Source organism: Streptomyces sp. NPDC054863 (genome assembly GCF_053610825.1).
On sequence record NZ_JBSGZD010000021.1, the window covers coordinates 1 to 55,416 of the forward strand.

42 protein-coding genes and 1 pseudogene are annotated in these 55,416 nt (G+C 71.1%); 22 read left to right on the forward strand and 21 right to left on the reverse strand.

The features are described from left to right. The first annotated feature begins 256 nt into the window (after nucleotides 1–256). Nucleotides 257–2,197, forward strand: a complete 1,941-nt coding sequence (locus ACWGIG_RS06810; protein WP_453320456.1) for an AMP-dependent synthetase/ligase — start codon at nucleotides 257–259, stop codon at nucleotides 2,195–2,197. A gap of 7 nt (nucleotides 2,198–2,204) precedes the next feature. Here the strand turns inward: ACWGIG_RS06810 and ACWGIG_RS06815 are convergent, their stop codons facing one another. Both ACWGIG_RS06815 and ACWGIG_RS06820 read right to left on the reverse strand, forming a co-directional pair. Further along, complete coding sequence (locus ACWGIG_RS06815) at nucleotides 2,205–3,062, reverse strand: ABC transporter permease (protein ID WP_453320457.1); 858 nt, start codon at nucleotides 3,060–3,062, stop codon at nucleotides 2,205–2,207. Then, nucleotides 3,059–3,979: an ABC transporter ATP-binding protein gene (locus ACWGIG_RS06820; protein WP_453320458.1), complete on the reverse strand. Its 921-nt coding sequence runs from the start codon at nucleotides 3,977–3,979 to the stop codon at nucleotides 3,059–3,061. The genes ACWGIG_RS06815 and ACWGIG_RS06820 overlap by 4 nt, the downstream gene beginning before the upstream one ends. Before the next feature lie 133 nt (nucleotides 3,980–4,112). Here ACWGIG_RS06820 and ACWGIG_RS06825 point away from each other — a divergent pair, with 133 nt between their 5' ends. From ACWGIG_RS06825 to ACWGIG_RS06840, 4 genes are all read left to right on the forward strand, one after another. Continuing rightward, the gene (locus ACWGIG_RS06825) at nucleotides 4,113–5,378 is read left to right on the forward strand and encodes a sensor histidine kinase (RefSeq protein WP_453320459.1); all 1,266 of its coding nucleotides are present in this window, start codon (nucleotides 4,113–4,115) and stop codon (nucleotides 5,376–5,378) included. Next, nucleotides 5,375–6,040, forward strand: coding sequence for a response regulator transcription factor (locus tag ACWGIG_RS06830; RefSeq protein WP_453320460.1), 666 nt, complete (start codon nucleotides 5,375–5,377; stop codon nucleotides 6,038–6,040). Before ACWGIG_RS06825 ends, ACWGIG_RS06830 begins: the two co-directional genes overlap by 4 nt. Nucleotides 6,041–6,133: 93 nt before the next feature. Further along, nucleotides 6,134–6,793, forward strand: a complete 660-nt coding sequence (locus ACWGIG_RS06835; protein ID WP_453320493.1) for a TOPRIM nucleotidyl transferase/hydrolase domain-containing protein — start codon at nucleotides 6,134–6,136, stop codon at nucleotides 6,791–6,793. A gap of 96 nt (nucleotides 6,794–6,889) precedes the next feature. Continuing rightward, the gene (locus ACWGIG_RS06840) at nucleotides 6,890–9,025 is read left to right on the forward strand and encodes a glycoside hydrolase family 3 N-terminal domain-containing protein (protein ID WP_453320494.1); all 2,136 of its coding nucleotides are present in this window, start codon (nucleotides 6,890–6,892) and stop codon (nucleotides 9,023–9,025) included. Nucleotides 9,026–9,278: 253 nt separating this feature from the next. Here ACWGIG_RS06840 and ACWGIG_RS06845 read toward each other — a convergent pair whose 3' ends face one another. Next, nucleotides 9,279–10,238 carry a multicopper oxidase domain-containing protein gene (locus tag ACWGIG_RS06845; RefSeq protein WP_453320461.1) on the reverse strand — a complete coding sequence of 320 codons (960 nt, stop codon included), beginning with the start codon at nucleotides 10,236–10,238 and terminating at the stop codon, nucleotides 9,279–9,281. A 184-nt stretch (nucleotides 10,239–10,422) separates the two neighbouring features. On the opposite strand from ACWGIG_RS06845, the gene ACWGIG_RS06850 reads away from it, so the two are divergent. After that, nucleotides 10,423–12,966 carry a ThuA domain-containing protein gene (locus ACWGIG_RS06850; RefSeq protein WP_453320462.1) on the forward strand — a complete coding sequence of 848 codons (2,544 nt, stop codon included), beginning with the start codon at nucleotides 10,423–10,425 and terminating at the stop codon, nucleotides 12,964–12,966. 69 nt (nucleotides 12,967–13,035) lie between these two features. Then, nucleotides 13,036–15,192, forward strand: a complete 2,157-nt coding sequence (locus tag ACWGIG_RS06855; protein WP_453320495.1) for an OmpL47-type beta-barrel domain-containing protein — start codon at nucleotides 13,036–13,038, stop codon at nucleotides 15,190–15,192. Between the two features lie 18 nt (nucleotides 15,193–15,210). On the opposite strand, the gene ACWGIG_RS06860 is transcribed toward ACWGIG_RS06855, so the two are convergent. Further along, nucleotides 15,211–16,323 carry an ABC transporter permease gene (locus ACWGIG_RS06860; RefSeq protein ID WP_453320463.1) on the reverse strand — a complete coding sequence of 371 codons (1,113 nt, stop codon included), beginning with the start codon at nucleotides 16,321–16,323 and terminating at the stop codon, nucleotides 15,211–15,213. Nucleotides 16,324–16,331: 8 nt separating this feature from the next. Beyond that, the gene (gene ligD, locus ACWGIG_RS06865) at nucleotides 16,332–17,366 is read right to left on the reverse strand and encodes a non-homologous end-joining DNA ligase (RefSeq protein WP_453320464.1); all 1,035 of its coding nucleotides are present in this window, start codon (nucleotides 17,364–17,366) and stop codon (nucleotides 16,332–16,334) included. A gap of 123 nt (nucleotides 17,367–17,489) precedes the next feature. Between ligD and ACWGIG_RS06870 the strand changes: the two genes are divergently transcribed. Next, nucleotides 17,490–18,560 carry an ATP-dependent DNA ligase gene (locus tag ACWGIG_RS06870; RefSeq protein ID WP_453320496.1) on the forward strand — a complete coding sequence of 357 codons (1,071 nt, stop codon included), beginning with the start codon at nucleotides 17,490–17,492 and terminating at the stop codon, nucleotides 18,558–18,560. A gap of 18 nt (nucleotides 18,561–18,578) precedes the next feature. On the opposite strand, the gene ACWGIG_RS06875 is transcribed toward ACWGIG_RS06870, so the two are convergent. Further along, the gene (locus ACWGIG_RS06875) at nucleotides 18,579–20,000 is read right to left on the reverse strand and encodes an NAD(P)/FAD-dependent oxidoreductase (protein WP_453320465.1); all 1,422 of its coding nucleotides are present in this window, start codon (nucleotides 19,998–20,000) and stop codon (nucleotides 18,579–18,581) included. Nucleotides 20,001–20,229: 229 nt separating this feature from the next. On the opposite strand from ACWGIG_RS06875, the gene ACWGIG_RS06880 reads away from it, so the two are divergent. The 3 genes and pseudogenes from ACWGIG_RS06880 to ACWGIG_RS06890 form a co-directional block, all read left to right on the forward strand. Further along, the gene (locus ACWGIG_RS06880) at nucleotides 20,230–20,565 is read left to right on the forward strand and encodes a WhiB family transcriptional regulator (protein ID WP_453320466.1); all 336 of its coding nucleotides are present in this window, start codon (nucleotides 20,230–20,232) and stop codon (nucleotides 20,563–20,565) included. Between the two features lie 118 nt (nucleotides 20,566–20,683). Continuing rightward, nucleotides 20,684–22,330, forward strand: a complete 1,647-nt coding sequence (locus tag ACWGIG_RS06885; protein WP_453320467.1) for a GMC family oxidoreductase — start codon at nucleotides 20,684–20,686, stop codon at nucleotides 22,328–22,330. A gap of 297 nt (nucleotides 22,331–22,627) precedes the next feature. Further along, nucleotides 22,628–23,829: pseudogene (locus tag ACWGIG_RS06890) on the forward strand (SDR family NAD(P)-dependent oxidoreductase); the annotation flags it as partial. A gap of 121 nt (nucleotides 23,830–23,950) precedes the next feature. On the opposite strand, the gene ACWGIG_RS06895 reads toward ACWGIG_RS06890, so the two are convergent. The 4 genes from ACWGIG_RS06895 to leuA form a co-directional block, all read right to left on the reverse strand. Further along, nucleotides 23,951–24,877, reverse strand: coding sequence for a chitosanase (locus ACWGIG_RS06895; RefSeq protein WP_453320468.1), 927 nt, complete (start codon nucleotides 24,875–24,877; stop codon nucleotides 23,951–23,953). Between the two features lie 460 nt (nucleotides 24,878–25,337). Then, nucleotides 25,338–26,315: an acyl-ACP desaturase gene (locus ACWGIG_RS06900; protein WP_453320469.1), complete on the reverse strand. Its 978-nt coding sequence runs from the start codon at nucleotides 26,313–26,315 to the stop codon at nucleotides 25,338–25,340. A 122-nt stretch (nucleotides 26,316–26,437) separates the two neighbouring features. Further along, nucleotides 26,438–27,217, reverse strand: a complete 780-nt coding sequence (gene ddaH / locus ACWGIG_RS06905; protein WP_453320470.1) for a dimethylargininase — start codon at nucleotides 27,215–27,217, stop codon at nucleotides 26,438–26,440. Nucleotides 27,218–27,509: 292 nt separating this feature from the next. After that, nucleotides 27,510–29,213 (reverse strand): 2-isopropylmalate synthase, encoded by a 1,704-nt coding sequence (gene leuA, locus ACWGIG_RS06910; RefSeq protein WP_453320497.1) that lies wholly within the window; start codon nucleotides 29,211–29,213, stop codon nucleotides 27,510–27,512. Between the two features lie 218 nt (nucleotides 29,214–29,431). Here leuA and ACWGIG_RS06915 point away from each other — a divergent pair, with 218 nt between their 5' ends. Next, nucleotides 29,432–30,121: a FadR/GntR family transcriptional regulator gene (locus ACWGIG_RS06915; RefSeq protein ID WP_453320471.1), complete on the forward strand. Its 690-nt coding sequence runs from the start codon at nucleotides 29,432–29,434 to the stop codon at nucleotides 30,119–30,121. 93 nt (nucleotides 30,122–30,214) lie between these two features. On the opposite strand, the gene ACWGIG_RS06920 is transcribed toward ACWGIG_RS06915, so the two are convergent. The 5 genes from ACWGIG_RS06920 to ACWGIG_RS06940 form a co-directional block, all read right to left on the reverse strand. Next, nucleotides 30,215–32,497, reverse strand: a complete 2,283-nt coding sequence (locus ACWGIG_RS06920) for an ATP-binding cassette domain-containing protein (RefSeq protein WP_453320472.1) — start codon at nucleotides 32,495–32,497, stop codon at nucleotides 30,215–30,217. Between the two features lie 43 nt (nucleotides 32,498–32,540). Next, entirely contained in the window at nucleotides 32,541–34,205 is a 1,665-nt protein-coding gene (locus ACWGIG_RS06925; RefSeq protein ID WP_453320473.1) for an ABC-F family ATP-binding cassette domain-containing protein, read from the reverse strand. Between the two features lie 444 nt (nucleotides 34,206–34,649). Continuing rightward, nucleotides 34,650–35,060, reverse strand: coding sequence for an SsgA family sporulation/cell division regulator (locus tag ACWGIG_RS06930; RefSeq protein WP_453320474.1), 411 nt, complete (start codon nucleotides 35,058–35,060; stop codon nucleotides 34,650–34,652). Between the two features lie 114 nt (nucleotides 35,061–35,174). Then, the gene (locus tag ACWGIG_RS06935) at nucleotides 35,175–35,639 is read right to left on the reverse strand and encodes a (4Fe-4S)-binding protein (RefSeq protein ID WP_453320475.1); all 465 of its coding nucleotides are present in this window, start codon (nucleotides 35,637–35,639) and stop codon (nucleotides 35,175–35,177) included. A 16-nt stretch (nucleotides 35,640–35,655) separates the two neighbouring features. Then, complete coding sequence (locus tag ACWGIG_RS06940; RefSeq protein WP_453320476.1) at nucleotides 35,656–35,964, reverse strand: GNAT family N-acetyltransferase; 309 nt, start codon at nucleotides 35,962–35,964, stop codon at nucleotides 35,656–35,658. A gap of 163 nt (nucleotides 35,965–36,127) precedes the next feature. Here ACWGIG_RS06940 and ACWGIG_RS06945 point away from each other — a divergent pair, with 163 nt between their 5' ends. Continuing rightward, entirely contained in the window at nucleotides 36,128–37,213 is a 1,086-nt protein-coding gene (locus ACWGIG_RS06945; protein WP_453320477.1) for a WD40/YVTN/BNR-like repeat-containing protein, read from the forward strand. A 292-nt stretch (nucleotides 37,214–37,505) separates the two neighbouring features. On the opposite strand, the gene ACWGIG_RS06950 is transcribed toward ACWGIG_RS06945, so the two are convergent. Then, complete coding sequence (locus ACWGIG_RS06950) at nucleotides 37,506–37,805, reverse strand: YciI family protein (protein WP_453320478.1); 300 nt, start codon at nucleotides 37,803–37,805, stop codon at nucleotides 37,506–37,508. A 74-nt stretch (nucleotides 37,806–37,879) separates the two neighbouring features. Between ACWGIG_RS06950 and ACWGIG_RS06955 the strand changes: the two genes are divergently transcribed. Next, nucleotides 37,880–38,590 (forward strand): endonuclease V, encoded by a 711-nt coding sequence (locus ACWGIG_RS06955; protein ID WP_453320479.1) that lies wholly within the window; start codon nucleotides 37,880–37,882, stop codon nucleotides 38,588–38,590. 71 nt (nucleotides 38,591–38,661) lie between these two features. Next, nucleotides 38,662–38,835: a morphogenic membrane protein MmpA gene (gene mmpA, locus ACWGIG_RS06960; protein ID WP_453320480.1), complete on the forward strand. Its 174-nt coding sequence runs from the start codon at nucleotides 38,662–38,664 to the stop codon at nucleotides 38,833–38,835. Here mmpA and ACWGIG_RS06965 read toward each other — a convergent pair whose 3' ends face one another. Next, complete coding sequence (locus ACWGIG_RS06965; RefSeq protein WP_453320481.1) at nucleotides 38,836–40,011, reverse strand: saccharopine dehydrogenase family protein; 1,176 nt, start codon at nucleotides 40,009–40,011, stop codon at nucleotides 38,836–38,838. It abuts the gene before it with no gap. A 144-nt stretch (nucleotides 40,012–40,155) separates the two neighbouring features. Between ACWGIG_RS06965 and ACWGIG_RS06970 the strand changes: the two genes are divergently transcribed. The 5 genes from ACWGIG_RS06970 (at nucleotide 40,156) to ACWGIG_RS06990 (ending at nucleotide 46,984) form a co-directional block, all read left to right on the forward strand. Continuing rightward, nucleotides 40,156–41,307 (forward strand): CaiB/BaiF CoA transferase family protein, encoded by a 1,152-nt coding sequence (locus tag ACWGIG_RS06970; RefSeq protein ID WP_453320482.1) that lies wholly within the window; start codon nucleotides 40,156–40,158, stop codon nucleotides 41,305–41,307. Nucleotides 41,308–41,310: 3 nt separating this feature from the next. Beyond that, nucleotides 41,311–42,336 (forward strand): LLM class F420-dependent oxidoreductase, encoded by a 1,026-nt coding sequence (locus tag ACWGIG_RS06975; protein WP_453320483.1) that lies wholly within the window; start codon nucleotides 41,311–41,313, stop codon nucleotides 42,334–42,336. 14 nt (nucleotides 42,337–42,350) lie between these two features. Beyond that, nucleotides 42,351–43,493, forward strand: coding sequence for an acyl-CoA dehydrogenase family protein (locus tag ACWGIG_RS06980; protein ID WP_453320484.1), 1,143 nt, complete (start codon nucleotides 42,351–42,353; stop codon nucleotides 43,491–43,493). A 61-nt stretch (nucleotides 43,494–43,554) separates the two neighbouring features. After that, nucleotides 43,555–44,769, forward strand: coding sequence for an acetyl-CoA C-acetyltransferase (locus tag ACWGIG_RS06985; RefSeq protein ID WP_453320485.1), 1,215 nt, complete (start codon nucleotides 43,555–43,557; stop codon nucleotides 44,767–44,769). A 43-nt stretch (nucleotides 44,770–44,812) separates the two neighbouring features. Then, the gene (locus ACWGIG_RS06990) at nucleotides 44,813–46,984 is read left to right on the forward strand and encodes a 3-hydroxyacyl-CoA dehydrogenase NAD-binding domain-containing protein (protein WP_453320486.1); all 2,172 of its coding nucleotides are present in this window, start codon (nucleotides 44,813–44,815) and stop codon (nucleotides 46,982–46,984) included. A gap of 43 nt (nucleotides 46,985–47,027) precedes the next feature. Here ACWGIG_RS06990 and ACWGIG_RS06995 read toward each other — a convergent pair whose 3' ends face one another. Continuing rightward, a complete protein-coding gene (locus ACWGIG_RS06995; RefSeq protein ID WP_453320487.1) occupies nucleotides 47,028–47,765 on the reverse strand; it encodes a MerR family transcriptional regulator in 738 nt (245 codons plus the stop codon). Between the two features lie 157 nt (nucleotides 47,766–47,922). Here ACWGIG_RS06995 and ACWGIG_RS07000 point away from each other — a divergent pair, with 157 nt between their 5' ends. After that, nucleotides 47,923–49,761 carry an AMP-dependent synthetase/ligase gene (locus ACWGIG_RS07000; protein WP_453320488.1) on the forward strand — a complete coding sequence of 613 codons (1,839 nt, stop codon included), beginning with the start codon at nucleotides 47,923–47,925 and terminating at the stop codon, nucleotides 49,759–49,761. Nucleotides 49,762–49,871: 110 nt separating this feature from the next. Beyond that, nucleotides 49,872–50,048, forward strand: coding sequence for a hypothetical protein (locus tag ACWGIG_RS07005; protein ID WP_453320489.1), 177 nt, complete (start codon nucleotides 49,872–49,874; stop codon nucleotides 50,046–50,048). Nucleotides 50,049–50,182: 134 nt separating this feature from the next. On the opposite strand, the gene ACWGIG_RS07010 is transcribed toward ACWGIG_RS07005, so the two are convergent. The 3 genes from ACWGIG_RS07010 to sph form a co-directional block, all read right to left on the reverse strand. Continuing rightward, nucleotides 50,183–51,352 carry an NAD(P)-binding protein gene (locus ACWGIG_RS07010; protein ID WP_453320490.1) on the reverse strand — a complete coding sequence of 390 codons (1,170 nt, stop codon included), beginning with the start codon at nucleotides 51,350–51,352 and terminating at the stop codon, nucleotides 50,183–50,185. A 218-nt stretch (nucleotides 51,353–51,570) separates the two neighbouring features. Continuing rightward, entirely contained in the window at nucleotides 51,571–53,991 is a 2,421-nt protein-coding gene (locus ACWGIG_RS07015) for a polysaccharide lyase 8 family protein (RefSeq protein ID WP_453320491.1), read from the reverse strand. Nucleotides 53,992–54,170: 179 nt separating this feature from the next. After that, nucleotides 54,171–55,205 (reverse strand): sphingomyelin phosphodiesterase, encoded by a 1,035-nt coding sequence (gene sph / locus ACWGIG_RS07020; protein WP_453320492.1) that lies wholly within the window; start codon nucleotides 55,203–55,205, stop codon nucleotides 54,171–54,173. Between the last annotated feature and the right edge of the window lie 211 nt (nucleotides 55,206–55,416).

Here is a 55,416-nt window from a genome sequence, read left to right on the forward strand (position 1 = left end):
TGTTGCGTCTGCGGCCGTCGAGGACGGGCGGCACGGGCTCTGCGGGCCGCACGGCGGCCCGCGCCCCAGGGGCTGATGCGCTGGCGTTCTCGCTGGCAGTGGTCACCTTCGCACGATCACACCGGTGGGCCGTCTCTGCACGCGGGGGCGGACCGGTCCGGTGACGGGGTGGAATTCTGCTCCGTACGGCCTACTTCTCCGTGCGGTTACGCGGCGGTAAGTTGACCGCGAAGTCAGCTGGATCCAAGGAGCCGTGATGGGCGTACGCAAGGATCTGCACAAGGCGCGCAAGCACAGCGGTCTCGCCGACCGCGTCACCATGGAACTGACCCGTGAGGGCGGAGTGGTGCGTGAGGCGCGCGCGTCGGCGCTGGTCACCGTCACCGATGCCGCCACCGGAAGCACCGCCGACATCCCGTACGTCAACGCCGCCGAGGTCCCCGACCAGGTCGTGCTGCGCCGGAAGGACCCGCGTACCGGGCACTGGCGGCCCGTCACCGCCGCCGCCTTTGCGGCCGAAATCACCGCGACCGCGAAGGGGTTGATGGCCGCCGGGCTCGAACCGGGCGGCCGGGTCGCGGTGATGAGCCGCACCCGCTACGAGTGGGCCGTCCTCGACTTCGCGATCTGGGTGGCAGGCGGCCGGACCGTACCCGTCTACCCGACCTCCTCGGCCGCGCAGATCGAGTGGATCCTCCGCGACTCCGGTCCCCGCCTCGTCGTCGCGGAGACCCGGGACCACGCGCGACTCGTCGCCGAGGCGGCGGCCGGATCCGCAGGGGAGATCTCCCCGCGCGTCTGGGTCCTGGACGAGGAGGCGATGGCCCAACTCACCGATGAGGGAAGGGAAGTGGGTGAGGCGGAGGTCACCGCTCGGCGCGCAGCCCTCACCCCCGACACCGTCGCCACCCTCTGCTACACCTCCGGTACCACCGGCCGCCCCAAGGGCTGCGCCCTCACCCACGCCAACCTCCTCGCCGAGGCGGGCAACACGGTCGGGCTGCTGCACCCCGTCTTCGAAGCCGTCACTCGGCAGACCGCCTCCACCCTGCTCTTCCTGCCGCTCGCCCACATACTCGGCCGGGCGATCCAGATCGCCTGTCTCCAGGCCCGTATCGAGATCGGCCACTGCCCCAGCGTCCAGCCCGAGGAACTCCGCCCGCAATTACAGGAGTTCAAGCCCACCTTCGTCGTCGGCGTGCCGTACTTCTTCGAGAAGATCCACGACACCGGGCGGGCCACCGCCGAGAAGATCGGACGCGGCGCGTCCTTCGAGCGGGCCGACCGGATCGCGGTGCGGTTCGGCGAGGCGTACCTCGCGAAGTTCCTCGGCAAGGGGAAGGGGCCCGGCCCCGGGTTGTATGCCGGGTGGGCGCTGTACGACCTGCTGGTCTACCGGCGCATCCGCAAGGAGCTCGGCGGCCGGCTGCGGTACGCGATCAGCGGCGGCTCCCCGCTCGACCGCCGCCTCAACCTCTTCTTCCACGCCGCCGGGATCACCGTCCACGAGGGCTACGGCCTCACCGAGACGACCGCAGCCGCCACCATCGTGCCGCCCCTCTCGCCCCGCCCCGGCACCGTCGGCCAGCCGGTGCCCGGTACCGCGATACGCATCGCCGACGACGGAGAAGTCCTGGTCAAGGGCCGTATCGTGTTCGGCTCGTACTGGAACAATCAGGTGGCCAGTGACGAGGCCCTGCGGGACGGGTGGCTGGCGACCGGCGACCTCGGCGCCCTCGACGACGACGGCTACCTCACCATCACCGGCCGCAAGAAGGACATCCTCGTCACCTCCGGCGGCAAGAACGTCTCCCCGAGCCTGCTGGAGGACCGGCTGCGCAGCCGCCCGCCCGTCGGTCAGTGCCTGGTCGTCGGCGACAACCGTTCGTACATCGCCGCCCTCGTCACCCTGGAGCCGGACGCGCTCCAGCACTGGCTTGCCGTACGGAAACGGCCGCGCGACACCCCGCTCGCCAAACTCCTCGACGACCCCGAACTGCGCGCCGACGTACAGAAGGCCGTGGACTACGCCAACGAGGCGGTGTCGCGCGCCGAGTCGATCCGCCGGTTCCGGCTGGTGGAAGGGGAGTTCAGCGAGGAGAACGGGATGCTGACACCGTCGCTGAAGGTGAAGCGGCGGGCCGTGCAGACGGCGTACGCGAGTGAGATCGAGGAGCTCTACCGGAGTACTGCCTGACGTGTCGTCACAGGTCCCTGCGGTGTACGAGGCCGAGCGCGAGCGTCACCGCGAGGACCGGCCAGAGCGCCAGCACGATCCACGAGTGGCCCGGCGAGGGGGTGTAGGGGAGTGGCGTGAAGAAGGTCGGGTCGACGGTGGCCAGGTTGGACCACGCATTGAACGGCATCGCGAACTTGAGTGCCGCCGTCCACGCCTCTTCCTGGTTGAGGAACGTCGGCAGCAGGATGAGGAGCAGCGCGGTCACCGCCACGGTCGCCGCACCGTGCCGGATCAGCACTCCGATCCCCAGTCCGACCAGAGCGCTCACCGGGGCCAGCAACGCAGAGGCGGTGAGCGAGCGCAGCACTTCCGGATCGCCGAGGGACAGGCTCACTCCGCGCTCCGAAAGGATCGCCTGCGTGAGCGCGTACGACACCGCCACGACGAGCATTCCGAAGGCGGCCGACATGCTCGTGATGACGGTCATCTTGGCTGCCAGCGCCGAGCGGCGGGCAGGGACGGCCGCGAAGGTCGTACGGATCAAGCCGCTGGAGTACTCGTTGACGACGCAGAGCGCGCCCAGTGTGCCGACGATCAGCATCAGGACCATGGCCGAAGCGAGGGGGAAGACGTCCTGGATCGCCCAGGAGCGGGCGAGGTCGTCGATGACTTCCTGCGAGTACCGCGACCAGTTCCGGTAATCGGTCAGGGCGCTGTTCGCGCCGATCCCCACGACGATCAGTGCCGTCACCGGGAAGGACCAGCGCGTCGAGCGCAGCGACCACAGCTTGGTCCACTCGGCGGCGAGGAGGTCGGAGAATCGGGCCCGATGGGCGGAGGCAGAGGCGGCGGAGGTGTCGAGTGCGGCGAGCGTGGCGGTCATCGGGTTGCTCCAGTCTGTCCGGCGGGGTACTCCACGCTGGTGGAAGTCAGTTCCATGAAGGCTTCCTCCAACGAGGAGGTACGGGTGGAGAGTTCGTGCACGACCAACCCGTTTCGGGCAGCGAGCTCGCCGATCCGGGAGGCGGGCAGCCCCGTCACCGTCAACAGCCCGTCTGCGCCCGCCTCCACGGCCGCCCCCTCGCCGATCAGCACGGGAGCGAGCGAGGCCACGTCCGGAGTACGTACCGCCACACTCGGCCGAGTACCGCGCGCCGCGAACTCCGCCAGGCTCTCGGCGGCGATCAGTTCGCCCCGCCCGATGACGATCAGCTGCTCGGCGGTGTTCTCCATCTCCGACATCATGTGGCTCGACACGAACACCGCCCGTCCCTCGCCCGCCAATCGCCGCAACAGGGTGCGCAGCCACAACACCCCTTCCGGGTCGAGCCCGTTGATCGGTTCGTCGAAGAGCAGGACGGGCGGATCGCCGAGCAGCGCACCCGCGATGCCCAGCCGCTGCTTCATGCCGAGCGAGAACCCGCCGATCCGCCGCCCCGCAGCCTTCGCGAGACCCACCTCCTCCAGCACTTCGGCCACCCGCCGCGGGGGAATGCCGTTGCTGCGGGCCAGCACGGACAGATGGGCGCGCGCGGTGTACCCCTTGTGCACGTCGTGGGCGTCGAGGAGCGCTCCGACGTGACGCAGCCCGCGTGGCCGGTCCCGGAAGGGCCGGCCGCCGATCAGCGCCGTACCCCCGGTCGGGTCGTTCAGGCCGAGCAGCATGCGCAGAGTGGTGGACTTTCCGGCGCCGTTGGGGCCGAGAAACCCGGTGACGTGCCCCGGGCGCACGGTGAAGGACAGGCCGCTCACGGCGGTGGTCCTCCCGAAGCGCTTCGTCAGTTCGTCTACTTCGATCATGCGGCCCACGATCCCGCCGGCCGGGCGGTTCCGGCATCGGGCCACCGGCTGCATTCCGGCGGGTGCGGGTAGCCCCAGGACGTACGCCCACGGGCCGATGACCTGCATGGACGCGCTGGCTACGATCGGCCGCATGAACGCTGTCGAGTCCCTGAGCCCGCTGCACATGCGGTCCCTGTCAGCAGGTCTGCGCAATTCCTTCGCCTGGGCCGGGGCCGTACTCTTCCCGTTCGTCCTCTACTTCGCGGTGTTCGAAAGCCGCAACTTCTCGACCGCCTTCCAGGTCCTGGTCCCCGCCCTCCTCTCCGTACTCCCGGTGGGTCTGCTGCGCCACCGGCCGCTGCCCGGGCTGCTGTCCGTCCTCGTGGGGACGTTCGCGGCCGGGACGGCGGTGCCTTCCCGGTGGGTGGAGTTCCCGCGCGGATACGCCGTCGTACCGGTCCAGGTGGAGTCCGAGTGGGCCGGGTACTCCCTCGTCCTGTCGGGGGCCCTCGCGGTGGGCATCATCGCGGCCACGCGCTCGCAGCGACTGTCACTCGGCGCGGCGATCGCGGTGTTCGGGGTGCAGGCAGCGATCGCCCCGTACTTCACTTCGGGGTCGAACTCCTTCACCAGCACTCTCGTCTACTTCTTCCTCGTACTCGTCGTCGCCTGGGGGATCGGCCACTCGGTACGGGAACGCCGTCAGCACGCCGCAGCCCTCAGCGCCCAGGCCGCCGCCCAGGCCGTCACCGCCGAACGCCTGCGCATCGCACGGGAGTTGCACGACATGGTCGCGCACAGCATCGGCATCATCGCCATCCAGGCGGGCGTCGGCAGCCGAGTCATCGAGACCCAGCCGCACGAGGCCCGCAACGCGCTGACCGCCATCGAGACCACCAGCCGCGACACCCTCTCCGGGCTGCGCCGCATGCTCGGCGCACTGCGGCAGGCCGAGCCCGGTCACGTACGAGAAGGTGTCCCGCTGGACCCCGCGCCCGGCCTCGCCGACCTCGACCGGCTGGCCGGGGCGACGGCCGCCGCAGGGGTGCGGGTCGACGTGGAGTGGACGGGGGAGCGGCGGCAGCTCCCCGCCGACCTGGACCTTTCCGCGTACCGCATCGTGCAGGAGGCGGTCACCAACGTCGTACGGCACGCCGGCACCCCGAGCTGCCGGGTGACGCTCGCACAGCAGCAGGAGGAGCTCGTCATCGAGATCGTCGACGAGGGAAGCGGCGGCAGCCGGCCGCAGGGGATCGGCTACGGGCTCGTCGGGATGCGGGAGAGGGTGGCGCTGCTGCACGGCGAGTTCAGTGCGGGGCCGCGCGAGGGCGGTGGCTTCCGGGTCTCGGCCAGACTGCCGCTGCCCCTGTCGGATCCGGCCGCCGCGACCGCAGTGGCGCAGGAGTCGACGCGATGACCGTGCGCGTACTCCTCGCCGACGACCAGCCGCTCGTACGGGCCGGGCTGCGGGTCCTGATGACCGACACGCCCGATCTCGTGGTGGTCGGCGAGGCCGCCAACGGTGCGGAGGCCGTCGCCCGCACGGCAGCCGACCGCCCGGACGTCGTGGTCATGGACATCAGGATGCCCGGCACCGACGGCATCGAGGCCACCCGGCAGATCACCGCCGCCCACCCCTCGGTGCGCGTCCTGATGCTCACCACCTTCGACGACGACGCGTACGTCCACGGCTCGCTGCGGGCGGGCGCGAGCGGCTTCGTCGTCAAGGACATGGCGCTGGAGGAGATCCTCGCCGCGATCCGCGTGGTCGCCGCAGGGGACGCACTGATCGCACCGGGCGTCACCCGCCGCCTGCTCGCGGAGTTCGCCGCCCGCCCCGCACCAGGGCCGCCGCCCGCGGCGCTCAAGGCCCTCGGTGCGATCACCGAGCGGGAGCGTGAGGTGCTCACGCACGTCGGGCGCGGGCTGTCCAACAGTGAGATCGCCGCCGCGCTCTTCATCAGCGTCGCCACCGTGAAGGCCCATGTGGCACGGCTGTTCACCAAACTCGGCGCACGCGACCGGGTGCAGCTCGTCATCATCGCGTACGACACCGGGCTCGTGGCCCCGCCGGTGTGAGACCGGCCGCCGAGGGGCTGCCGCCGGTGGATCTGCGGCCGGGAAAAGCTTTGACGTGGCTGCGACACTGGCCCGGTGGACGAGAAGCAGCAGTTGCACGAGTCGGGCCGCTTCCGGGCAGCGGCCGTCACCTGGGCGGCCGGGGGCCCGGACGCCCCGGCAGCCGCCGAAGCCGCCCACGAACTGGCGACGGGCACCGGGCTGCGCACGGTGGCCCTCGTCGAGGGCGTCAGCGACCGGGCCGCGCTGGAGGCCCTGGCCGTGCGCCGGGGGCGCGACCTGGAAGCGGAAGGCGTGTGCGTCGTTCCGCTCGGTGGGGCGACCAGCATCGGCAGGTTCCTCGCCCTGCTCGGCCCGCAGGGGCTCGACATCGCTCTCGCCGGACTGTGCGACGCGGCCGAGGTCGGCTTCTTCCGGCGCGCCCTGGACCGCGCGGGCCTCGGCAGCCCCCGTACGCACGAAGAACTCCAGCGGCTCGGCTTCTACGTGTGCGACGCCGACCTGGAGGACGAACTGATTCGCGCGCTCGGCCCCTCAGGGGTGGAGCAGGTCGTCCACGCCGAAGGCGACTTGAGGTCACTGCGCACCTTCCGCAACCAGCCCGCCCAGCGGACCAGAACCGTCCACCAGCAACTGCGCCGCTTCATGGGCACCACCGGCGGACGCAAGGAGCAGTACGCGCGGGCGATGGTCGACGCCCTCGACCTGGAGCGCGTGCCGCGCCCGCTGGACGATCTGCTCGCCCACCTGTGAGAGCCTCCAGGGAAAACGGCCGGCTCGACCTATTCAGAGGGTGAACACATGGGTGACGGTGGCGTGGATGCCGGGCTCGGCGGTCGGGCCGGGCTCATGGGTCGTGCCGGGCTCGGCGGGCGCGAAGATGAGATCAGGGCGCTGCTCGCCCGCATGACCGTCGAGGAGAAGCTCGGCCAGCTCCAGCAGCTCGCCTGGACCGGTGCGACCGGCCCCGGCGGCAGCCAGACCGCCCAGGCCGAAGAGGCCGCCAGGAAAGGGAAGTTGGGCTCGGTCCTCAACATCGTCGGCGCCAGGAACAGCAACGCGCTCCAGCGGATCGCCGTCGAGGAGTCCCGCCTCGGCATCCCGCTGGTCTTCGGTTTCGACGTCATCCACGGCTTCTGGACCACCTTCCCGATCCCGCTCGCCCAGGCCGCCGGCTTCGACCCCGAGGTCGCACGGACCGACGGCGAGGTGTCGGCCAAGGAGGCCCGCTCCCACGGCATCCACTGGGCCTTCGCCCCGATGATGGACGTCACGAGCGAGCCCCGCTGGGGCCGCATCGCCGAGGGCTGCGGCGAGGACCCCTACCTGACGGCGGTGTTCGCGGCGGCCAAGACGCGCGGATTCCAGGGCGACGACCTGAGCGCGCCCGACCGCGTGGCGGCGTGCGCGAAGCACTTCGTGGCGTACGGGGGCGCGGAGGGCGGCCGTGACTACAACACCGTCGACGTCTCGGAGTCCCGGCTGCGCAACCTCTACCTCCCGCCCTTCAAGGCGGCCGTCGACGCGGGCTGCGCCACGGTCATGGCCTCCTTCAACACCCTCAGCGGCATTCCCGCCCACGCCAACGGACACACCCTCACCGAAATCCTCAAGGAGGACTGGGAGTTCGAAGGGCTCGTCGTCAGCGACTGGAACGGCGTCGGCGAACTCCTTCCGCACGGCTTCGCCGCCGACGGCGCCGAAGCCGCCCGGATCGCGCTGAACGCGGGCGTCGACATGGAGATGGTCAGCACCCATCTCGGCGATCACGGCGAGGAGTTGCTCGCATCCGGCCGCATCAAGGAGGAGCGGCTCGACGACGCGGTGGCCCGCGTCCTGCGCCTCAAGTACGCCCTCGGGCTCTTCGCGCAGCCGTACGCGGACGAGTCCGCCGTCGTGGAAGTGCCGACGCCCGACGCCCGCGAGGCGGCCCGCGAGGCCGCCGCACGGTCGATGGTGCTGCTGAAGAACGAGGGCGGGGTGCTGCCGGTCGCGGCCGGGACGTCGGTCGCGGTGGTCGGCCCGTTCGCCGACTCCCGTGACATGCAAGGGACGTGGGCAGGCCCTGGTGGGGAGAGGTTTCCGCCGGTGAGCGTGCTGGCCGGGATCCGTGCCGCCGCGGGCCGCGGTGCCAGGGTGACGTACGGCGTGGGTGCCACGGGGCGCGCGGATCTGGTCGTGGTGGTGGTCGGGGAGGGCGCCGAGCTGAGCGGCGAGGCGGCGTCCCGCAGCGACCTGGGCCTCCCCGGTGGCCAGGAGGGCCTGCTCGCGGCGGTCGCGGCCACCGGCAAGCCGTTCGTCGTGGTCCTGCTCAACGGCCGCCCGCTGACGATCGGCAACTGGCTGGAGTCGGCACCGGCGGTCCTGGAGGCGTGGCACCCCGGCATCGAGGGCGGCAACGCGATCGCCGACGTCCTGTACGGCAAGGTCAACCCGGGCGGCAAACTCCCGGTCTCCTTCCCGCGCAACGTCGGGCAGATCCCGGTCCCCTACCACCACGAGAACACGGGGCGGCCCTACGACCCCGAGTCCCCCGACAACACGTACATCACCGGCTACCTGGACGTGGACCGGACCCCGCAGTTCCCCTTCGGGTACGGGCTGAGCTACACGACCTTCGAGATCGGCACGCCGAGGGCGAGCGTCGCGCGGATCGAGGCGGCGGAGCTCAGGCGCGGCGAGACCTTCGAGGTGGAGGTGTCGGTGCGGAACACGGGGGAGCGGGAGGGCGACGAGGTCGTCCAGCTCTACCTGCACGACCCGGTCGCGACGATGGTCCAGCCGGTGCGCCGCCTGCGGGGCTTCGAGCGGGTGACGCTGGGGGCGGGGGAGCGGAAGACGGTCCGCTTCACGCTGGGCGCGGCGGACGTGGGGTTCTGGACGAACGCGGTGGACGGTCGGTTCGTGGTCGAGCCGGGCGAGATCGAGGTGTACGTGGGAGCGAGCTCGGGGGCGCGGGCGCGGTGCGGGGTGGTGGTGGGCTAGGCCCGCCGGCCCTTTCCGGCCTGCGCACCGGTGCGGGCCGGTAGGACGGTGGTCGTTGTGCGGATGCGCCGTGGCTGGTCGCGCAGTTCCCCGCGCCCCTGGCTTGCTTCCCCTCAGCCTGCCTTGGGCAGCGGGCCCCCCGGGGGCAAAGGGGGCGGCCGACGCGCGGGGCCCGCCCACCCGACCGCCCGCCCACCCGACCGCCCGCCCACCCGACCGCCCGCGCTCGCGACCGCCCCGCCCCGCCCCCGGCTCAATGGTGCGGGTCGTAGCCCGGGATCGTCCCGTCCGGCTTGGCGATCAGCAGGAGTCCCGCCATCCCCATGTCCGAATGGCTCTGCACGTGGCAGTGGTACATCCAGGCCCCCGCCCCCACCCCCTCCCCGGCCAGGATCTGGAGGCCGAAGGAGTCCGCGGGGCCGGTGATCTTGTTGTCGACGACGCGGCTCGGGTCCGTCGGGCCCTCCAGGAGCCCCGTCCTGTTGTCCGCCCAGCGATGGCCGTGGATGTGGAAGGTGTGGTAGTACTCGCCGTGCGTGATCATGACGATTTCGAGCCGATCGCCCACCGTGGCCTTGAAGTCGGGGCTCTGGTGTCCCGGCCGGTTGTTGATCGTCATGTCGTTGAAGACGATGGTGAAGGTCTTGTCCGGGAGCAGGTCGCCCTTGCGGCGGACGACCACCCCGCCGTAGAGGCCGCCTCGGATGCCGCCCGTTCCGTGCTCCGTACCCACCACGTGGTCGTGGTAGTGCCAGTAGCCCGCGCTGCCCTCCCGCCAGGTGCCGTCCTTGCGCCTGCCGGGAAGGTGCGTGCGCCAGGTGTAGGTGCGGGTGGAGCCGGGCTCGACGTGGCTGCGGTTCATCTTCGTACCGTCGCTGGCGATGTCGTAGTCGAGGCCGTGGACATGGAGGCTGGCTGCCACGTCCATGGTGTTCTCGAACTCGATGTGCAGGGTGTCGCCCTCGTTGATGTCGATGAGGGGGCCCGGGATCGACGCCTTGCCCTTCTCGAAGCCGTAGCCCATCTGCCCGCCGGGCAACTTCTCCGCGTACATCTTCAGATGGCGGACCGCCCCGCCTGCCGGGGCGGTTCCCGGCGGGGCTGCGGGCCGCGCGGCCCCGGCTTCGGACAACGATGTCAGAGCGGTCGTGCCGGTTGCCGCCACCGCCGTCCCGCCCGCCAGCAGGCGTCTGTTGAAGCTGCGTCTGTCCATGGCGAACTCCCCATCCCGGTACGGAGATTGACGGCGTCACCGTAGCGCTGCGAGGCGGGTTTATCCACGCTCAGGACAAAGTTGGTTCCGGGGCGGTCATACCTCTTGGCGAACGGGGGAAAGAGGTCTAGCTTCAGCGGCTGTTCCTGTGACCACTGAGCCACAGAGGGATGGGTGAACACCTATGCAGCATCTGCAGAGCGCACCGCGTCACCGATCGAGACCACCCCGCCGCATCTGGGCGGCAGTCCTTACGGCGGGGGCCCTCGCCGCCTCCCTGCTCGGCGGGACGTCGGCCGCCGCCCTGCCTGACCCCGGCGATCCGAACCCCTGGGCCCTGAAGGCCAGGGAAGCCCTCAAGGCCAAGGTCAGGACAACGTTGTCCCTACCCGCTCCGCCCGGCAGCGACCCCGCCGTCAAGGTCCTCGTCTTCCACGCCTCCGCATCCGGCGAAGAGGCTCCCCAGGTCAACGCCGGCATCGAGGCGGTCGAGAAGATCGGCCGGTCGGGGCCGGCCGCCCAGCGGTTCACGGTCGTGGCGACCGACGACGCGGGCATCTTCACCAGGCCCCGCCTCGGCAAGTTCAACGCGGTCGTCTTCCTGACCGGCGGCGGCGACGTCCTCGACCCGGAGCAGGAGGCGGGCCTGGAGGCGTACATGGAGGCGGGCGGCGGCTTCCTCGGCATCCACGACGCCGCGCGCACCGAACCGTACTCCGAATGGTTCGGCGCTCTCGTCGGCGCCCGCGCCGTCGCCGCAGGCCCAAGTGGCGTGCAGCGGGCGACGGTTGAGGTCGGCGACCGGCAGCACCCGGCGACCAGGTCGCTCCCGCTGGAGTGGAGGCGGCCCGACAAGTGGCTCAACTGGACCAAGAACCCGTCCGGCGACGTGCACACCGTCGCCAGGGTCCGCGAGGCCACCTACCGGCCGGGCGCCGGTGCCAACGGCGCCGACCACCCCGTCTCCTGGTGCCGCGACTACGACGGCGGCCGGTCCTTCTACACCGGCATGGGCGGCACCGCCGAAGCCTTCGCCGAGACCGACTTCCGCGACCACCTGCGCGGCGCCCTGCTCTGGACCACCCGACTGGAGCGCGCCGACTGCCGCGCCGCCATCAACGCCAACTACGCATCCGAGCGCGTCACTTCACCCAACCAGCCGGGGCAGACCGACCAGATCGGTGAGCCGCACGGCCTGGTCGTCGCCAAGGACGGCCGGGTCGTCCACATCGGGCGCGGAGGTGCGGCGGGCAACGCGCCCGTCGTCACCGACTGGAACAATCCCGACGTCGGCAAGGGGCAGGGCCAGGTCCACGTCTACGACCCGAAGACGAAGAAGGTCACCTTCGCCGGTGCCCTCACCGTCTTCGGCAACAAGGGCGGCGGGGACGAGCTGATCAAGAATGAGGAAGGGCTGCTCGGCGTCGAGCTCGACCCCGACTTCCTCACCAACGGGTGGGTCTACCTGCACTACACACCCCACTCCCGGATCAACCGCGACACACACATGGCCGAGCGCCGCGTCTCCCGCTTCACCCTCGACCCGGCCACCAACAGGCTCGACCTCGCGAGCGAGAAGGTGCTGCTGAACTGGCCGGTGCAGATCCACAGTTGCTGCCACGCGGGCGGCGGGATGGCCTGGGACTCGAAACAGAACCTGTACATCGCGACCGGAGACAACAACTCCTCGCAGTTCACCGGGGGTTACTCCGGAAACAACCCCAAGCCGAACTTCAAGGGCGTCTCCTTCGCCGACGCCCGCCGGACGGCCGGGAACACCCGCAACCTCAACGGAAAGATCCTCCGCATCCACCCCGAGGACGACGGCACCTACACCCTCCCCGCCGGCAACCTCTTCACCGGCCAGGAGCCGGACGAGGGTGGCGACAGGACCCGCGGCGAGATCTATGTGATGGGCGTACGCAACCCCGCGCGCATCGCCGTCGACCCCAAGACCGATGTGCTGTACGCCGGTTGGGTCGGCCCGGACGCGGGGGAGCCCAGCCCCACCTGGGGTCCCGCCAAGTACGACACCTTCGCGGCGATCACCGGACCGGGCAACCGAGGCTGGCCGTACTGCATGGGCAACAACCAGCCCTACCGCGACCGCAACCTGCCCGACCCCGACAAGCCGCTCGGCTGGTACGACTGCGCCAAGCCCAAGAACGAGTCGCCGCACAACGACGGCCTGGTGAACCTGCCGCCCGTCACCCCCAACACCATCTGGTACTCCCCGCAGGGCGGCGGCCCCGACTTCCCGCGCGACGCGGCCGGCGTGCCGAGCTACCAGCTCTCCGAGCAGAAACTGCTCCTGCCCTGGCTCAAGGGCGGCGGCCAGGCCACCATGAACGGCCCGGTCTACCGCTACGACACGGCGAGCACCGGCAAGGACAAGTGGCCCTCCTACTGGGACGGCAAGTGGTTCGTCGGCGACTTCTACGACGGCGGCGACCAGCCCCGGCACGCCGTGCTCACCGACCCGAAGACCGTCGGCAAGGGCGGACTGCCCACCCACGCCGAGTCCCTGAAGAAGATCATCCCGGTGGGGGCGGCGGGCATCCGCAACCTCATGGACTGGAAGTTCGCCCCCGACGGCTCGCTCTACGTCCTCGACTACGGGCGGGGCTTCTTCACCCTCGACGACAAGTCGGCGCTGTGGCGCGTGACGTACAAGGGCGGCGAGCCGACCCCGGCCGCCGGTGACGTGGTCAAGAAGGAGGTGAGGTGAGTGGCCGTCAGGGGATCAGGGAGGCGCACAACTCCCCATGTGTGGACGGCGGTTCTCGCCGCCCTGGTGATGGTTCTCGGGCTGGCCGCCACCGCCGCACAAGGGCGTACGGCGGGCAGCGGCAAGCAGGCCGCGCAGACCCTCACCTGGACCGCGGGCGACCCCGTCGACCGCTATCTGACCTTCCCCACCACGGCGGTGGCGGGACCCACCACGATCGTCTTCGAGAACAGCACCGCGACAGGCAACACCACGAGCATGCCGCACACGCTCACCTTCGACGTGTCGGACCCCGAGTACAACAACGACGTCCCGCTCAACATCCTCGCCAACCCGGGTGACGCCCAGGGCGGCAAGCACACCGCCGAGGTCACCCTCTCCCCCGGCCGCTACCGCTTCCACTGCACCATCCCCGGCCACGGCGCGATGCAGGGCATCCTCACCGTGACCGAGGGCGGCCCCGACACCACCGCTCCCGAGACCTCCGCGAAGGTCGACGGCGAGACGAACGCGGACGGCGACTACATCGCCCACGCCACGGTGACCGTGTCCGCCACGGACGAGGGCGGCTCCGGCGTCGCGAAGACCGAGTACGCGCTCGGGGCGGCCGGCGCCTGGACCCCGTACACCGCACCCGTGATGATCCACGAGGTCGGTACCCACAAGGTCCGCTACCGGGCCACCGACAAGGCGGGCAACACCGCCGCCGAGAAGGCCGTCGACTTCAAGATCGCCCCGCCGCCCACGGACGACAGGACCCCGCCGGAGACCTCGGCGACCGTGACCGGCGAGAAGGACGGCCAGGGGCGGTACATCGGCATGGCGACGGTCACCGTGACCGCGTCCGACACCGGCTCGGGTGTCAACCGGATCGAGTACGCGCTCGGCGCGGCAGGCGCCTGGACCCCGTACACCGCACCGGTGATGGTCCACGAGGCCGGTACGCACAAGGTCCGCTACCGGGCGAGCGACAAGGCGGGCAACGTCGCCGCCGAGAAGGCCGTCGACTTCACCGTCGTCGTCCCGCCCGCCCAGGACAAGACCCCGCCCGAGACGGTCGCGACGGTGACCGGCGCCAAGAACTCCGACGGCGCCTACCTCGGCAGTGCGACGGCGAAGGTCAGCGCGACCGACGCCGGGGGATCGGGCGTCGAGAGGGTCGAGTACTCGCTCGACGGCGGGCCCTACCTCGCGTACACCGCCCCCGTCGTCGTCGACCGCGTCGGCCACCACGCCTTCCTGCACCGGGCCACCGACAAGGCGGGCAACACCTCGGAGCCGAAGAAGGCGTCCTTCGACGTCGTGCCGGGCGGCGGTGTCCCCGCCCCCAACTGCCCCGAATTCGACGAGCGGTTGACCGTATTCGTCGGGACCGTCGACACCGGCGTGCCGAACCGTCTCACCCGTGGCCGCTGCACCATCGGCGAGCTGATCGAGGACGAGAAGGAGTGGACCTCGCACGCCCTCTTCCTCAAGCACGTCGACCAGGTGCTCGACAAGCTCCTCGCCGACGGCGTGATCGACCGGCGCGAGCACAAGAAGATCTACGCGGCCGCCCAGCAGTCCGGCATCGGCAAGCCGGGCCAGACCGAGGGCTACCGCCCGCTGTTCGACGGCACGGCCGCCTCCTTCGCGAAGTGGCAGCAGGTGGGCGGCGGTTCCTTCGGGCTGAACGCGGACGGGACGATCACCAGCAGTACGACCGTTCCCGGCATGGGCATGCTGTGGTTCCCGTCCCGGAAGTACGAGGACTTCTCGCTGAAGCTCCAGTTCCGCGACGACGCGCCCGGTGACACCAACTTCGCCAACTCCGGTGTCTTCGTGCGCTTCCCGAACGTCCACGACCACCCGGAGGAGCCCAGGCCCGAGTGGGTCGCCATCAAGTACGGGCACGAGGTGCAGATCCTCGACCGGCCCGACGGCGACATCTACAAGACAGGATCGCTCTACGGCTTCGACCGGGTCGGCCTCGGCGGCGCGGGCGTGACCCCCAAGGGCACCTGGAACGACTACGAGATCAGGGTGCGGGGCCAGCACTACTCGATCCTGCGCAACGGTGTGCTGATCAACGAGTTCGACAACAACGGCGGGCAGGACTTCCACCCGCCGCGCGGCGACGACCCCGGCACGGACGGACGCAGGTTCGCGTCCGGCTACCTCGGGCTCCAGGTGCACGGCGCGACCGACGTCGTCTCGTACCGCGACATCCGCATCAAGGAGCTGTAGCCGCAGAGCACCGGTACGTCACATCCCGGCGGGCGCGTCCGCCGCCCCGGTCCCCCGTCCCGCGTGGGCGGGGGACCTGTCGCGTCCGCCCGGGTGGCGGTGGCGCCAGAACCAGAACACCGCGCAGGACAGCAGCGCCCAGCCCGCCAGCACCAGATACGGCATCAGATGCTGGTGCCCCTGGAAGTAGACCGCGGTGTGCTGCGCGTTCACCGACGCGCCCGGCGGCAGCCACCGCCCGATGTGGCCGAGGAGCGAAGGCAGCAGCGGCCACGACACCGCGCCGCCCGACGACGGGTTGCCGAGCAGCACCATCAGGCCCCAGGTGGGGATCATCGCCCAGCGGCCCATGAGGGTGTTGAACATGGTGAAGACCATGCCGGAGGTGAACATCGTCAGCGCGAGGATCAGCCAGGACTGCACGAACGGCAGGTCCAGCGCCCCCAGCAGCCAGTCCACCACCGCCGCGATCACGAACCCTCCGAGCAGCGAGTAGGCGAGGTGGAAGCAGATCCGCTCGGCTGGGTTCAACCCCCTTGCGTGGACGCTGAGTTGGATCGCCCCGACGAAGCCGATGATGACCGCGGCGAGCGAGATGTAGAAGAGTGCGAGACCGCGCGGGTCGCCCTTCTGCAAGGGCTTGACGTCCCGCACCTCGACGCTCACCCCGGCCGCCTTGCCCACCTCCGCCCCGGCCTCGGCGAGCAGTTGGGCGACCGACGCACCGGAGGCGCCCGAGAGGTCCAGCTCGACCTTCCGGCCGTCGCCGCTCAGCACCGCGAACACCCGCTGCTCCTCGACCGCTTCGCGGGCCGCCGCCCGGGACCCGTACGAAGTCACCTTCAGCGAGCCGGGCAGCACCTTGTCAAGACCCGCGACGAACGCCTTCAGCTGCGGGGTCGCAGGATCGCCGACGACGGCCGCCGGAATGTGGTGCGGCGTGGGGTTGGCCATCGTGTACGTGTAGGAACCGGCGAAGAGTCCGGCCGCGGCGGCCAGGATGAACACCAGCACCGTCGCGGGCAGGAACGGCGACTTCTTGAAGGCCTCCCACCGCTCGCCACCGGACCGCACCCTGCCGTGCGCACCGTGCGCACCGTGCCGCTCGTGCTCGTGCTCCGAGGAAGGCATCCGGCTGCTCACTCCCGTCCCTCGTGCTCGTCGTGCTTCGCGCGGCTCGGCGCGACCCGCTTCGGCTCGCCCGGCATCTTCGGATAGTCCGGCGGGTACGGCAGATCGCCGAGCCCGCGGTCCTTCTCGTCCCGGTCCGCCAGCTCAAGGAGTGCGTCCAGTACGAAGGCGTGGTCGGTCAAGTCCTCGTGCACATCGCCCAGTTCGGCGAAACGGGCGGGCATGGTCGCCAGGTCGAAGTCCTCGGGGCGTACGTCGTCCAGCTCCTCCCAGCGCAGCGGCGCCGACACCGGGGCGTGCGGCTTCGGGCGGATCGAGTAGGCGGACGCCATGGTCCGGTCGCGGGCGGTCTGGTTGAAGTCCACGAAGATCCGCGGCCCCCGCTCCTCCTTCCACCACGCCGTCGTCACCGCGTCCGGCATCCGCCGCTCCAGCTCTCGCCCGACCGCGATCGCCGCGCGCCGTACGGCGGTGAAGTCCCAGCGCGGCTCGATCGGCACGAAGACGTGCAGCCCGCGCCCGCCCGACGTCTTGGGCCAGCCCCGCAGCCCGTGCTCGTCAAGGACCGTACGCAGCTCGTGGGCGACTTGGACCGCGTCCGAGAAGTCGGTGCCGGGCTGCGGGTCCAGGTCGATGCGCAGCTCGTCCGGGTGGTCGGGGTGCGTGCGGCGCACCGCCCAGGGGTGGAAGGTCAGCGTGCCCAGGTTCGCGGCCCAGAGGACGGCCGCCAGTTCGGTCGGGCAGAGCTCGTCCGCGGTGCGCCCGCTGGGGAAGGAGATCGTGGCCGTGGGCAGCCAGTCGGGTACGTTCTTCGGGGCCCGCTTCTGGTAGAACGACTCGCCCGTGACGCCGTCCGGGAACCGCTCCAGCGTGGTCGGGCGCTCGCTCAGTGCCCGCAGGATGCCGGGGCCGACGGCCAGGTAGTAGCGCGCCACGTCCAGCTTGGTGAAGCCGCGCTCCGGGAAGTAGATCTTGTCCGGGCTGGACAGCCGCACGGTCCGCCCTCCCGCGTCCAGCTCGATCGCCTCGCCAGATTTGCCCATGTGCGCCACGGTAGGCCGAGCCCACATATGCCGCATATCGGAGAATCGGGCAGGGTCGGACCCATGGCCACGAACGCGTCACCGCCGCCGGAACCCACGCACTCGTCACCACCGCCGGGACCGATGAATCTCCCCGTCATGCCCCCGGTGAAGCCGATGCTGGCCAAGGCGGTGAAGAAGATCCCGCCCGGCATGCAGTACGAGGCCAAGTGGGACGGCTTCCGGGCGATCGTGCACCGGGACGGCGCCGAGCTGGTCATCGGCAGCCGCACCGGCAAGCCGCTGACCCGCTACTTCCCGGAACTCGTGGCCGGGCTGCTCGCCCAGCTCCCGCCCCGCTGCGTCGTCGACGGCGAGATCGTGATCGCGCAGGACGGCCGCCTCGACTTCGAGCGGCTCTCCGACCGCATCCACCCCGCCGATTCCCGCATCAAGCTCCTGGCGGAGCAGACCCCGGCGAGTTTCGTCGCCTTCGACCTGCTGGCGCTGGAGGACCTGGCACTCCTCGACGTGCCCCTCGCGCAGCGGCGCAAGGCCCTCGCCGACGTGCTGGAGGACGTGGGTCCGCCCGTGTACCTGGCGCCCGCGACCACGGATCCGCAGGTCGCGCAGATGTGGTTCGAGCGGTTCGAGGGGGCGGGCCTGGACGGGGTGATCGCGAAGCCCCTGACGCTGCCGTACCGGCCGGACGCCCGCCTCATGTACAAGATCAAGCACGAGCGGACCGCGGACTGCGTCGTCGCGGGCTACCGGCTGCACAAGACGGCGGGCCCGGTGGTCGGCTCGCTGCTGCTCGGCCTGTACGACGCGGAGGGCCGCCTCCAGCACGTCGGCGCCTCCTCCGCCTTCACCATGCAGCGCCGCAAGGAACTCGTCGAGGAGCTGGAACCGCTGCGCCTGGCCCCGGGCGCCGACCACCCGTGGGCGGACTGGGCGGACCAGGCCGCCCACGAGGCGAACCGGCTCCCGGGCAGCCAGAACCGCTGGAACAGCGGCAAGGACCAGTCGTGGGTGGCCCTCGCCCCTTCGACGGTCTGCGAGGTGGCCTACGACCACATGCAGGGCACCCGGTTCCGGCACACCACCCAGTTCCGCAGATGGCGGCCGGACCGGACGCCGGAGTCCTGCACGTACGGCCAGCTGGAGGAGCCGGTGAGCTACGACCTGAGCGAGGTGCTGGGAACGACGGCCTGACCTCCTGGGCCCCCGCCCCTACCGCGAAGTGACCTTCTCCCACTCCTCCCGGCTCGGCCCCACCGGGCCCGGCTCCCAGCTCGGGTGGGCCGCCAGCCAGTCCGCGAGGTGCTGCTGCACCTCCGGGTCCTCGTACACCGCCCGGGGCAGTTCCTGGAGGTGCCGCACCCGGGCGCGCGCCCGGCCCACCACCGGGTCGGACAGACCGCACACCAGCATCGCGGCGCGCTGCCTGTCCAGTCCGGTCGGCGGCTCGGTCGACCGTTCGGCGTAACGCTGCCCGATCGCGTCGTCCGTCTGCACCTGTACGTCGAACCACGGCCTGAGCGTGCGCACCGCCCACGCGTGGTACGCGCCGGCGAACAGCGCGCCCGCCGGATCCGCACCCCCGTCCACGTGGTCCGCCAGCCACCGGGCCGCCCACAGGGAGAGCGAAATCCCCTGCCCCATCGTCGGGTTGGTGTGCGCGAGGCTGTCCCCGACGGGGAGCAGACCCGTGACGACCGGGCCCTCGGCGTCGACCAGTGCGCTCCACCGGTTGTCGAGCCCGGCCATCGGCAGCACGTCGGACAGCGGCTCGGCGCCGATGGAGAGCCAGGCGGCGCCCGGCGAGAAGGCCCGGGCCGCCGTCTCGAAGACGGCCGGGTCGCGCAGTGCCGTACGGGTCGGGTCGTCGGTGTGCAGGAAGAGCGCGATGCCGAACACGCGGTTGTCGCACGGGAAGGCCGCGCACCCGCCGAAGGATCCCCCGGTCAGCGCGAGCGGCCCGCGCGGCCCCTCGGACTGGCCCTCCGGCAGCCGGTACCAGCGGCAGAAGTACGCGATTCCGGTACGGTGCCGCTCCACGACCGGCGGCCGGCACCCGGCCCCGGCCAGCCAGTCGGCGGTCCTGATCCGCCGCCCGCCGGAGTCGATCACGACGTCCGCCGCGAAGTCACCGCGCTCGGTGCGCACCCCTGTCACCCGGGGGACACCGTCCTCGTCGCCCTGTCCGTCCTGCCCGAAGACCAGCCCCGTGACCGGCTCCCCGTACCGCAGGGTTGCGGTCGGCTCGGCCCGCAGCGCGTCGTACAGGACCGTCTCCACGAGGATGCGCCGCGTCTGCACCATGACCAGGTGCTCGTCTCCCTCGCGTGCCTGAGTGGGCTCCGCGAAGCCGGCCAGCTCGTGGTACTCACTGGCGCCGCGCCGCAGCAGCTCCCCGTACACGTCGGGAAGTTCCTCCTTCAGTACGGCCCGGGCCGCGCCCAGCAGGGTGTGCGGCTGGACGGCCTGCGGGACGGTGACGGGGCGCGGCCAGTCGAAGAAGTCCGCGTCCAGGTCGCCGCAGGGCGCGCGGGAGTCCCGCTCGAAGAGCGTGACGGGGTGCCCGCGCCTGGCCAGGAGCAGTGCGGTGGACAGTCCGGCGACACCGCCGCCGATCACTGCGAAGTCGGTCATATCGCGTACTCCTCAAGGAAGTTGATCTGATGCCGGACCACTGTCACTTCCCCCGGTCGGCCCAGCTTCGAAACGACTCCTGGAGCGTACGGAGGAACGCCTCGGCCCGTTCGTGCGGGGGTGCCGACGCCGGAAGCGGGAAGGCGGGCGCGGCCGTGTGAAGCCGACCGGTCGCGCCGTTGAACTCTCGTTGATCAAACGTTGATCCGGACCGGGCAGCGTGGTCCGCATGCCGATCAACAACACCTACTCCATCGACTGCGACACCTTCTCCGCCGGTGCCTTCTCCGCCGGCGCCTTCTCCACGGACGCCTTCTCCGCCGACAGCGAGCCCTCCTGGCGGGAGAGCGCGCTGTGTGCCCAGACCGGCCCGGAGTTCTTCTTCCCCGAGCCCGGCAGCTCCACCCGCGAGGCCAAGCGGCTGTGCGGCGCGTGCGACATGCGGACCGCCTGCCTGGAGTACGCCCTCACCCACGACGAGCGGTTCGGCGTCTGGGGCGGGCTCTCCGAGAAGGAGCGGTACACGCTGCGGCGAGCGCGCGCCGACGAGCGTCTCGGCGGCTGACCCCCGAGCCCGGACGGTGCACCCTCCGTCGCGTACGCACTGGTAACACGGCTTCCCGGCAGTCATGCTGGTCCTCAGCGATCGACACCAAGTCCAACAGTCGTCCAGGGGAGCCGCGTTGAGCCGTCGCAAGCACCAGCACCCGCAGGGCCGGCACCCGCAGGGGTCCGGGGCCACATTCGCGTACGACTACCTCGTCGTCGGCGCCGGATCGGCGGGCTGTGTGCTCGCGGCCCGTCTCTCCGAGGACCCCACCGTGCGCGTCGCGCTCATCGAGTCCGGCGGCCCCGACCGGCGCTCCAAGCCGGAGATCCGGATGCCTGCGGCGTTCGCCAAGCTCTTCAAGACCCCCTACGACTGGGACTTCTCCACCACCAAGCAGGAGAACCTCGACGGGCGCGAACTCTACTGGCCGCGCGGCCACGTGCTCGGCGGCAGCTCCTCGATCAACGCCATGATGTGGGTGCGCGGCCACCGTGCCGACTACGACGCATGGGGCGAGGCGGCGGGCCACGAGTGGTCGTACGACGAGTTCGTACGGTACTTCCGGCGCGCGGAGCGGTGGACGGGACACACGCCCGCGCACACCGGATACGGCACCGAGGGGCCGCTGTTCATCTCGCCGCCGCGCGACCCCAGCCCGCTCACCGCCGCCTTCCTGGACGCCTGCCGCGAAGCAGGCATCGACGAACTGTCCGAGCTGACAGGCCCCGACCACAGCGGCTGCGCGATCACCCCGCTCAACCAGCGGCGCGGCAGCCGCTGGAGCGCCGCCGACGGCTACCTCGGACCCGCGCGCCGACGCCCCAACCTGGACGTCCTCACCGGGGCCCGGGTACGGCGGCTGCGCTTCGACGGGGACACCGACCGGGTGGTCGGCGTCGAGGCCGACGGCGTACCCGGCACGCTCACCGCTCGCCGGGAGGTCATCCTCTGTGCCGGAGCCGTCGGCTCCCCGTACCTCCTCCTGCACTCGGGCATCGGCGACCCGGACGAGCTGCGCGCCGCCGGAATCACCCCGCGGGTGGCCTCGCCCGAGGTGGGGCGCCACCTCCAGGACCACCTGTCGACCGCCGTCACCCTGCGCTGCCCCGACCCGATCACCCTCACCGGCGCCGACACCCCGGCGAACCTCGCCCGCTACCTCGTGGCCGGCCGCGGACCGCTCACCTCCAACATCGCCGAGGCCGTCGCCTTCCTCCGGAGCACGCCCGGGCTCGCCGCCCCCGACCTGGAACTGATCTTCGCTCCGGTGCCGTTCATCGAGCACGGGCTCACCCCGCCCGCCGAACACGGCCTCACCATCGGCGTCGTCCTCCTCCAGCCCGGCAGCCACGGCCGCATCACGCTCACCGGGCCCGACACCGGGGCGGGACCCCGTATGGAACCCGGCTACCTCACGGACGAGTCCGATCTGCGCCGCATCGTGACGGGCGTACGGCGCGCCGAGGAACTCTTCGCGGGCCGCGCGCTCGCCCCGTACACCGGCGGCCCCATGGGCCTCTACCCCGGTGTCGTCGGCGACGAGGAACTGGCCGCCGCCCTGCGCGGCTCGCTCGAAACCCTCTACCACCCGACCGGCACCTGCCGGATGGGCCGCGACCCCGGGTCGGTCACCGACCCCCGGCTGCGGGTCAGGGGGGTCGAGGGGCTGCGCGTCGTCGACGCGTCCGTCATGCCGCACATCACCCGGGGCCACACCCATGCGCCGACCGTCGCCTTGGCAGAGAAGGCGGCGGAACTGGTGCGGGAGGACGCCAGGTAGACCCCCGGCAGCTTCCCCCGGGGGCCAGGAAGCCACCCGTGAGGATCACCGCAGGCCGGCCAGGACCGCAGGGCGACGGCAGCCGCGCCCGGCGTCTGTCGGGCCGTACGGGGGGAACACGTGCAGCACACGGCCGACTGGGCGTCCGGGCCGATACCGGAGGGGGCCCGTGACGCGGCTTCCGACGCGGAGCCCGGGCCGGACGCGGTCTCCGACGCGGAGCCCGGGCCGGACGCGGTCTCCGACGCGGAGCCCGGGCCGGACGCGGTCTCCGACGCGGAGCCCGGGCCGGAACCGGTGTCCGACGCGGAGCCCGGGCCGAACGCGGCCTCCGGCGCGGAGATCGCCGCCTTCGCCCGCACGGTCGAGAAGCTGCGGGCCCTCCCCGTCGACGACCCCGCCCGGCTGCGCACCGAACAGATCGCCGGAACGTACGTCCGTGAAGGCCGCCACCGTCGGCGCAGGGCCCGCAGGGAGGCCGACAGGCCGGCCGACCACGCGACCGTGGCCGCCACCACGACCGGGGCCGCCGACCGGCGCGAGGACGCCCCACTGGCGCGGCCTGCGAAGTCCGGAGCCTTCGTCCGCCCGCGTCGCTGCTACGTCTGCAAGCGGCCCTACCGGCACGTCGACGCCTTCCACCACGCGCTCTGCCCGGACTGCGCCGCCGACAACACCGCACGCCGCGCCCTGGCCACCGACCTCTCCGGGCGGCGGGTCCTGCTCACCGGCGGCCGGGTCAAGATCGGCTTCCAGCTCGCCCTGATGATGCTCCGCGACGGCGCCGAACCCCTGGTCACCTCCCGCTTTCCGCACGACACGCTGGCCCGCTTCCGGGCCGCGGAGGGCAGCGAGAAGTGGCTCGACCGGCTCACCGTCGTCGCCGTCGACCTGCGCGACCCACGCCAAGTACTGGGTCTGTGCGATCAGTTGAGGGAGACGGGCGAACCGCTGGACATCCTGGTGAACAACGCGGCCCAGACGGTGCGCCGACCGCCCCAGTCGTACGCCGCGCAGCGGCGGGGGAGCGCGGGAAGCTGCCCGCCGAAGTGCTGCGGGCCCCGGGTTGCGCGCCGCTGACCACCGAACTCTCTTTGGCAAGCGGTGCGTTGGCCCTCGTGCTGCCCGAAGGGACGGCCGAGGCAGGGCTGTTGCCCGATCCGTCGCCCGTGAATTCCTGGTCCGTCCGCCTCGGCTCCGTCGACCCGGCCGAACTCCTGGAGACCCAGCTCGTCAACGCGCTGGCCCCCGCCCTGCTCTGCGACCGGCTGCTCCCGCTGCTGCCGGCCTCGCCGCGCCCGCGCCGGTACGTGATCAACGTGACGGCGGTCGAGGGGCGGTTCGCCGTACGCAACAAGACCGGCGGCCACCCGCACACCAACATGGCCAAGGCCGCCCTCAACATGCTCACCCGCACCAGCGCGGCCGAGCTCGCCGTCCAGGGCGTCCACATGTGCAGCGTCGACACGGGCTGGATCACGGACGAGCACCCGGCCCCCCTCAGGCCCCTCCGGGCCCGGCCTCTCCGGCCTCTCCGGTCCGGAGCGAGGCCGTCCGGGCGGCCCGCTCCCCGGCCGGTTCCCGTCCCCCGGCCGGTTCCCGTCCCCCGGCCGGTTCTCGTCAGCGCGTGATGCGGAACGCCTCGTCGTACATCTTCCACTCCAGCGGGGGCTTCAGGTCCATGTTGTTCTTCTGGAGGAAGACCTTCTGGGCGGTGTCGATGCGGGACGTGTCGTTGAGCTTCTTCTTCGTCCGGAGCACCTCGCGCGTCTCGTGCAGGAACGCGGTCAGGTAGGCCTTCTCGGCCTTCTTCTTGTCCTTGGCGTCCGTCTCGGCGGGCGCCTTGGCCTTCTTGCGGGCCAGGTCGCGGATGCCGTAGAAGCCGCGCGGGTCGATGCCGGGGCCGTGCAGCACCATCGCGTCGTAGTAGATGAACTGGCCGAGCGTGCCCAGACCGTCCATCTTGGCGAGGTCGACCGCGGGCTTGAAGTAGTACTTGTCGCGGGCGGCGTCCTGCGCCTTGATGAAGTCCGGCTCCTTCGCCGCCTGCTTCCACGCCTTGGGGAGGCCGGGGTCGAGGCCCTCGTGCGAGGCGCTGCCGTCGACCTTCTCCAGTGCGGGGATGAAGACGGCGAGCGGGTTGTCCGGATGGGACTTGGTGTAATCCTGGATCAGCTGGAGCATGTCGTGCGTGCCCGAGGTGAAGCCGATGACGCCGGCCGTGTAGCCGTTGCCGTCGCCGACGTCGCGGATCGACGCGTACTGGCCGCGCCAGTTGGTCGTCGAGTTCTCCGCGGTGGAGATGATCTGCGCTGCCATCTCCTTGGCGGCGGGGGCCGCGAGACCGGGAGGCAGCTTGGCTATCAGCTCCTGGTCGGTCTTGGGCTTCTTGGCCTCGGCGGCCGCATCGGCCCCACCGGACGCTTCCGCGTTCTCGTACGGGTCGACATAGATCGGGTCGTCCCCCTTGGGGTTGCCGCCGAACACTGCGGTGGCAACGATGGCGACCGGGGCGCCGATGAGGACTAGACGGGTGAGAGGTTTCACGCCCGACAGATTACGTGGCGCGGGCGCGCGCCCTGCGCGGAGATCCCCTCTTCACCGCTGCGACCCTTCGCGCCCGGCAGGCGAAATCGCCACAGATCCTTCACGGCGCGGAACAGGACCGAGCAGCTCCGCGATCGGCGCTCCCCGCTGCCGCACTCCCGGCATACTCATCAACTCGCCTTGTATGCAGTGAAGTTGACGGCTGCCGGCGAACCCTGGCCGGTCTCGGGGGAGCCGGGGGAGCACGATTCTTGTGGGCGCGAACCGGCCGTTCTCGCGGCCCTGGCGGGCCGGGATGCGGAGTGGGTCACCGTGCGCCCCGACGACCCGGATCGTTACGTGCGCGGCAGCGCGACGGGCTGTTGTGTACGCGGCAGTGTGACGCGTCACGCTGCACCGCCGCCCGGTCCTGCCGGAGGGCCGGGGGATCACCCTTCCCGCCCCTCCGGCAGCACACCGCTTACGCCCCGGCCGCCCGCGCCGCCTTCCGGGCCAGCCTCGCCGCCAGCTTCTCGTCGAACTTCGACGCCTCCGAGTCCAGCCCGCTCATGTAGAGCCCGAGCTCCTCCTGGGCCTTCAGGCCCTCGGGGCCGAGCCCGTCGATGTCGAGGACCTTGAGGAAGCGCAGCACCGGCTGGATCACGTCGTCGTGGTGGATCCGGATGTTGTAGACCCCGCCGATCGCCATCTGCGCCGCGGCCCGCTCGAAGCCCGGCATGCCGTGTCCCGGCATCCGGAAGTTCACGACCACGTCCCGCACGGCCTGCATGGTCAGGTCGGGGGCGAGCTGGAAGGCGGCGCCCAGCAGGTTCCGGTAGAAGACCATGTGCAGGTTCTCGTCCGTGGCGATCCGGGCCAGCATCCGGTCGCACACCGGGTCGCCGGACTGGTGGCCGGTGTTCCGGTGCGAGATGCGGGTGGCGAGCTCCTGGAAGGCGACGTACGCGACCGAGTGCAGCATCGAGTGCCGGTTGTCGGACTCGAAGCCCTCGCTCATGTGCACCATCCGGAACTGCTCCAGCTTGTCCGGGTCCACCGCCCGCGAAGCGAGCAGGTAGTCGCGCATCACGATGCCGTGCCGGCCCTCCTCGGCGGTCCAGCGGTGCACCCAGGTGCCCCACGCGCCGTTCCGGCCGAAGAGCGACGCGATCTCATGGTGGTAGCTGGGGAGGTTGTCCTCGGTCAGCAGGTTCACGACGAGCGCGACCTTGCCGATCTCCGTGACCTTGGACTGCTCCGGGTCCCAGGCCTGGCCGTCCTCGAAGAAGCCGGGGAAGTTCCGGCCGTCCGACCACGGCACGTACTCGTGGGGCATCCAGTCCTTGGTGACCGACAGGTGGCGGTTGAGTTCCTTCTCCACCACCTCTTCCAGCGCGAACAGCAGCTTGGCGTCGGTCCACGCCTCCGAGCTGCCGAGATGGGGAGAGGTGATCGTCACGGGTACTCCAGGGGGATGGGGACGAGGCGGTTACCTACGGCTTCGTAGGTTACGAGACCGTAGGTTAAGCGCGGTGTGAGCGCGGAGCCAAGTCCCCGTCCGCTATTTCCTGCTACATACCGTTATGTATGCAGGTCGCGAAGGCGTACCGAGAGACAAGTCACGCAGCCCTCCAGCTTTTCGAACTCGCTGATGTCCACCGGAACGGGTGTGAATCCAAGATCCGCGAACAGTTCCGCCGACTTCGGCGCGCTCGACGCCATGAGGACCGTGTTCCCGTCGAGCACGACGACATGCGGGCCCGCCTCCTCCGGCACGGAGAGGAAGCGAGGGAACGCCGTCACGCTGTCCACCAGCGGCTCGTACCCCACGACAGTCCCGTCCGGCAGCGCCGTCACGGCCGACTTCAGGTGCAGTACCCGGCTCACCGGCACCGCCACGACCCGCGCCCCGAGCGGCTCGAACGCCGCCCGCAGCTGACGGACCCCCTCCGCATTGGTCCGCCCGCCCCGCCCCACGTACACGGTGTCGCCGACCTTCAGCACGTCTCCGCCGTCCAGGGTCCCCGGCTCCCGCACCCGGTTCACCGAGCACCCGAGCCGCTCCGCCAGCACCGACTCCACGGCCGCCGTCTCCGGCCGCCGGGACACCGCCCCCGACCGCCCCATCAGGGCGACATTGCGGAACATCACCACCGAATCCTCGACGAACACCCCGTCCGGGCAGCCGTCGAGCGGCTCCACCTCCACCGTCTCCCAGCCGTGCGCCCGCAGCGCCCCGACGTACGACTCCCACTGCGCGAAGGCCAACTCCACGTCCACCGGCGTCCGTTCGAGATGCGTCACCAGCCCCTCGGCGAGACGCGGGCTCGGGCGGCGGACCAGGGCTTTTCTGCTGGGCATGCGATTTCTCCGATACGTGTACGGGGCCGACGAAACGAGCCCGGCGCACATGCGGACGGGCCCGCCGCTCGAACGTATCGAACGACGGGCCCGCCCCGGCGGCAGAGCTTCGGCTCCTCCACGGCAGATCCTCAGAGTGCGACCCGGCTCCTCCGTGTCCGCACGCTCCACCGGCCCCCGTCACGCGTCAGCAGGACCGGGTGTGCGAAGCAGCCGCCGACCAGCTCGCTCGTCAGCGCATCGGATCGCACGCGAAGCACTTCGACGGGACGGAACGGCTGATGTGCCGTCATCAAGCAGCCCCCTGTGCCCTGTTGACGGCAGACAGCACTGCCCGCACCGTCGCCGTCAGCACCGAGGTGTCCTGCCCCGCGCCCCACCACACGGCCCCGCCGATCCGGCACTCCGCGTACGCCACGGCCGGACTGCCGGGGCCGCTCCCGGTGGAATGCTCGGCGTACCCGAGGATGTCGACCTCGATGCCCGCCTCCGCGAGGGCCGCGGTGAAGGCGGCGACGGGCCCGTTCCCGGAACCCTTGAAGCGGGCCGGCGGCGCGCCGTCGAAACCGATGTCGCACACCAACTCATGGGCGCCGGGCCCGACCTCGGACGCCTCGTACCACGGCACGGACACCGGCCCTTCGACCCCGGGGGAGAGGTACACCGTACGGAACAGCTCCCACAGCTCCTCCGTGCTCGCCTCCCGCCCGCTGTCGTCGGTGGTCCGCTGCACCGCCTTCGAGAAGTCCGGCCGCATCCCGCGCGGCAGGTCGATCCCGTAACCGGTCTGCAGCAGATAGGCGATGCCGCCCTTGCCGGACTGGCTGTTGACCCGGATCACCGCCTCGTACGTCCGCCCGATGTCGGCCGGATCGATCGGCAAGTACGGTACGGACCAGGGCAGTTCCCGCTCCCCTACGCCCTCGGCCGCGGCCCGTCGCGCATGCGCGGCCAGGCCCTTGCTGATGGCGTCCTGGTGGGTGCCGGAGAACGCGGTGTGCACGAGGTCGCCGGCGTACGGATGGCGGACCGGGACGGGCAGCCGGTTGCAGTGCTCGACCACCTCCCGTACGGCGTCGATGTCGGTGAGGTCGACCCCCGGATCGACGCCCTGGGTGTGCAGGTTGAGGGCGAGCGTGACCAGGTCGACGTTGCCGGTGCGCTCGCCGTTGCCGAACAGGCAGCCCTCGACGCGCTGTGCCCCCGCCAGCACGGCCAGTTCGGCGCAGGCCACCCCCGTACCGCGGTCGTTGTGCGGGTGCACGGAGAGGATCACCGCGTCGCGTCGCGCCAAGTGCCGGTGCATGTACTCGATCTGATCGGCGTAGACGTTCGGGGTGGCGATCTCGACCGTGGCCGGGAGGTTGTGGACGACCGGGCGGTCCGGGGAGGCGTCCCACAGCTCGCTCAGGCCGTTGCAGACCTCCAGGACGAAGTCGGGCTCGGTGAGGTTGAAGACCTCGGGCGAGAACTGGAAGCGGATGTCGGCGTCCGGCCGCTGTTCCGCGAGCCGCAGCACGTCCTTCGCACCCTCCCTGACCAGTGCGTGCACCTCGTCGCGGGACCGGCCCAGGACGGTGTCGCGCCAGGTGGGAGCGGTGGCCGTGTAGAGGTGCACGACCGTGTGCGGCAGCCCCTCGATCGACTCGAAGGTGCGCTCGACGAGGTCGCGGCGGGCCGGGGTGAAGACCACTGTGGTCACGTCGTCGGGCACGGCGCCGCTCGTCGCCAGATGCCGTACGAAGTCGAAGTCGGTGCGGCTCGCGGACGGATAGCCGACCTCGATCTCCTTGTAGCCCATGGCGACGAGCAGATCGAAGAACTTGCGCTTGCGGCCGGTGTCCATCGGCTCGGCCAGGGCCTGGTTGCCGTCCCGCAGATCGACCGGCACCCACAGCGGTGCCTGCTCGATGCGGCGGGTGGGCCAGGAGCGGTCGGCGTCGGCCAGCGGTACACACACGCGCTCGTGGGCCGGACGATAGCGGTGGGACGGCATGGGACTGGGCTGTTGCGGATTCCAGGTGTGCACGGTCACGCTCACGGTCGGAGATTCCTTCGGTCGTCCACGGTCGGCCGACCGGCAGCACGGCACCCCGCGGCGGGGTGCCGGTCGTCTCAGGCCCCGCCGCGGCAACCGAGAAGAAGCCCGCGAAATCGCATGGCGGCTACACTAACCACACCTCAAGTCCTCAGACAACCTGACAGGTGAAATTTATGACGCTCGGCGCCCTCCGCCCCACACCCCTGGTGGAACAGGCCATTGCGCATCTGCGTGAGCAGATCACCGGAGGCCACTGGCCGGTCGGCACCAAGATCCCCGGCGAGACGACCCTCGCCAAGACCCTCGGTGTCGGCCGCTCCACCGTCCGTGAGGCGCTGCGCGCCCTGTCCGGGGCGGGGCTGCTGCGGGCCCGCCAGGGCTCCGGCGTCTTCGTCATCGCCACCGAGCCCGAGGAGGACTGGGCGACCCGCCTGCGCCGGGCCGCGATCACCGATGTGTACGAGGTGCGGATGCTGGTCGAGGTCCAGGCGGCCCGGCTCGCCGCCGGGCGCCGGACCGAGGACGACGTCACCGCGCTCCGGGCGGCGATGGCGACGCGGCGGCGGGCCGTGCCGGGGGGAGACGCGGCGTTCGTGGACGCCGACATCGCCCTCCACGCTGTCGTCGTCGACGCCGCCCACAACCCGGTCCTGACCTCGCTGTTCGCGGAGTTCCGCCCCGTTCTGCGGGCCGGATTGATCGACATGGTCGAGCTGACCGGGCTGCGCACGCAGGACCGCGGCTGCGGGGAGGCCGGACACGAGGAGCTGGTGGAAGCGGTGGCGCGGGGGGACGCCGATGCCGCCGGGCGCGCCCTCCAGGCCGAGCTGGAGGGCACACAGGCCCGGCTCCGGGCGCTCTAGCGCTCCAGTGCTCCCGTGCTCCAGTGTTCTGTGGGGTTCCCGGTGCGGGTCCGCTGTGGCTGGTCGCGCGGTTCCCCGCGCCCCCGGGGTCCGTCAGCGGGCCGTCGAGGAGTGGAGGTGGCGGCGCAAGTGCTCGGCGGTGAACGATTTCTGAAGCTGCATCAGCTCGCTCGGTGTTCCCTCGAACACGATCTCCCCGCCGTGCTTGCCGCCGTCCGGGCCCAGGTCGATCACCCAGTCCGCGCGCTTCACCACGTCCAGGTTGTGCTCGACGCAGATCACCGAGTTCCCGGCGTCGACCAGCCGGTCGAGGAGCGCGACCAGGGTGTCGACGTCCGCCATGTGCAGACCGGTCGTCGGCTCGTCCAGTACGTAGACGCTGCCGGTCCGGTGCAGTTGGGTGGCCAGCTTGATGCGCTGCCGCTCGCCGCCGGACAGCGAACTCAGCGGCTGACCGAGGGTCAGGTACCCCAGCCCGACCTCGTGCAGGGTCTCCAACCTCCTTGCGATCAGCGGCTCTTCGAAGAACTCCAGCGCCCGCGTCACCGGCATCTCCAGCACGTCCACGATCGACATGCCGCCCACCCGGTGCTCCAGCACCTCGTCCTGGAAGCGCCGGCCCTCGCACGCCGGGCACACCGTCGTCACCGGGTCCATGAAAGCCAGGTCGGTGTACAGGACGCCCCGGCCGGAGCAACCCCCGCACGCACCGGCGGAGTTGAAGGAGAAGAGGGACGCATCGACCCCGTTCTCCCTCGCGAAGATCCGGCGGATCGCGTCCATGATGCCTACGTACGTCGCCGGGGTGGACCGCGAGGAGACCCCGATCGCCCCCTGGTCGATGACGATCGCCTCCGGGTGCACGGCCGTGAACACCTCCGACACCAGCGTCGACTTGCCCGAACCCGCCACCCCCGTCACCACGGTGAGCACCCCGGTCGGGAAGGCGGTGTCGACGCCCTTGAGGTTGTGCAGGGAGGCCCCGGTGACCGGCAGCCACCCGGTGGGGGAGCGGAAAGACTCCTTGAGCGGGGTGCGCCGGCGCAGACACCGGCCGGTCGGGGTGTCCGCCCCGCGCAGCTGAGCCACCGGCCCCTCGAAGACGACGAGACCGCCGTCCGTGCCCGCGCCGGGGCCGATGTCCACCACGTGGTCCGCGACCGCCATCACGTCCGGGTCGTGCTCCACCACCAGCACCGTGTTGCCCTTGTCCCGCAGGCGTACCAGCAGATCGTTCAGCCGCCCCACGTCCCGCGGGTGCAGGCCCACACTCGGCTCGTCGAAGATGTACGTCAGCCCGGTCAGTGAACTCCCCAGGTGCCGCACCATCTTGAGCCGCTGGCCCTCGCCCCCGGACAGCGTCGTGGTCTCCCGGTCCAGGCTCAGATATCCGAGCCCGATCCCCACCAGGCGCTCAAGCCGTTCCCGCGCGGCAGCCGCGATCGGGGACGCCACCGGGTCGTCGATCCGGCCCAGCACCTCCACCAGGTCGGCGACCTCCATGGAGACGTAGTCCCGTACGGAAAGACCGTCGATCCGGGACTTCAGCGCGGCCTCGTTCAGCCGCGCCCCCTCGCAGCTCCCGCACACGCCCTCCACGGTCAACTCGGCTGCGGCGTCACGTGACTTGGCGGACAGCGAGCCGGTGTCCCGTTTCAGGAAGAGCCGCTCGAAACGGTTGACGAGACCCTCGGAGTCCACCTCCACCGTGCCGGACTTCATCCGCAGTGCCACCTTGGTGCCGTCCGCGCCCCGCGCCCCGTACAGCAGTCGGGCACGCTCCTCGGGTCCGTACTCGCACAGTGGTTTGTCCGGGTCGAAGAGGTCGTTGTGGGCGTAGAGCTTCCACTGCCAGCTGCCCACGGAGGAACCGGGCACCCGCAGGGCGCCGCCGTTGAGCGACTTCGACCAGTCGATCGCCCTGTCGAGGTCGAGGCGGACCGTACGGCCGACCCCGTCGCAGGTGGTGCACATGCCGCTCGGGTCGTTGAACGAGTACGCCGTCGCCGGACCGGCGCTCGGGACCCCGTACCGGGAGAACAGCACCCGGATCACCGAGTAGATGTCGGTCATGGTGCCGACGGTCGACCGGACGTTGCCGCCGATCGGCTTCTGGTCGACGACGATCGCCACCGACAGGTCGTCGATCGCGTCCACCAGCGGCCGTTCGTACTTCGGCAGGCGGTTGCGGAGGAACCAGGTGAAGGTCTCGTTGAGCTGTCGCTGCGACTCGACCGCGATGGTGTCGAAGACGACGGAGGACTTGCCGGAGCCCGAGACCCCGGTGAAGACGATGATCTTGCCTTTGGGGAGGGCGAGGGAGACGTCCCGGAGGTTGTTCTCCCTCGCACCCGTGACCACGATGTTCGATGCCATGACATCGACGCTAGGACTCATACCCGACACCTTCTGTCGGGTATCAGATCGCTGCTTCGGCCTCCGAGGCCTCCGCAGGGCCCTCTCCGGCAGCCTCCGGCTCCGCCCCCAGCCGCAGCCGTCGGGTGATCCCGATCGACCTCAGGAAGGGCTCGTCGTGGCTGGCCACGATCAGCGCCCCCTCGTACGCCTGCAGCGCCTCGGTCAGTTGGCGCACGCTCGCCATGTCGAGGTTGTTCGTCGGCTCGTCGAGCATCAGGAGCTGCGGCGCGGGATCCGCGAGCAGCAGCGCGGCGAGGGTCGCCCGGAAGCGCTCGCCGCCCGACAGCGTGCCCACCGCCTGGTCCGCCCTGGCCCCCTTGAAGAGGAACCGCGCCAGCCGCGCCCTGATCAGGTTGTTCGTCGCGGACGGCGCGAGGAGCGCCACGTTCTGCGCGACGCTCAGCGAGTCGTCCAGCACATCGAGCCGCTGCGGCAGGAAGCGCATCGGCACCAGCCTCTCCACCTCCCCCGACAGCGGTTCCAGCTGCCCGGCGACCGTGCGCAGCAGGGTGGTCTTGCCCGCGCCGTTGCGTCCGGTCAGCGCGACCCGCTCGGGCCCGCGCAACTCGAACTCCCCGTCCAGACGCGCCCCGTACGGCATTACCAGGTCGCGGACGCGCAGTACGCCCCGCCCCGGGTGGACCGTGGTGTACGGCAGCTCGATGCGTACCTCCGCGTCCTCGCGCACCAACTCCTCGGCCTCGCCCAGTCGTTCACGGGCCTCCTTCAGCCTCTCCGTATGCATGATCCTGTGCTTGCCCGCCGACTCCTGCGCGGCGCGCTTGCGCAGCCCCATCACGATCTTCGGCTCGCGCTTCTGGTCCTGCATCTTCTGTCCGTACTTCTTGCGCTTCGCCAACTTCATCTGGGCCTCGGCCAGTTCGCGCTTCTGCTTCTGCACATCGGCCTCGGCGACGCGCACCATGCGCGTCGCGGCCTCCTGCTCGACGGCGAGGGCCTCCTCGTACTCGGAGAAGGTGCCGCCGTACCAGCGGACCTCGCCGTCGCGCAGATCGGCGATCTGGTCGACCCGCTCCAGGAGCTCCCGGTCGTGACTGACCAGGACGAGCACCCCGGAGTAGGCCGACACGGCGTCGTACAGCCGCTGCCGTGCGTACAGGTCGAGGTTGTTCGTCGGCTCGTCGAGCAGCAGCACGTCGGGCCTGCGCAGCAGCAGGGCGGCCAGCCGCAGCAGGACGGACTCGCCGCCCGACACCTCGCCGATGGTGCGGTCGAGACCGATGTGGCCGAGGCCCAGCTCGCCGAGCGTGGCCAGTGCGCGCTCCTCCACGTCCCAGTCGTCGCCGATCGCGGCGAAGTTCTCCTCGCTCGCGTCACCGGCCTCGATGGCGTGCAGCGCGGCGCGCTTGCCGGCGATCTCCAGTGCCTCGTCGACGCGCAGCCCGGTGTCGAGCACCAGGCTCTGTGGCAGGTAACCGATGCTGCCCGCCGCCTTCACCTTGCCGCCGGCCGGGGTGAGCTCCCCGGCGAAGAGCTTCAGCAGGGTCGACTTGCCCGAACCGTTGACCCCGATGAGGCCGGTACGGCCGGGTCCCACGGCGATCTGGAAGTCCTCGAAGACGGGGGTGCCGTCCGGCCAGGAGAAGGAGAGGGCGGTGCAGGTGAGCGAAGTGCTCCGGGGCTGTGCAGAGGGGTGGGTAGACACGAGGGCCTCCAGGTTGCGGTGAGTGATTCCGGGCAACTGGTGGAGACACCGAAAACGTGCGGACCTCGCGTCAGGGCGATGACGCTCGCGTCAGGGCAATGACGGCGGAGAAGAGAAGCCCCGAGCGGGAGAAGACGGCTCGAACGCCGAGGTCGCACACGGCACGCGGAAGAGTGCAGACCACTCACAGGTGGCTGCCTCGCGGCACGGTGTCCCAGACCTCAGACGCGCAACGGCCTTCTCCAATCGACGACAACAGGGCGAGAGGAACGTTACGCCCGCCGATTCGACGGACGCAAATGATTTCTCGGTCCGCTGCGGAGCGGAGGGATCCTGCGGGGCGGAGGGATCCTGCGGGACGGATGCATCCTGCGGGGCGGAGGCATCCTGCGGGCCGGGAGATCCTGCGGGGCCCGGAGCGCGGGGCCCCGGCTCTGCACCCCCTCAGCTGCTGAGCAGCTGGGCCAGGTCCTGGTCGACGTCCAGGAACCGGTGCTCGGTCCCGTGCGGCACCAGCTCCTGCGTCTGGCGCAGGAACGCCCGCAGCTCGGAGGTCCTGATGTGCACCATCGCGATCCCCTCCGCGGCATGCAGCTCCAACACGGTCCGCCCGAACCCGTACGGCCGCAGTTGTACGTCACCGACGCCGGCCTCCTCCTCAAGGCCGGTGGCAAGCAGCTCCCGGGCGAAGGTCCACACCACCTCGATGCCCTCCAGGGTCGCCGGGGGAGGGAAGGTCATGTGGACGGCGAAGGGGTCCGTGCGGTCGTAGCTCAGCGTCGCGGGGACGTTCTCCAGCTGCGGCGCGGTGGAGATCAGACGGGCCTGCACGGCCTGCTCGATGACGGTGGACAAGGCCAGCACCTCTCATGCTCGGTGGATGCGTCCTGCCGCCCCGGAAGACGTAGGAACGCGCGATTCCGTGCACACGGAACGGGCGTGAGCTGCATCACCCGTCTCCGGCTGCAATCACGTCGAGCCGCAGACACCTGCGTGGTCGCAGTACGGCTGGTTCCCGCTGGCACCGCAGCCACACAGGATGACCCGTGTCTCATGGTGCGGACCGTGTGAACCGTCGACCCTGAGTTCTCCCCTGATCACCAACTGGCCCACCGCATTGCGGACGACCACCGTCGGGGTTTCGCCGGTTTCGGCGGGCCCGTCCCGAAGCCGGTACTGCAGGGCACCGCTCGGGCAGCGTCCGATCACCTCGGTGACCCGCTCCGGCGGAGCGGCGTCCGGGGAGACCCAGGGACGTCTCTTCAGGTCGAAGACCTCCGGCAGTCCGCGTACGCACTCGGCCGCGTGCAGACAGCGACCGGGATCGAAGGTCACATCCACCCCCTCGCCCGGATACTCCTTGGCCTCCTTGGCCTTCTCATGCTGCTCGGCCTGCTCGGCCTGCGGCTGTTCACCGCTCTCGTTCGTGCTCATGACCGGGCTCCCGCCGTCAGTCCTTCACCGAGCTGCGGCTCTGGTAGAGCAGGTCCTGGTACTCGGGATGGCGCTGGATCCAGCCCGAGTAGAACGGGCAGACCGCGAGGACCCGCAGTCCGGCGGCCCGCGCCTCGTCCAGCGACTGCCGGACGAGCGAGGCACCCACGCCCTTGCCCTCGAAGTCCGGTGCGACCTCGGTGTGCACGAAGGCGACGAGTTCGGGCGTACGGATGTACTGCGAGATTCCGGCCGTGCGATCCGATCCGTCCACCCGTGCCTCGTAGCGTCCCGCGTCCTGCGCGTCGATGATCTCGACTGCCATCCCGTCGCCTCCTCGGCTCTGGACCCACCGGCGGGATCCGGCATCCCGGCCCGCCGTCTGTGCCCACCATAGGAACGGGCACCCCTGCCCGCACTCTGGACGACAGCAGTCCGGTCCGCTAGCTTCCAGCGCCATGAGGGGTATGGGGAAGACGAGACGTGTGATGGCCGTGGGACTGAGTGCGGCGGCGGTCGCCGCGGCACTGGGCGCGGTTCCGGCACAGGCGGCGGGAGCGCGCGCGGAACCCGTCGTGGCGAAGGAGGGTGCGCACACTCCTTCCGGGTGGCGGCTCAAGGACACAGGCGTGACGGACGTACGTTTCCGGGGCCTCGCGGCGGTGAACCGGCACACCGCATGGGTGGCCGGCTCCAAGGGCACCGTGCTGCGCACCGCCGACGGGGGCCGCACCTGGGGAGACGTGTCGCCGCCGGGAGCGGGCGGACTGGAGTTCCGGGACATCGAGGCGTTCGACGGGCGGCGTGCGGTGGTGCTCGCCATCGGGGAGGGCGAGGCATCCCGGACGTACCGCACGGAGGACGGCGGCCGGACCTGGAAGGAGACCTTCCGCAACCCCGACCCCAAGGCCTTCTACGACTGCCTGACCTTCTTCGACCACCGCAACGGGCTGGCCATGAGTGACCCGGTCGACGGCAAGTACCGCATCCTGTCCACCGCGGACGGCGGCAAGTCCTGGAAGGTGCTCCCGGACAAGGGGATGCCGGAGGCGCTGCCGGGCGAGGCCGGGTTCGCGGCGAGCGGGCAGTGTCTGGTGAGCAACGGGCCGCGGGACGTGTGGCTGGCCACGGGCGGGGGCTCCCGGGGCCGGGTCCTGCACTCGGCGGACCGCGGTCTGACCTGGCGGGCGACGGACCTCTCGATCCCGGCAGGCGATCCTGCGCGGGGCGTCTTCGGAGTCGCCTTCCGGGACCGTACGCACGGGATCGCGGTCGGCGGCGACTACCGGGCGGGGCAGGCGTCGCCGGACGCGGCGGCGCTCACTTCCGACGGCGGCCGGACGTGGCGCCGGTCCACGACTCCGCCGACGGATTACCGCTCCGGCGTGACCTGGCTGCCGCACAGCCGGTCGGTGGCCCTTGCCGTCGGCCCGACGGGCACGGACGTGACGCTGAACGCGGGGCGCTCGTGGCGCAAGATCGACGGCGGCTCGTACGACACGGTGGACTGCACGGTGGATCTCGGGTGCTGGGCGGCGGGAGAGAAGGGGCGGGTGGCACGGCTGGAGTTCTGAGGACGTCGGGTCCGTCCCTCCCTCCCTTCCTCCCCCCGCCGGGGCCGGGCCCGCGGGGGGCGAGGGGGTCGTCGTGCGGGCCTGCGGGGCCGGTGGCGTCGTGCGGGTGCGTCGTGGCTGGTCGCGCAGTTCCCCGCGCCCCTAAATGCCTGCCCCCGATACCGCCGCCTCCTTGGGCAGCGGGGCCGCCCCCCCGGGGGGCGGGACGGGTGGGCAAGGGGGCGGCCCTCACGCGAAGCCCCGCCCCTTGCTCCGGCATACGCTCGCGACCGCCCCACACCCCCGCCCAGCGCTAAGCGACCGGTGCTTGGCGGTAAGGAGCCAGTCCCTCCACCGTCTTCGTCGCCACGAACTCCGTGACCCGGTAAGCGCACACCCCGCCCACGGTGAACGGGTCCGAGGCCGCCAGCGCCTCGATCTGCGCCCGCGACTCGGCGACCGCGAGGATCACTCCGCCGTCCCTCGGCTGCTTCCGGCCGGAGGCCAGGAACACCCCCGCCGCGTACTGCGCGTCCAGCCACGCCACGTGCTCGGTCATCAGCGCGTCCACCTGCTCGACGGGCGCGGTATAGGTCAACTCAAGTACGAACATGATCGCCAGCGTACCGACCGCGCCAGCCCCTCCACCCCCCACTGTCAGACCCACGTCCTACAGTGGCGAGCACGATGAACCACACGCCCCACACCATCCCGACAGACGAGGCCGCCGCCCGCGCGGTCCAGGACGAACTCCGCACCAGGGTCGTCCTGGACGAGACCGGACCGCCGCCCGGTACCGGCCACGTCACCGGTGTTGACGTCGCGTACGACGACGCCCGCGACCTCGTCGTCGCCGCGGCCGTCGTCCTCGACGCCGCGACCCTCGCGGTGGTGGAGGAGGCCACGGCCACCGGCCGGGTCGCCTTCCCTTACGTACCGGGGCTGTTGGCGTTCCGCGAGATACCGACGGTGCTGGCCGCGCTCGGCAGGCTCGCCACCGACCCCGGCCTGATCGTCTGCGACGGGTTCGGGCTGGCCCACCCGCGCCGTTTCGGTCTGGCCAGTCACCTCGGCGTACTGACCGGGCTCCCCACCCTCGGCGTCGCGAAGAACCCCTTCGCGTTCGCGTACGAGCAACCCGGCCCGCGGCGCGGGGACTTCTCGCCGCTCCTGGCCGAGGACGACGGCACCGAGGTCGGCCGCGCCCTGCGCACCCAAGCCGGCGTCAAGCCGGTCTTCGTGTCCGTCGGCCACCGGGTCTCGCTCGACAACGCCTGCGCGCACACGCTCCGGCTGGCCGCCGCCTTCCGCCAGCCGGAGACCACCCGCCGCGCGGACTCGCTGTGCCGAAGGGCTCTGACGGAGGCGACCGCCGAGGCCGATGCAACAGGTGCGTAGCCGATGCAACAGGCGCGTAACTGAGTATGCGTACGGATGTTGAAAGCAAACTTTCGGGACAGGGTGATCACATGAGCATGTACACGAGCGCACACACCGCACCCGCCGTCCCCGACTACTTCGAGTCCGTCACCGTCCACCGGGCCGGCCGGCGGATGGCAGTGACCGTGCTCGTCGGCGTGCTGGCGATGCTGGGCTGGACCGGCGGCATGATCTATACGATATCGGGCTGGATATCCGGCTGATCAGCGGACGGCCGCCACCCGGAACCGGATCCCCGCCGCCTGCAGCCTCTCCAGCAGTGCGTCCCCCATCGCCACCGCCGTCGTCACCTGCCCCGCGGTCTTCGGCAGTTCGTCGAAGGCGAGGCTCAGCACCGACTCCGCGAGGATCTTCGCCGTCTCGCCGTAACCGGGGTCGCCGCCCGACACCTCCGTGAACACCCGCTGCCCGCCGCCCTCCCCGACGAACCGCACGGTGAACCAGCTCTTCGCCCGTCGCGCCTCGTCAGGTCCCGAGCCGGGCGCGAGCAGCGAGCCGAGCCACCGCCGCGCCGCCGGCACCTGGGCCAGCGCCAGCAGCGAGCCCGCGGCCACCGTGCCGCCCACCGCGACCGGCAGCCACTTCACCCCGGCGAAGTGCCGGTAGCGGAAGTCGGGTCCGTATCGATCAAGAGCCGCCGCCGACCGTTCCACCACCTGCGCGTCGAGCGTCGGCAACGGCACCGCCCAGACGCCCACCTCGCCGTTGCGGTGCGGCGCACCGAGCGGCGCCCGCACCGCGCGCCCGCCCGAAGGCCCCGGCTCCACCGCACGCCGCTCCTGCGCCGCCCGTATCATCTGCGGCCCGCGCCCCATCGCCCCCAGCGCCGATGCCAAGGTCCCGCCGGAGAACTGCGCCCCGGTCCGCACGAAACCGTCGACCCGCAGCGGCACCCCCTCCGGCAGCCGGCACACCGTGAAGTACGCACCCAGGTCGTGCGGTACGGAGTCGAAGCCGCACGCGTGCACCAGCCGGGATCCGGTGCGCCTGGCCACCGCGTCGTAGGCAAGGTACATCCGGTCCAGGAACTCGGGCTCCCCGCACAGGTCCGCGTAGTCGGTGCCCGCCTCCGCGCACGCCGCGACCAGGCCCTCCCCGTACTGGAGGTAGGGGCCGACCGTCGAGGCCAGCACCCTTGTGCTGCGGGCGAGTTCGCGCAGCGACGCGGGGTCGTCGGAGTCGGCGTGCAGCAGCGGCAGTTCGGCACAGGAGGGGTGGGTCCCGGTCAGGCGCTCGCGCAGCCGCTCCAGCTTGGCGGGCGAGCGGCCGGCGACGGCCCAGCGGCAGCCCTCCGGGGCGTGTGCGGCCAGGTACCGCGCCGTCAGTTCACCCACGAAGCCGGTCGCTCCGAAGATCACGATGTCGTACGGACGCGGCATGCGGTTCCTCCAGTCGTCGGGTACAGCTCGGGAAAAGGTAGGGGAAAGGCTAAGCGCTTGCTCGGCCAAGGGGCTTGTGCAGAGTGGAACACGTTCTTAGCATCACTGCTGTTACATCAGTTGTGTCACAGTGCTGGGGGCTTGATGGCAAGGACAGCAGGCACGAACAACGGGGCTGTGCGAGGGCCTCTCTCCGGAGTGCGCGTGGTGGAGCTGGCCGGCATCGGTCCCGGCCCGTTCGCCGCGATGTGCCTCGCCGACCTGGGCGCCGACGTCGTACGGGTGGACCGGCCGGGCGGCGCGGGGCTCGGCGTCGACCCGGCGAAGGACCTCACCAACCGCAACAAGCGCTCCGTCCTCGTCAACCTCAAGGACCCGGCGGGACCCGGCCAGGTCCTCGACCTCGTCGAGCGCGCCGACATCCTCATCGAGGCCTACCGCCCGGGCGTCGCCGAACGCCTCGGTGTCGGCCCCGACGCCTGCCTCGCCCGCAACCCGAAGCTGGTCTACGGGCGGATGACCGGCTGGGGGCAGGAGGGCCCGCTCGCCCAGCGGGCCGGACACGACATCTCGTACCTCGCCCTCACCGGCACCCTCGGGATGATCGGCAAGCCGGACGAGCCGCCGACCGTCCCCGCCAACCTGGTCGGCGACTACGCGGGCGGCTCGCTCTACCTGGTCATCGGCCTCCTCGCCGCGCTCCAGCACGCCCGTACGCCCGAGGGTGCGGGCCAGGTCGTCGACGCGGCGATCGTCGACGGCGCCAGCCACCTCGCGACCATGCTGCACGGCATGCTCGCGGCCGGCGGCTGGCAGGACCGGCGCGGCTCGAACCTCCTCGACGGCGGCTGCCCCTTCTACGGGACGTACGAGACCTCCGACGGGCAGTACATGGCGGTGGGTGCGCTGGAGCCGCGGTTCTACGCGGAGTTCACCGAGCTGCTCGGCATCACGGACACCGCGCCCGAGCGCGGTGACCTCGCCCGCTGGGGCGACCTGCGGGAGAGCATCGCCGCGCGCTTCAAGGAGTGCACCCGCCAGGAGTGGACGGCGGTCTTCGAGGCCTCCGACGCCTGCGTGGCCCCGGTGCTCTCCATGCGCGAGGCCCCGCACCACCCCCACCTCGCGGCCCGCTCCACCTACGTCGAGCACGGCGGCGTCACCCAGCCCGCACCCGCCCCGCGTTTCTCCGGCACGCCGGGCTCCCTCCACCGGGGACCTGCACTGCCGGGCGCCGACACGGCCGACGTGGCCGCCGACTGGGGCGTACCGAGCCTCGCCGAGGGAGATTTTTAACTGATGGAGATTTCCGTCCCGTTGAGCTACGCGGCCGACCCCCGCGAGGCCTGCGACCAGGTCGCGGAGCTGGAGTCCGCCGGACTCGACGCCGTCTGGGTGGCCGAGGCGTACGGCTTCGACTCGCCCACCGTCATGGGCTATCTGGCCGCCCGTACGACCCGCATGAAGATCGGTGCGGGCATCCTCAACGTCTACTCCCGCACCCCCGCCCTCATCGCCCAGACCGCCGCCGGGCTCGACGCGATCTCCGGAGGCCGGGCACTGCTCGGCCTCGGCGCGTCAGGACCACAGGTCGTCGAGGGCTGGCACGGAAAGCCGTACGACAGGCCCCTGGGCCGCACCCGCGAGACCGTCGAACTGTGCCGCCGCATCTGGAAGCGGGAGGTCATCGACCACCACGGCATCACCGACATGCCGCTGCCGAAGGAGAAGGGCGGCAGGCTCGGCAAGCCGCTGAAGATCCTCACCCGCCCGGTGCGCGACACCATCCCGGTGTACGTGGCTTCGCTCGGCCCCGCCAACGTGAAGCTCACCGCCGAGATCGCCGACGGCTGGCTGCCCACCCTCTTCCTCCCCGAGAAGGCGGAACAGGTGTGGGGGAGCGCCCTCGCGGAAGGGACGGCGCTCCGCGACCCCGCACTCGGCCCGCTGCAGACCGTCGCCGGCGGGCTCCTGGCCATCGGCGAGGACGCCGCAGCCGCACGGGACCTGGCCCGCCCGCAGATCGCCCTGTACGTCGGCGGAATGGGCGCGAAGGGTAAGAACTTCTACAACGACCTCGCCGTCGCCTACGGCTACGAGGAAGAGGCCGCCAGGATCCAGGACCTCTACCTCGCGGGCAGGAAGAAGGAGGCGGAGGCCGCCGTCCCCGACGAGTTCTGCGAACTCATGTCGCTGTGCGGGCCGGAGAGTTACGTCCGTGAGCGCATGGAGGCCTTCCGGGCGGCGGGCGTCACCATGCTCAACGTCGTCCCGGTCGGCCCCGAACCGGCCAGGCTCATCGAGACCGTCAAGAACTGGCTTTAGGGGACTGAGGATTGATGAAGCGTCAGATATTCAGCGCGGAGCACGACGCCTTCCGCGAGACCGTCCGCACCTTCCTCACCAAGGAGGTCCTGCCGCACTACGAGCAGTGGGAGAAGGACGGCATCGTCAGCCGCGACGCCTGGCTCGCCGCCGGAAAGCAGGGGCTGCTGGGCCTCGCCGTGCCCGAGGAGTACGGGGGCGGCGGGAACGCCGACTTCCTCTACAGCGCCGTACTGGCCGAGGAGTTCACCCGCGCCGGAGCGGCCGGACTCGCGGTCGGGCTGCACAACGACATCATCGGCCCGTACCTCACCGGCCTCTCCACCGACGAGCAGAAGCGGCGCTGGCTGCCCGGCTTCTGCTCGGGCGAGACGATCACCGCCATCGCGATGACGGAGCCCGGCGCGGGCTCGGACCTCCAGGGGATCCGTACCTCCGCCGAGGACAAGGGCGACCACTGGCTGCTCAACGGCTCCAAGACGTTCATCTCCAACGGCATCCTCGCCGACCTGGTGATCGTCGTCGCGAAGACCTCTCCGGAGGGCGGGGCGAAGGGCCTGTCCCTCCTGGTCGTCGAGCGTGGCGCGGAGGGCTTCGAGCGGGGGCGGAACCTCGACAAGATCGGCCAGAAGGCGCAGGACACGGCCGAGCTGTTCTTCCACGACGTGAAGGTGCCCAAGGAGAATCTCCTGGGTGAGCTCAATGGTGCATTCATCCACCTCATGACCCACCTCGCCCAGGAACGCATGGGCATCGCGGTCGCCGGAATCGCCGCCGCCGAACACCTCCTGGAGATCACCACGACCTACGTCAAGGAGCGCGAGGCGTTCGGGCGGCCGTTGGCCAAGCTCCAGCACATCCGCTTCGAGATCGCCGAGATGGCCACCGAGTGCGCCGTCACACGGGCGTTCCTGGACCGCTGCATCGTCGATCACAGAGACGGGGAACTCGACGCGGTCCACGCCTCCATGGCCAAGTGGTGGGCCACCGAACTCCAGAAGCGCGTCGCCGACCGGTGCCTCCAGCTGCACGGCGGCTACGGCTACATGACCGAATACCGGGTCGCCAAGGCCTTCACGGACGGCCGCATCCAGACGATCTACGGCGGCACGACCGAGATCATGAAGGAAATCATCGGCCGCTCCCTCCTCGGATAGCACCACCCCGTCCCTCTTCTTGACGGCTCTTCCCGAAAGCTCTTCCTGAAAGGCAAGTGTCTTGACTACCGAAGCGTTTGTGTTCGACGCGATCCGCACCCCGCGCGGACGCGGCAAGGCCAACGGGGCCCTGCACGGCACCAAGCCGATCGACCTGGTCGTCGGCCTCATCCACGAGGTCAGGAACCGCTTCCCGGACCTCGACCCGGCCGCCATCGACGACATCGTCCTCGGGGTCGTCGGCCCGGTCGGCGACCAGGGCTCCGACATCGCCCGCACCGCCGCGATCTCCGCCGGGCTCCCCGACAGCGTCGCGGGCGTACAGGAGAACCGCTTCTGTGCCTCCGGCCTCGAAGCCGTCAACCTGGCTGCCATGAAGGTCCGTTCGGGCTGGGAGGACCTGGTCCTGGCGGGCGGCGTCGAGTCCATGTCGCGCGTCCCGATGGGCTCCGACGGCGGCGCCTGGTTCAACGACCCGATGACCAACTTCGAGAACGGCTTCGTCCCCCAGGGCATCGGCGCCGACCTCATCGCGACCATCGAGGGCTTCTCGCGCCGCGACGTCGACGAGTACGCCGCGCTCTCCCAGGAGCGGGCCGCCGCAGCCTGGAAGGACAACCGCTTCGCGCGCTCCGTCGTCCCCGTGCGCGACCGCAACGGCCTGCTGGTCCTCGACCACGACGAGCACATGCGCCCCGGCACCACCGCCGACTCGCTGGCCCCCCTCAAGCCCTCCTTCGCCGCGATCGGCGACATGGGCGGCTTCGACGCGGTGGCGCTCCAGAAGTACCACTGGGTGGAATCGATCAACCACGTCCACCACGCGGGCAACTCCTCCGGCATCGTCGACGGCGCCGCCCTCGTCGCCATCGGCACCAAGGAGGTCGGCGAACGCTACGGGCTCACCCCTCGCGCCCGTATCGTCTCGGCCGCCGTCTCCGGATCCGAGCCCACGATCATGCTGACCGGACCCGCCCCCGCCACCCGCAAGGCACTCGCCAAGGCGGGCCTGACCATCGACGACATCGACCTCGTCGAGATCAACGAGGCGTTCGCGGGCGTCGTGCTGCGCTTCGCCAAGGACATGGGCCTCTCCCTCGACAAGATCAACGTCAACGGCGGCGCCATCGCCATGGGCCACCCGCTGGGCGCCACCGGCGCGATGATCCTGGGCACCCTCGTCGACGAACTGGAGCGCCAGGACAAGCGCTACGGCCTCGCCACGCTGTGCGTCGGCGGCGGCATGGGCGTCGCCACCGTCATCGAGCGCGTCTGATCCTCGTCCGTCCCGCCGCCACTTTTTACGGAGAAGCCAGAACATGAGCGAGCCCACCACCATCCGCTGGGAACAGGACGAGACCGGCGTCGTCACCCTCGTCCTCGACGACCCCAACCAGTCCGCGAACACCATGAACGCCGCCTTCAAGGCCTCCATCGCGGCGATCGCCGACCGCGCCGAGGCCGAGAAGGACTCCATCCGGGGCATCATCTACGCCTCCGCGAAGAAGACGTTCTTCGCGGGCGGCGACCTCAAGGAAATGATCCAGGTCGGCCCGGAGAACGCCCAGCAGGCGTTCGACACCGGCACCGCCATCAAGAACTCGCTGCGCCGCATCGAAACGCTCGGCAAGCCCGTCGTCGCCGCGATCAACGGGGCGGCCCTGGGCGGCGGTTACGAGATCGCGCTCGCCGCCCACCACCGCATCGCGCTCGACGCGCCCGGCTCCAAGATCGGCCTCCCCGAGGTCACCCTCGGCCTGCTCCCGGCGGGCGGCGGCGTCACCCGTACCGTACGGCTCATGGGCATCGCCGACGCCCTGCTGAAGGTCCTCCTCCAGGGCACCCGGTACAGCCCGCAGCGCGCCCTCGAAAACGGCCTCGTGCACGAAGTGGCCGCCACCCGCGAGGAGATGCTCGCCAAGGCGCACGCCTTCATCGACGCGCACCCCCAGTCGCAGCAGCCCTGGGACGTCAAGGGCTACAAGATCCCCGGCGGTACCCCGTCCAACCCGCGCTTCGCCGCCAACCTCCCGGCGTTCCCCGCGAACCTCAAGAAGCAGACGGGCGGCGCCAACTACCCCGCCCCGCGCAACATCCTCGCGGCGGCCGTCGAAGGCTCGCAGGTCGACTTCGACACCGCGCTGACCATCGAGGCCCGGTACTTCACCGAGCTGGTCACCGGGCAGATCGCCAAGAACATGATCCAGGCGTTCTTCTTCGACCTCCAGGCCGTCAACTCCGGGGCGAGCCGCCCCCAGGGCATCGAGCGCCGCAAGGTCCGCAAGGTCGCCGTGCTCGGCGCGGGCATGATGGGCGCCGGAATCGCGTACTCCTGCGCCCGTGCGGGCATCGAGGTCGTCCTCAAGGACGTCACCCCGGAGGCCGCCGCCAAGGGCAAGGCGTACTCGGAGAAGCTCCTCGCGAAGGCGCTGAGCCGCGGCCGTACCACCGAGGCCAAGCGGGACGAACTCCTCGCCCGCATCACCCCCACCGCCGACCCCGCAGACCTGGCGGGCTGCGACGCGGTGATCGAGGCGGTCTTCGAGGACACCGGCCTCAAGCACAAGGTGTTCCAGGAGATCCAGGACGTCATCGAGCCCGACGCGCTCCTGTGCTCCAACACCTCCACCCTCCCCATCACCGGTCTCGCGGAAGGCGTCTCGCGCCCCGTCGACTTCATCGGCCTGCACTTCTTCTCGCCGGTCGACAAGATGCCGCTCGTCGAGATCATCAAGGGCGAGCGCACCGGTGACGAGGCGCTGGCCCGCGCCTTCGACCTGGTCCGCCAGATCAAGAAGACGCCGATCGTCGTCAACGACTCGCGCGGCTTCTTCACCTCGCGCGTCATCGGCCAGTTCATCAACGAAGGCGTCGCGATGGTCGGCGAGGGCATCGAGCCCGCCTCGATCGAGCAGGCCGCCGCCCAGGCCGGCTACCCGGCGAAGGTCCTCTCCCTCATGGACGAGCTGACCCTCACCCTGCCGCGCAAGATCCGCAACGAGACGAAGAAGGCGGTGGAGGAAGCGGGCGGGGTATGGCCGGGACACCCCTCCGACGCGGTCATCGACCGGATGGTGGACGAGTTCGGGCGCCCGGGGCGCAGCGGTGGCGGCGGCTTCTACGAGTACGGGGACGACGGGAAGCGGACCCGCCTGTGGCCGGGGCTGCGCGAGCACTTCGGCAAGCAGGGCGTCGAGATCCCCTTCGTCGACATGCAGGAGCGGATGCTCTTCTCCGAGGCCATCGACACGGTGCGGCTCTTCGAGGAGGGCGTGCTGATGTCGGTCGCCGACGCCAACATCGGCTCCATCATGGGCATCGGCTTCCCGGCCTGGACGGGCGGCGTCATCCAGTACATCAACGGTTACGAGGGCGGCCTGCCCGGCTTCGTGGCCCGCGCCCGCGAGCTGGCGGCGATGTACGGCGAGCGGTTCGAGCCGACGGCGCTGCTGGTCGAGAAGGCGTCGAGGGACGAGAAGTTCAGCGACTGACGACCCCTTGGACTGCGGGCCGCGCCCTGTGTCGACGTACCGCTCAGGACTCGTCGACGAACGCGGCCCGCAGCTCTTCCTTCAGCGAGCGCTGGAACGCCGTGACGAGGGCCTGGAGCACCATCGGCTGCATGTGCGCCGACAGCGACTTCATGGCCTCCACGTGCTCGGGGTCCGACTCCCGCTCCCGGTAGGGGCTCCACACCTCGTCGCGGAACAGGTGCGTCAGGGCACGGGCCGCCGAGCGGGTGTGCTCCATGAGGATGGTGCGCGCGGCGAGGATCGTCTCGTGCGCGATCGGCACGCCGAGGAGCTGCACGCCGAGCGCCAGCAGCCCCGGATCCACCCGGAAGGTGTCAGGGGTGGCGGCGCGCTCCAGCACGTTCATCGCGGCCAGCCGGTCGATGTCCACGTCCGACAGGGCGCGGCCCGCCCGGCGCTCCAGCTCCGCGCGGGTGGCGTCCTCCGCCGAGTCGGGCGCCCAGGACGCCACCACCGCACGGTGAATGGCCAGGTCGTGCGCGCTCAGGTCGGGCGGTAGCTGCTCCAGGTAGCGCTCGATGGCGGACAGGGTCATCCCGTGGTGCTGGAGCTCCTCGATGAGGGCGAGCCGGGAGAGGTGCTCGGGGCCGTAGTGACCGACCCGGCGAGGGCCGATCGCCGGAGGCGGCAGGAGACCCTTGGTGCTGTAGAAGCGGATGGTGCGGACGGTGACACCGGCGCGCGCGGCCAGCTCGTCGACCGTGAGCGTCGGCTCCCCGGTACCGGTGGTCGTCGTCATGGCGCTGCCCCGTTCCTCTGCTGGTCCTGTGCCGCTGATCCTCCGCTGGGATTCAGTGCAACAGTATTGCTGTCTCACCACTCTTGTGAAAGCCTCCCTGCCACGTTCAGGCAATGCCCAGTCGATGACGACACGTCGATGACGACACGAGGCGGTCATGACCACGATCCTGCGACTCCCCGCCGATCCGGCCGAACTCACCCTTCCCGCACTGCTGTTGCGCAACACCGAGGACCACGGCGACCTCCCCGCCCTCTCCTGGCGCACGGCGGACGGCAGTGGCTGGACCACCCTCTCCTGGCGAGAGGTCCGCCGGAAGGCAGCCGTCCTGGCCGCCGGGTACGCGGCGCTGGGCGTGCGGCGCGGCGAGCAGGTGCTCATCATGATGGGCAACCGGCCCGAGCACTGGCTGAGCGACCTCGCCCTCACCCACCTCGGCGCGATCCCGGTCACGGTGTACGGAACGGCCGCCGCCGAGCAGGTCGCGCACATCGCCCGGCACAGCGGCGCCAGGTTCGCTCTTGTCGAGGGATCGGCCGAACTGCCGCGCTGGGAACCGCTGGTGGAGGATCCGGGGACCCCGCTGGAGAAGCTGGTCGTCGTGCGGGCGGCGGAGGCGGGGCCGCACCGCACGTACGGCTCGCTCCACGCCACCGGAGTCCGCCTCCACCACGCCGCCACCTTCGAGAAGGGCCGGCGGGAGACGCGCGCCGACGACATCCTCACGGTCGTCCACACCTCCGGGACCACCGGCGACCCCAAAGCTGTCCCGATCACCCACCGCATGGTGGTGAGCAACGCCCTCGCCCTCGACCGGGTGGTCGACCTCCCCGCCCACGTCGAGCACATCTGCTACCTCCCCTTCGCGCACATCGCGGAACGCATGCTCGGCATCTACCTCCCGGTCTTCCGCGCCTCGCACGTGTACTTGTGCACGGACACCAGCCAAGTGGCCGCCACCGCAAGGGAATTGCACCCGGCGCAATTCTTCGGCGTGCCGAGGGTGTGGGAGAAGCTGGCGGCATCCGTACAGGCGGCGCTGGCCGGTCTGCCGCAGGAGCAGCGGGCCGCCGTCGAGAAGGCGGGGGACACCGCGCGGGCCCACGTCGCCTGCCGCGAGCGCGGCGAGGAGCCGCCCCCGGAGCTCGAAGCCGCCCACCAGGAGGCGAAGGCCCGCGTCCTGGACCCGATCCTCTCCCTCGCGGGCTTCGACCGCCTCGTCTGGGCGGCGAGCGCGTCGGCGCCGATGCCGCTCGAAGTGACCAGGTTCTGGGCGGGGTTCGGCATCGCGATCATGGATGCGTGGGGTCTGACCGAAACGGTCGGCGTCTGCACCGCCAACAGTCCGACGCACGGCTTCCGGCTCGGCTCGGTGGGCCGCCCGCTGGACGGTCTTGAGCTGAGGACGGCCCAGGACGGCGAGATCCTGGTCCGCGGCGAAACCGTCTTCCGGGGCTATCTGCGCGCCGACGGGACGACCGAGGAAGCCCTGGACGTGGACGGCTGGTTCGCGACCGGCGACATCGGCCGCGTCGATGAGGACGGCTTCCTCCGGCTGACCGACCGCAAGAAGGAAATGATCGTCACGTCGACGGGCAAGAACGTCTCCCCGGCCCTGGTCGAGAACACCCTCAAGGAACACCCCCTGATCGGCCAGGCACTGGCGCACGGCGACGGCCGCCCGTACGTGGTGGCGCTGCTGGTCCTCGACGCCGAGACGGCCCCGGCGTGGGCGGCGGCGCAGGGCATCGAGGGCGCGGTGACGGCGGACCACCCGGCGGTACGGGAGGAGGTCGCGCGCGCCGTCGCGGCGGCGAACACCCGCCTGAACGGCACCGAGCAGGTCAAGCGGTACCGGCTCCTGGCGGAGGAGTGGGGACCGGAGACGGGCGAACTGACGCCTTCGCTGAAGCTGCGCAGGCGGGTGGTCCGGGAGAGGTACGGGGCGGAGATCGAGGGGCTTTACGGGGGAGAACCCAGCCCGTCCGGCGTGTGAGGACGAAACGGACGAAGCCCGTGCACCGGGCGGGCGCAGCCCGGCCCCCACCGGCGCGAGCCGTGCTGCTTCCGGTCCCCGCGGCCGACGCCACGCGGCGGAGCCGCACAGTGTCACAGCGGGCAGGGGCGGGGAACGGCGGGCTCCCCACCGGCCCGACCACCACCCCGCACACGCTCAGGCGACACCGCTTCCTGCTCGTCCCGCACACGCTCAGGCGACACCGCTTCCTGCTCGTCCCGCACACGCTCAAGCGGCACCGCTTCCTGCTCGTCCCGCGCGCTTAAGCGGCAGTGCTGCTTGTCCCGCGCGCTTCAGGGGCACCCCTTTCCGCTCGTCCCGTACGCGCTCAAGCGGCAGAGCGTTCCGCTCGTCCCGTACGTGCTCAAGGGGCACCGCTTGCCGCCCGCTCCGTGTGCGCTCAAGCGGCAGCGTTTCCCGTCCGTCCCGCGCTCCGTGCCGCTCCTGCTCCCGCCTCGATCCCGCTGAAGATCGAGATCTCGCCGCGCATCCCCGGTGCCGCCACCATGTCGCCCGCCAGGAACACCCCGTCGCCCCGGTCGACCGCCGGGCGGTCGTGCCAGGTGCGGCCCGGCAGGTCCAGCGCTCCCGTCCGCCCCTTCGCCGTCGCCGTCCTGCTCCACGTCGTCCGCTCCCGCCACCCCGGCACCGTCAGGTCCGCGAGCGACTCCAGCCGGTCCCGCGCCTGTGCCAGGCTTTCGCCCGCCTGCACCGGCATGTCCAGCTGGAACAGCGACTCGCCGGCCGGTGCGATCGTCGGGTCCTGCATCGAGTACGACTCGTGGAAGCCGCCCCCGTCCAGGTCGAAGGCGATGAACCGGTCCCGCCGGTCCGACCGCACGGCCACGTCCAGCATCACCACGTGCCCGCTCTCCCACGTCAGTGAATCGTCCCCCAACAGCCGCTTCGCCGCTGCCAGTTCGGTAGCCACGACGACCGGCCGGTCCTCCGGAAGCTCCGTCACCCGGGTCTCCAGGTGGATGCGCACGCCCAGCTCCCGCGCCCGCGCCTCCATCCGGCCGAGGACCGCCTGCCAGCCGCCCACCACCCACCGCACCGTCGGCACCGTCGTCGCGAACACCCGCCGGAACAGCTCCCACACGAACGCCGCCGACAGCCGCCCGGTGTCCGCGTCGTACGTCACGACCCCGATCGCCCGCGCCGCCGCCCGCGCCGCCTCCTCGCCGTACCGCTCCGACGCCCACTCGTGGAACGTCAGGTCCACCGGCGCCGTACGGGGCCGCCCCGGCATCATCATCCGTACCAGAGCGGCCGGCGGCGCCGACCGCAGCCGCCCGTCCCGTACGAATCCGAACTTCAGGTCCCGCACCGACGGCCGCCCCAGCTTGCCGACCAGGTCGCGGTCGGTGAGCCACTTCCAGTGCGCCAGGTCGGCGTAGAAGACGTGCGGGCCCTCGTGCGCCGTGTACGGGGCGGGAGTCGCCCGGCCCCGCCCGCCCAGGGAGCCGTGCCCCTCGTACAGGTCCACACCCGCCCCGGCCTCCGCCGCGGTGATCGCGGCGGTCAGTCCGGCGATGCCCCCACCGATGACAGACACGTTCCCGGTCATGACCAGCTCCTTCGCAACAGTGGCGTGCTCCCACGGACTCTCACGGAAGGGACGCGGCGGGCCCTCCCGAATGTGACATCCGACCGCGGACGGGCCCCGGTCCGGCAGTTCGGCCGGTCGTCCGGCGAGGGCGGCACTGCGGACGAGGGCTGCGGACGGGCGCTGCGGGCGGCGCTGCGGACGGAGGCTGCGGACGAGGGCTGCCTGAGCGGGCCCGTTCAGCGGAGCTCGGCCCGGTGGGTGTGCCCCCGGGAGCCGCCGACCGTGACGGTGAGGACCGGGCGGCGGCCCGGGGTGACCCGCACCGTGTCGTCGGCGGATACCACCGACCGTGCGGCGAAGGGGAGTTGGAGCGTGAGGGTGGACCCGGTGCGGCCCGGGTCGGCGACCGCCACCGAGACGGAGCCGTTCCTGCGCCGGACGAGGACGGACGCGGGGCCCGACGAGGTGATCCCGGCCGCGGTGCCCGGCTGCCAGAAGGTGACGGCGGTCAGCCCGAGGCGTCGGTCCTCCACCGCCTGGGCGCCCGTGTCGTTGGCGGCGATGTGCACCGGCCGGGACAGTCGCCAGGCGGCGGTGGTCGCGGGGGAAGCACCCGGGAGAAGGGCGTACGCGTAGGAGGCGGCGGCGGGGGAAGTGCCGTGGTCGATCCAGAGGGTGAGGTAGCGGCGGGTGACGGGAGTGGTCGACCCTCCGGTGTCCGCACCGGTGTTGAGGTCGCGCCAGACGCCGGTGCGCTGCTCGCGCAGGGTGTGCAGCGGAGTCCGCTCGGGGAAGACGTAGCCGCCCACGCCTTCGATGTGCGCCCAGTGCGCCCGGTGGAGGCCGGCGGGCCGGCCGGGTGCGGCGGACCGGCGGACGCCGTCCACCAGGAGTTGAGGCGTGCCGTTCGCGTGCAGGTTGCGGTTCTCGACGATCGTCTCGACCGTGCGGCCGTCGCTCGCGGTGATGCCGGCGCCGAGCGCGACGACCGCGTTGTCGAGGAAGAACCAGGACTTCCGTGCGCGCAGAGTGCTGCCCTGGGCGGCGAGTTCCATGGCGGACGCGCCGTACCGGGCGTCCAGGACGGCCCCGCCCGCGACGGCGTTCGTGGGGCGGTAGGTGCTCGTGCCGCCCCCGGTGCCGAGGTCCGTGCGCGGCCGGGTGTCGACCGTGGTGCCCGGCAGCCGGTACGGATCGACGGTCGGCCAGAAGCCGTCGCCGAACTGCCCGAGGTCGTCCCCGCTGTAGAGGTACGTCATGCCGTCGCCGGTGTACCAGCCGTGCAGGTTCTCGCCGTTGCCCGCCTCGTACGCCGCGATGCGCCGGGACGACAGGGAGAGGGCGAACGCCCAGCGGGGGCGGCGGTGCACCACCCGGTCCATGTCGGCGAAGACGAAGTGTCCGGTCGTGCGGTCGGCGACGGGGACCGTGTCGTCCGCCAACAGCGCCTTCGCGCGCACCAGTTGAGGAAGGGTGACCAGCTCGGTGTACGGGGTGGCGCGGTTGCGCCCGATCCAGCCCTTGGCCAGGGCGCGCCAGCGCGCCGCGTACGCGGCGGGTGCCCCGGTGGCGAGGAGGACGATGCTCGACACCGTCGCCGCGCCGTCGACGTGGTCCACCGCCCGCTCGCGCGAAATCGCCCGGCCCCGCACGGAGTCCATCATCAGTCCGTCGAACAGCAGCGGGGCGAAGGACCGCTCGACCGCTTCGTAGATCACCGACACCTGCGGGTCGCCGACCGCCCAGGTGGACCCCGCCAGCAGGGCGATCATGTGCGCCGCACCCCCGAGCAGCACGTTTCCGTACGTCCCGGTGTAGGCCACCGACTCGTGCTGGATGAACGAGCCGTCCGGGTAGAAGCCGTCGCCCGAAGCGGTGTACCGGAACAGGCTGTTGCGCCCGCCGTCCCGCACGTCGGAAAGGCCGTCCCTGGCGAGGGCCACCTTGGCCGCGTCCCGGCCGACCAGCCCGCGCAGCGCCACGATCACCGCTTTGTCGGCCCGGTTGGCGCCGGTCTCGGAGAGGGCGGGGGAGTTGGTGCGGCGGTCCGCGTTCGGGCAGAAGCGGTCGACCGCCGCCAGATACCCGGTGAGATCGGCGGCGGGGACCTGCGCGCCCAGCAGCACACAGCAGTCAAGGAGCGCACGGGGTGCGCCGATCTCCCAGAACCACCAGTTCCCGGCCTCGGGCCTCGTCGCGTTGTAGGAGGTGTCGTGGAGGAACCGCAGCGCCGTCACCAGCGCGGTCGCGACCTCCGCCGACCCGCCGAGCGCGGCGCCCGGCGTCGCCCAGGCGGTGGCGAGCGTGCGCAGCCGGGTGTAGCTCTGGCCGAAGCTGCCGGGGGCGGTGACGGGGGAGAGGTCCGGCCAGAGCGCGGTGCGTCCGGCGGAGCGGTCCAGCTTCTGCCACAGCGCCGACGCAGAGGTGTCGAGCGCCGTGAGCGCGGCACGGAAATCCGGGTCCGCCGGGTCGAACGGACCGCCGGTCAGGAGCTGCCGCGCCCGTGCGAGCAGCGGGTCGAGGGCGTCGGAGGCGTCGGCTGCGCGCGCAGAGGCGGCCCCGGCCAGGGACGTCGCGGGGAGGAGCGCCGCGGCAGTCCCGGCCGCGAGCAGGGCGCGTCTGGACACGGTGGTGCGCGTGCTGTTGGTCCCGGTCATGCCGGTCCTCCGGAGTGCGGGGTTCAGGTGCGTAAGGGCTGCGCGTCAGCATGTAAGCGCTTACTGTCCTGCCGCAAGAGGATCCGGAATGTTTCTGTTGTTTTCTACGAGAACCGTGACTGCGGGGGGACAGCAACGGCCGTCCACCCGCGGTCACTTCACCTTCACTTCGGTTCACTTCACTTCGCGGACGCCACCACCGGGTAGTGGTCGCTCAGGTTCGTGTACGTGTAGGACTTGCCCCAGCTGGAGACCGTCCAGGGCGCGCTCTGCTCCTTGACGACGTCGTTCGTCCAGCCCGCGGGGCGGGCGTGGCCGGTGCGCGCCAGGACGTAGTCGAGGTCCTCGCGCGGGTCGGTCGGGTAGCGCTCGGCGGCGATCGAGTTGTCCGCGGTGTCGAAGGAGTACGTGTGGCCGGTGCGGGAGTCCGCGCCGTCCAGTCCGCCGTCCTTCAGCATCGACGTGTACTCGGGGCTGTGCGAGTCGACGTTGAAGTCCCCTGCCACCAGGACCTGTTCACCCGCCGGAATCTTCTTCGCGTCGAGGAACGCGTCGAGCTGCTTGAACTGCGCACTCCGCTTGGCCGCCGCCTCGCCGGCCCCGCAGCCCGGGTCGGTCGACTGGAGGTGCGTGCCGACGACGTGCACCTGGGTGCCGTTGACGTTCAGGACGACGTACGCGAAGCCCTTGTTGGAGTGGTAGTCCGAGCCGCACGCCTCCTTGAAGACGAACTGCTCCTTCCGCACGATCGGCCACTTGCTGTAGACCGTCACCCCGCCGTCCTCCGGGGCCGTCACCGAGTACGAACCGCCGGTCGCGTCCCAGCCGCTCCTGCTGCGGCCCACGACGGGCGTCTGGTGCGGGTACTGGGCGGCGGCATTGCGGCCCATCGCGTCCGAGGCCCCGTTGTCGAAGGCCTCCTGGAGGACGACGACGTCGTGCCCCTGGAAGAAGGGCGCCGCCGGAATCGCCTTGGCCCGGAAGTCCTGGCCCCAGTTGGGGTAGAGGGTCTTGCTGAAGATGAAGGCGTTGTACGAGAGGACCTGGAGCTTCGGCACGTCGGCGGAGGCGGCCGGGGCAACCGGGGCGGCGGGTGCGGCAGGAGCCGCCGGGACCGCGACGGCACCCGGGGCGGTGACGGCCAGCGTGGCCGCCGCGGCGACGGCGGTGGCGACGGCGCCGGTCAGGGCGCGTCGGCGTGAGGGTATCGGCACAGAGTTCTCCCGTGGGAAGTGTGGGGCGAGAGGTGCGGAACACCGGTGCCGCACATCAAATCAGCACGGGTTACTTCCCGGTAGACAATGCGCACCGTCCACCTGACCTCCCGCCCACAAGCAGCACAACTCCCCCGCACGCACGCACGCACGGGAACGCGGACCGCCCCCCCCCCCCCCCCCACCCCGACCACCACGTGGCGCCACACCC

Bases quoted from the DNA above. Each gene is read 5' to 3' on its own strand.
- ACWGIG_RS06810 (WP_453320456.1), top strand. From the start codon at position 257: ATGGGCGTACGCAAGGATCTGCACAAGGCGCGCAAGCACAGCGGTCTC.
- ACWGIG_RS06815 (WP_453320457.1), bottom strand. From the start codon at position 3,062: ATGACCGCCACGCTCGCCGCACTCGACACCTCCGCCGCCTCTGCCTCC.
- ACWGIG_RS06820 (WP_453320458.1), bottom strand. From the start codon at position 3,979: ATGATCGAAGTAGACGAACTGACGAAGCGCTTCGGGAGGACCACCGCC.
- ACWGIG_RS06825 (WP_453320459.1), top strand. From the start codon at position 4,113: ATGAACGCTGTCGAGTCCCTGAGCCCGCTGCACATGCGGTCCCTGTCA.
- ACWGIG_RS06830 (WP_453320460.1), top strand. From the start codon at position 5,375: ATGACCGTGCGCGTACTCCTCGCCGACGACCAGCCGCTCGTACGGGCC.
- ACWGIG_RS06840 (WP_453320494.1), top strand. From the start codon at position 6,890: ATGGGTCGTGCCGGGCTCGGCGGGCGCGAAGATGAGATCAGGGCGCTG.
- ACWGIG_RS06845 (WP_453320461.1), bottom strand. From the start codon at position 10,238: ATGGACAGACGCAGCTTCAACAGACGCCTGCTGGCGGGCGGGACGGCG.
- ACWGIG_RS06850 (WP_453320462.1), top strand. From the start codon at position 10,423: ATGCAGCATCTGCAGAGCGCACCGCGTCACCGATCGAGACCACCCCGC.
- ACWGIG_RS06855 (WP_453320495.1), top strand. From the start codon at position 13,036: ATGGTTCTCGGGCTGGCCGCCACCGCCGCACAAGGGCGTACGGCGGGC.
- ACWGIG_RS06860 (WP_453320463.1), bottom strand. From the start codon at position 16,323: ATGCCTTCCTCGGAGCACGAGCACGAGCGGCACGGTGCGCACGGTGCG.
- ligD (WP_453320464.1), bottom strand. From the start codon at position 17,366: ATGGGCAAATCTGGCGAGGCGATCGAGCTGGACGCGGGAGGGCGGACC.
- ACWGIG_RS06870 (WP_453320496.1), top strand. From the start codon at position 17,490: ATGAATCTCCCCGTCATGCCCCCGGTGAAGCCGATGCTGGCCAAGGCG.
- ACWGIG_RS06875 (WP_453320465.1), bottom strand. From the start codon at position 20,000: ATGACCGACTTCGCAGTGATCGGCGGCGGTGTCGCCGGACTGTCCACC.
- ACWGIG_RS06880 (WP_453320466.1), top strand. From the start codon at position 20,230: ATGCCGATCAACAACACCTACTCCATCGACTGCGACACCTTCTCCGCC.
- ddaH (WP_453320470.1), bottom strand. From the start codon at position 27,217: ATGCCCAGCAGAAAAGCCCTGGTCCGCCGCCCGAGCCCGCGTCTCGCC.
- leuA (WP_453320497.1), bottom strand. From the start codon at position 29,213: ATGCCGTCCCACCGCTATCGTCCGGCCCACGAGCGCGTGTGTGTACCG.
- ACWGIG_RS06915 (WP_453320471.1), top strand. From the start codon at position 29,432: ATGACGCTCGGCGCCCTCCGCCCCACACCCCTGGTGGAACAGGCCATT.
- ACWGIG_RS06920 (WP_453320472.1), bottom strand. From the start codon at position 32,497: ATGGCATCGAACATCGTGGTCACGGGTGCGAGGGAGAACAACCTCCGG.
- ACWGIG_RS06935 (WP_453320475.1), bottom strand. From the start codon at position 35,639: ATGAGCACGAACGAGAGCGGTGAACAGCCGCAGGCCGAGCAGGCCGAG.
- ACWGIG_RS06940 (WP_453320476.1), bottom strand. From the start codon at position 35,964: ATGGCAGTCGAGATCATCGACGCGCAGGACGCGGGACGCTACGAGGCA.
- ACWGIG_RS06945 (WP_453320477.1), top strand. From the start codon at position 36,128: ATGGCCGTGGGACTGAGTGCGGCGGCGGTCGCCGCGGCACTGGGCGCG.
- ACWGIG_RS06950 (WP_453320478.1), bottom strand. From the start codon at position 37,805: ATGTTCGTACTTGAGTTGACCTATACCGCGCCCGTCGAGCAGGTGGAC.
- ACWGIG_RS06955 (WP_453320479.1), top strand. From the start codon at position 37,880: ATGAACCACACGCCCCACACCATCCCGACAGACGAGGCCGCCGCCCGC.
- mmpA (WP_453320480.1), top strand. From the start codon at position 38,662: ATGAGCATGTACACGAGCGCACACACCGCACCCGCCGTCCCCGACTAC.
- ACWGIG_RS06965 (WP_453320481.1), bottom strand. From the start codon at position 40,011: ATGCCGCGTCCGTACGACATCGTGATCTTCGGAGCGACCGGCTTCGTG.
- ACWGIG_RS06970 (WP_453320482.1), top strand. From the start codon at position 40,156: ATGGCAAGGACAGCAGGCACGAACAACGGGGCTGTGCGAGGGCCTCTC.
- ACWGIG_RS06975 (WP_453320483.1), top strand. From the start codon at position 41,311: ATGGAGATTTCCGTCCCGTTGAGCTACGCGGCCGACCCCCGCGAGGCC.
- ACWGIG_RS06980 (WP_453320484.1), top strand. From the start codon at position 42,351: ATGAAGCGTCAGATATTCAGCGCGGAGCACGACGCCTTCCGCGAGACC.
- ACWGIG_RS06990 (WP_453320486.1), top strand. From the start codon at position 44,813: ATGAGCGAGCCCACCACCATCCGCTGGGAACAGGACGAGACCGGCGTC.
- ACWGIG_RS06995 (WP_453320487.1), bottom strand. From the start codon at position 47,765: ATGACGACGACCACCGGTACCGGGGAGCCGACGCTCACGGTCGACGAG.
- ACWGIG_RS07000 (WP_453320488.1), top strand. From the start codon at position 47,923: ATGACCACGATCCTGCGACTCCCCGCCGATCCGGCCGAACTCACCCTT.
- ACWGIG_RS07010 (WP_453320490.1), bottom strand. From the start codon at position 51,352: ATGACCGGGAACGTGTCTGTCATCGGTGGGGGCATCGCCGGACTGACC.
- ACWGIG_RS07015 (WP_453320491.1), bottom strand. From the start codon at position 53,991: ATGACCGGGACCAACAGCACGCGCACCACCGTGTCCAGACGCGCCCTG.